At 68.4% G+C, this 56,369-nt stretch carries 53 protein-coding genes and 1 tRNA gene (2 of these 54 cut by a window edge); 29 read left to right on the top strand and 25 right to left on the bottom strand.

Translation table 11 applies throughout. The features are described from left to right. The 5 genes from AC5P6H_RS05150 to AC5P6H_RS05130 all read left to right on the top strand — a co-directional run. Positions 1-28, top strand: partial view of an alkaline phosphatase gene (locus tag AC5P6H_RS05150; protein ID WP_495202365.1) — the 3' end only. The gene continues 1,679 nt to the left of window position 1, outside the view; only the last 28 of its 1,707 coding nucleotides appear in the window; its start codon lies beyond the left edge, outside the window; it ends in the stop codon at positions 26-28. Further along, entirely contained in the window at positions 25-564 is a 540-nt protein-coding gene (locus AC5P6H_RS05145; RefSeq protein ID WP_032960809.1) for a WG repeat-containing protein, read from the top strand. Before AC5P6H_RS05150 ends, AC5P6H_RS05145 begins: the two co-directional genes overlap by 4 nt. 456 nt (positions 565-1,020) lie before the next feature. Further along, entirely contained in the window at positions 1,021-2,307 is a 1,287-nt protein-coding gene (gene tilS, locus AC5P6H_RS05140) for a tRNA lysidine(34) synthetase TilS (RefSeq protein ID WP_481453282.1), read from the top strand. A 36-nt stretch (positions 2,308-2,343) separates the two neighbouring features. After that, positions 2,344-2,604, top strand: coding sequence for an exodeoxyribonuclease VII small subunit (locus AC5P6H_RS05135; protein WP_014647931.1), 261 nt, complete (start codon positions 2,344-2,346; stop codon positions 2,602-2,604). Beyond that, positions 2,594-3,472 (top strand): polyprenyl synthetase family protein, encoded by an 879-nt coding sequence (locus AC5P6H_RS05130; RefSeq protein ID WP_014647932.1) that lies wholly within the window; start codon positions 2,594-2,596, stop codon positions 3,470-3,472. The genes AC5P6H_RS05135 and AC5P6H_RS05130 overlap by 11 nt, the downstream gene beginning before the upstream one ends. 76 nt (positions 3,473-3,548) lie before the next feature. Here the strand turns inward: AC5P6H_RS05130 and AC5P6H_RS05125 are convergent, their stop codons facing one another. Together AC5P6H_RS05125 and pmbA are read right to left on the bottom strand one after the other, a co-directional pair. After that, complete coding sequence (locus AC5P6H_RS05125; RefSeq protein WP_014647933.1) at positions 3,549-3,920, bottom strand: DUF4870 domain-containing protein; 372 nt, start codon at positions 3,918-3,920, stop codon at positions 3,549-3,551. A gap of 87 nt (positions 3,921-4,007) precedes the next feature. Further along, positions 4,008-5,375, bottom strand: coding sequence for a metalloprotease PmbA (pmbA, locus tag AC5P6H_RS05120; protein ID WP_014647934.1), 1,368 nt, complete (start codon positions 5,373-5,375; stop codon positions 4,008-4,010). Positions 5,376-5,443: 68 nt separating this feature from the next. Here pmbA and yjgA point away from each other — a divergent pair, with 68 nt between their 5' ends. Next, positions 5,444-6,031, top strand: a complete 588-nt coding sequence (gene yjgA / locus AC5P6H_RS05115) for a ribosome biogenesis factor YjgA (protein WP_014647935.1) — start codon at positions 5,444-5,446, stop codon at positions 6,029-6,031. Between the two features lie 41 nt (positions 6,032-6,072). Here yjgA and tldD read toward each other — a convergent pair whose 3' ends face one another. From tldD to AC5P6H_RS05095, 4 genes are read right to left on the bottom strand one after another with little or no spacing between them, the layout of a single operon-like run. Continuing rightward, entirely contained in the window at positions 6,073-7,518 is a 1,446-nt protein-coding gene (gene tldD / locus AC5P6H_RS05110) for a metalloprotease TldD (protein ID WP_014647936.1), read from the bottom strand. Between the two features lie 58 nt (positions 7,519-7,576). Beyond that, a complete protein-coding gene (locus AC5P6H_RS05105) occupies positions 7,577-11,443 on the bottom strand; it encodes a YhdP family protein (RefSeq protein WP_495202364.1) in 3,867 nt (1,288 codons plus the stop codon). 30 nt (positions 11,444-11,473) lie between these two features. Continuing rightward, positions 11,474-12,961, bottom strand: coding sequence for a ribonuclease G (rng, locus tag AC5P6H_RS05100; protein WP_005418079.1), 1,488 nt, complete (start codon positions 12,959-12,961; stop codon positions 11,474-11,476). Beyond that, a complete protein-coding gene (locus AC5P6H_RS05095; RefSeq protein WP_032961948.1) occupies positions 12,954-13,562 on the bottom strand; it encodes a Maf family nucleotide pyrophosphatase in 609 nt (202 codons plus the stop codon). Before AC5P6H_RS05095 ends, rng begins: the two co-directional genes overlap by 8 nt. A gap of 129 nt (positions 13,563-13,691) precedes the next feature. Between AC5P6H_RS05095 and AC5P6H_RS05090 the strand changes: the two genes are divergently transcribed. The 4 genes from AC5P6H_RS05090 (at position 13,692) to AC5P6H_RS05075 (ending at position 19,881) form a co-directional block, all read left to right on the top strand. After that, on the top strand, positions 13,692-14,429 hold the full coding sequence (locus AC5P6H_RS05090; protein WP_049442355.1) for an SIMPL domain-containing protein: 738 nt from the start codon (positions 13,692-13,694) through the stop codon (positions 14,427-14,429). Positions 14,430-14,648: 219 nt separating this feature from the next. Beyond that, entirely contained in the window at positions 14,649-15,299 is a 651-nt protein-coding gene (locus tag AC5P6H_RS05085) for an energy transducer TonB (protein ID WP_014647940.1), read from the top strand. Positions 15,300-15,496: 197 nt separating this feature from the next. Next, entirely contained in the window at positions 15,497-18,292 is a 2,796-nt protein-coding gene (locus AC5P6H_RS05080) for a TonB-dependent receptor (protein ID WP_014647941.1), read from the top strand. 167 nt (positions 18,293-18,459) lie between these two features. After that, positions 18,460-19,881, top strand: a complete 1,422-nt coding sequence (locus AC5P6H_RS05075) for a basic amino acid/polyamine antiporter (RefSeq protein WP_032961961.1) — start codon at positions 18,460-18,462, stop codon at positions 19,879-19,881. A gap of 49 nt (positions 19,882-19,930) precedes the next feature. On the opposite strand, the gene AC5P6H_RS05070 is transcribed toward AC5P6H_RS05075, so the two are convergent. From AC5P6H_RS05070 to AC5P6H_RS05030, 9 genes are all read right to left on the bottom strand, one after another. Next, positions 19,931-20,896, bottom strand: coding sequence for an alpha/beta hydrolase (locus AC5P6H_RS05070; protein WP_495202363.1), 966 nt, complete (start codon positions 20,894-20,896; stop codon positions 19,931-19,933). A 77-nt stretch (positions 20,897-20,973) separates the two neighbouring features. After that, a tRNA-Asn gene (locus tag AC5P6H_RS05065) sits at positions 20,974-21,050 on the bottom strand. A 22-nt stretch (positions 21,051-21,072) separates the two neighbouring features. Continuing rightward, positions 21,073-21,543 carry a 23S rRNA (pseudouridine(1915)-N(3))-methyltransferase RlmH gene (gene rlmH / locus AC5P6H_RS05060; protein ID WP_014647944.1) on the bottom strand — a complete coding sequence of 157 codons (471 nt, stop codon included), beginning with the start codon at positions 21,541-21,543 and terminating at the stop codon, positions 21,073-21,075. Positions 21,544-21,609: 66 nt separating this feature from the next. Next, positions 21,610-22,020: a ribosome silencing factor gene (gene rsfS / locus AC5P6H_RS05055; RefSeq protein ID WP_005418109.1), complete on the bottom strand. Its 411-nt coding sequence runs from the start codon at positions 22,018-22,020 to the stop codon at positions 21,610-21,612. Between the two features lie 58 nt (positions 22,021-22,078). Further along, complete coding sequence (gene nadD / locus AC5P6H_RS05050) at positions 22,079-22,744, bottom strand: nicotinate-nucleotide adenylyltransferase (protein WP_014647945.1); 666 nt, start codon at positions 22,742-22,744, stop codon at positions 22,079-22,081. A gap of 3 nt (positions 22,745-22,747) precedes the next feature. Next, the gene (holA, locus tag AC5P6H_RS05045) at positions 22,748-23,785 is read right to left on the bottom strand and encodes a DNA polymerase III subunit delta (protein WP_032961944.1); all 1,038 of its coding nucleotides are present in this window, start codon (positions 23,783-23,785) and stop codon (positions 22,748-22,750) included. Between the two features lie 12 nt (positions 23,786-23,797). Then, entirely contained in the window at positions 23,798-24,373 is a 576-nt protein-coding gene (locus AC5P6H_RS05040; RefSeq protein WP_041863673.1) for an LPS-assembly lipoprotein LptE, read from the bottom strand. A gap of 137 nt (positions 24,374-24,510) precedes the next feature. Further along, complete coding sequence (leuS, locus tag AC5P6H_RS05035) at positions 24,511-27,153, bottom strand: leucine--tRNA ligase (RefSeq protein WP_049442503.1); 2,643 nt, start codon at positions 27,151-27,153, stop codon at positions 24,511-24,513. A gap of 105 nt (positions 27,154-27,258) precedes the next feature. Next, positions 27,259-27,858: a DUF998 domain-containing protein gene (locus tag AC5P6H_RS05030; protein ID WP_075076259.1), complete on the bottom strand. Its 600-nt coding sequence runs from the start codon at positions 27,856-27,858 to the stop codon at positions 27,259-27,261. A 323-nt stretch (positions 27,859-28,181) separates the two neighbouring features. Between AC5P6H_RS05030 and trxA the strand changes: the two genes are divergently transcribed. From trxA to AC5P6H_RS05005, 5 genes are all read left to right on the top strand, one after another. After that, positions 28,182-29,039: a thioredoxin gene (trxA, locus tag AC5P6H_RS05025; protein WP_014038035.1), complete on the top strand. Its 858-nt coding sequence runs from the start codon at positions 28,182-28,184 to the stop codon at positions 29,037-29,039. 107 nt (positions 29,040-29,146) lie between these two features. Then, positions 29,147-30,847 (top strand): FecR family protein, encoded by a 1,701-nt coding sequence (locus AC5P6H_RS05020; protein ID WP_329768452.1) that lies wholly within the window; start codon positions 29,147-29,149, stop codon positions 30,845-30,847. After that, complete coding sequence (locus tag AC5P6H_RS05015) at positions 30,844-32,469, top strand: CHASE2 domain-containing protein (RefSeq protein ID WP_069116173.1); 1,626 nt, start codon at positions 30,844-30,846, stop codon at positions 32,467-32,469. Before AC5P6H_RS05020 ends, AC5P6H_RS05015 begins: the two co-directional genes overlap by 4 nt. Positions 32,470-32,536: 67 nt before the next feature. After that, positions 32,537-32,989: a DUF4442 domain-containing protein gene (locus AC5P6H_RS05010; protein ID WP_014647953.1), complete on the top strand. Its 453-nt coding sequence runs from the start codon at positions 32,537-32,539 to the stop codon at positions 32,987-32,989. Between the two features lie 47 nt (positions 32,990-33,036). After that, a complete protein-coding gene (locus AC5P6H_RS05005) occupies positions 33,037-33,753 on the top strand; it encodes a hypothetical protein (protein ID WP_126411233.1) in 717 nt (238 codons plus the stop codon). 8 nt (positions 33,754-33,761) lie between these two features. On the opposite strand, the gene AC5P6H_RS05000 is transcribed toward AC5P6H_RS05005, so the two are convergent. Further along, positions 33,762-35,078 (bottom strand): hypothetical protein, encoded by a 1,317-nt coding sequence (locus AC5P6H_RS05000; RefSeq protein WP_126411234.1) that lies wholly within the window; start codon positions 35,076-35,078, stop codon positions 33,762-33,764. Positions 35,079-35,154: 76 nt separating this feature from the next. Here AC5P6H_RS05000 and AC5P6H_RS04995 point away from each other — a divergent pair, with 76 nt between their 5' ends. From AC5P6H_RS04995 to rnfB, 9 genes are all read left to right on the top strand, one after another. Further along, positions 35,155-35,838 (top strand): DUF502 domain-containing protein, encoded by a 684-nt coding sequence (locus AC5P6H_RS04995; protein WP_014647956.1) that lies wholly within the window; start codon positions 35,155-35,157, stop codon positions 35,836-35,838. After that, positions 35,835-36,620 carry a queuosine precursor transporter gene (locus tag AC5P6H_RS04990; RefSeq protein ID WP_032958685.1) on the top strand — a complete coding sequence of 262 codons (786 nt, stop codon included), beginning with the start codon at positions 35,835-35,837 and terminating at the stop codon, positions 36,618-36,620. Before AC5P6H_RS04995 ends, AC5P6H_RS04990 begins: the two co-directional genes overlap by 4 nt. Before the next feature lie 94 nt (positions 36,621-36,714). Next, positions 36,715-38,655: a DUF885 domain-containing protein gene (locus AC5P6H_RS04985; protein ID WP_049442350.1), complete on the top strand. Its 1,941-nt coding sequence runs from the start codon at positions 36,715-36,717 to the stop codon at positions 38,653-38,655. Between the two features lie 16 nt (positions 38,656-38,671). Continuing rightward, a complete protein-coding gene (locus AC5P6H_RS04980; RefSeq protein ID WP_495202362.1) occupies positions 38,672-39,742 on the top strand; it encodes a serine hydrolase domain-containing protein in 1,071 nt (356 codons plus the stop codon). Continuing rightward, complete coding sequence (gene gloA2, locus AC5P6H_RS04975; protein ID WP_049404668.1) at positions 39,739-40,143, top strand: SMU1112c/YaeR family gloxylase I-like metalloprotein; 405 nt, start codon at positions 39,739-39,741, stop codon at positions 40,141-40,143. The genes AC5P6H_RS04980 and gloA2 overlap by 4 nt, the downstream gene beginning before the upstream one ends. A 418-nt stretch (positions 40,144-40,561) precedes the next feature. Beyond that, positions 40,562-41,005 (top strand): DUF2147 domain-containing protein, encoded by a 444-nt coding sequence (locus AC5P6H_RS04970; RefSeq protein WP_032958676.1) that lies wholly within the window; start codon positions 40,562-40,564, stop codon positions 41,003-41,005. A 102-nt stretch (positions 41,006-41,107) separates the two neighbouring features. Continuing rightward, positions 41,108-43,189 carry a methionine--tRNA ligase gene (gene metG / locus AC5P6H_RS04965; RefSeq protein WP_032958673.1) on the top strand — a complete coding sequence of 694 codons (2,082 nt, stop codon included), beginning with the start codon at positions 41,108-41,110 and terminating at the stop codon, positions 43,187-43,189. Between the two features lie 78 nt (positions 43,190-43,267). Beyond that, entirely contained in the window at positions 43,268-43,858 is a 591-nt protein-coding gene (locus AC5P6H_RS04960) for an HAD family hydrolase (protein WP_032958670.1), read from the top strand. 25 nt (positions 43,859-43,883) lie between these two features. Continuing rightward, a complete protein-coding gene (gene rnfB / locus AC5P6H_RS04955) occupies positions 43,884-44,297 on the top strand; it encodes an Rnf electron transport complex subunit RnfB (RefSeq protein ID WP_014647962.1) in 414 nt (137 codons plus the stop codon). Positions 44,298-44,347: 50 nt separating this feature from the next. Here the strand turns inward: rnfB and AC5P6H_RS04950 are convergent, their stop codons facing one another. Beyond that, positions 44,348-44,695 (bottom strand): RidA family protein, encoded by a 348-nt coding sequence (locus AC5P6H_RS04950; protein ID WP_005418155.1) that lies wholly within the window; start codon positions 44,693-44,695, stop codon positions 44,348-44,350. 192 nt (positions 44,696-44,887) lie between these two features. Here AC5P6H_RS04950 and mprF point away from each other — a divergent pair, with 192 nt between their 5' ends. Further along, on the top strand, positions 44,888-47,452 hold the full coding sequence (gene mprF, locus AC5P6H_RS04945; RefSeq protein ID WP_495202361.1) for a bifunctional lysylphosphatidylglycerol flippase/synthetase MprF: 2,565 nt from the start codon (positions 44,888-44,890) through the stop codon (positions 47,450-47,452). Positions 47,453-47,576: 124 nt separating this feature from the next. Here mprF and AC5P6H_RS04940 read toward each other — a convergent pair whose 3' ends face one another. The 4 genes from AC5P6H_RS04940 to AC5P6H_RS04925 form a co-directional block, all read right to left on the bottom strand. Then, positions 47,577-48,923 carry a virulence factor family protein gene (locus AC5P6H_RS04940; RefSeq protein ID WP_032958666.1) on the bottom strand — a complete coding sequence of 449 codons (1,347 nt, stop codon included), beginning with the start codon at positions 48,921-48,923 and terminating at the stop codon, positions 47,577-47,579. A 78-nt stretch (positions 48,924-49,001) separates the two neighbouring features. Continuing rightward, entirely contained in the window at positions 49,002-49,619 is a 618-nt protein-coding gene (locus AC5P6H_RS04935) for a DUF998 domain-containing protein (RefSeq protein WP_126411237.1), read from the bottom strand. After that, entirely contained in the window at positions 49,616-49,789 is a 174-nt protein-coding gene (locus tag AC5P6H_RS04930; RefSeq protein ID WP_032958663.1) for an oxidoreductase-like domain-containing protein, read from the bottom strand. Before AC5P6H_RS04930 ends, AC5P6H_RS04935 begins: the two co-directional genes overlap by 4 nt. Before the next feature lie 49 nt (positions 49,790-49,838). Beyond that, positions 49,839-50,441 (bottom strand): HD domain-containing protein, encoded by a 603-nt coding sequence (locus tag AC5P6H_RS04925; RefSeq protein WP_014647966.1) that lies wholly within the window; start codon positions 50,439-50,441, stop codon positions 49,839-49,841. 229 nt (positions 50,442-50,670) lie between these two features. On the opposite strand from AC5P6H_RS04925, the gene AC5P6H_RS04920 reads away from it, so the two are divergent. Continuing rightward, on the top strand, positions 50,671-51,822 hold the full coding sequence (locus tag AC5P6H_RS04920) for a tetratricopeptide repeat protein (protein WP_495202360.1): 1,152 nt from the start codon (positions 50,671-50,673) through the stop codon (positions 51,820-51,822). 7 nt (positions 51,823-51,829) lie between these two features. Here AC5P6H_RS04920 and AC5P6H_RS04915 read toward each other — a convergent pair whose 3' ends face one another. Next, positions 51,830-52,165 (bottom strand): zinc ribbon domain-containing protein YjdM, encoded by a 336-nt coding sequence (locus AC5P6H_RS04915; protein WP_010482882.1) that lies wholly within the window; start codon positions 52,163-52,165, stop codon positions 51,830-51,832. 192 nt (positions 52,166-52,357) lie between these two features. Here AC5P6H_RS04915 and AC5P6H_RS04910 point away from each other — a divergent pair, with 192 nt between their 5' ends. The 3 genes from AC5P6H_RS04910 (at position 52,358) to AC5P6H_RS04900 (ending at position 54,436) form a co-directional block, all read left to right on the top strand. Beyond that, positions 52,358-53,719, top strand: coding sequence for an Hsp70 family protein (locus tag AC5P6H_RS04910; protein ID WP_032958655.1), 1,362 nt, complete (start codon positions 52,358-52,360; stop codon positions 53,717-53,719). A 229-nt stretch (positions 53,720-53,948) separates the two neighbouring features. Then, a complete protein-coding gene (locus AC5P6H_RS04905) occupies positions 53,949-54,242 on the top strand; it encodes a YkgJ family cysteine cluster protein (protein WP_053462562.1) in 294 nt (97 codons plus the stop codon). An 11-nt stretch (positions 54,243-54,253) separates the two neighbouring features. After that, entirely contained in the window at positions 54,254-54,436 is a 183-nt protein-coding gene (locus AC5P6H_RS04900) for a hypothetical protein (RefSeq protein WP_005410566.1), read from the top strand. Between the two features lie 49 nt (positions 54,437-54,485). Here the strand turns inward: AC5P6H_RS04900 and AC5P6H_RS04895 are convergent, their stop codons facing one another. The 3 genes in view from AC5P6H_RS04895 to AC5P6H_RS04885 are tightly spaced (at most 11 nt apart) and all read right to left on the bottom strand, a layout consistent with a single transcriptional unit that may run on beyond the window. Next, entirely contained in the window at positions 54,486-55,367 is an 882-nt protein-coding gene (locus AC5P6H_RS04895; protein ID WP_032958651.1) for a DUF4097 family beta strand repeat-containing protein, read from the bottom strand. Positions 55,368-55,378: 11 nt separating this feature from the next. Further along, entirely contained in the window at positions 55,379-55,912 is a 534-nt protein-coding gene (locus AC5P6H_RS04890) for a hypothetical protein (RefSeq protein WP_046431913.1), read from the bottom strand. Next, positions 55,909-56,369, bottom strand: the 3' portion of a protein-coding gene (locus AC5P6H_RS04885) for an RNA polymerase sigma factor (RefSeq protein WP_032958649.1). 118 nt of this gene lie beyond the right edge of the window; only the last 461 of its 579 coding nucleotides appear in the window; the start codon falls outside the window, past its right edge; its stop codon occupies positions 55,909-55,911. The genes AC5P6H_RS04890 and AC5P6H_RS04885 overlap by 4 nt, the downstream gene beginning before the upstream one ends.

Raw genomic sequence — 56,369 nt, 5'->3', positions numbered from 1 at the left:
CTTCGAGCGCAAGGCCGAGGCCAAGTGATCGTGCGGCAGGCCCGCCTCGACCGCGGCCGCTTCGCGCGGTCGCTGGTCCTGCTCGGCGTACTGGCCGGTTCCAGCGCGCTGGCGCAGGCGCCGGCCTGCAAGCTGCTGACCGACGAACACGGGTTGTGGCCGCTGCCCAACTGCGAGGTGGTCGATCACCGGCCGAAGATCAGCGCCGATGCGCTGAAGGACCTGAACTACGACGACCACGGCCTGGCCGTGGTGTATGCCGACCAGGGCTTCCACTACGTCGACCGCAAGGGCCGCAGCCTGCCTGTGCTGACCTGGGACAACGGCCCGGAAACACCGCAGGAAGGCCTGCTGCGCGGCCGCGTCGGCAACCGCGTCGGCTACTTCGACCTGACGTTCCGCCAGGTGGTGCCCGGCACCTACGATTTCGGGTGGCCGTTCCAGGATGGCGTGGCCGAGGTCTGCAACGGCTGTCGGCGCGGCACGCCGGATGCCGATGGCCACACGCCGATGGAAGGCGGAGAGTGGTTCCGCATCGACCGCGCGGGCCGTCGGGTGAAGTAGGTTTTTCGGCAGGGCTGCGCCCTGCACCTGCCGATGCAACGGCAACGGCCGAAGCAACAGCAACAGCGTGCATTCCGTGGGATGGCGGGGCGGCCGGCAACCACGGCGGTTGCTGTTGCTCCTGGTAGGTGTCGAGCTTGGTCGACACGATTTTTCTCTCAGATATCGAATTGAATACGGGGTCAGATCCGTTTTCCGCAGGAAAACGGATCTGACCCCAAGAGCAATTCCGACAGTTCGCAGGAAACTGTCAAAGGCGGGATGGGTCCGGTTGCGGGAGTGTCCGCGGCATGGATGCCGCGGCCAAGCCCCCATGGATGTGTTTACGGCGTCTCCCGCAACCGGACCCACCCCGCCTCCCCTCAGGAAACCAGCTTCTGCTGTTGCCGTTGCCGTTGCTCTGGATCGTAGCGGGTGCAGGGCGCAGCCCTGCCGAGCAACCCTATACTTGCCGCCGTGACTGCCTTCCCTGCCCTCGTTCCGCTGGATGCGCCACTGCTGGTGGGCTACAGCGGCGGTGTCGACTCGACCGTGCTGCTGCACTGGCTGTGGCGCAGCGCCAAGGCCTCCGGCACGGCGCTGCGCGCGGTGCACGTGCACCATGGCCTGCACCCCGATGCGGACGACTGGGTGCTGCATTGCCAGCACCAATGCGCAGCGCTGGGCATCGAACTGGCCGTGCATCGCGTGCAGATCGACCCCACATCGGGCCTGGGCGTCGAAGGCGCAGCACGGCAGGCGCGACGCGCCGCGTTCGCCACCGAACTGCGCGACGGCGAAACACTGGCGCTGGCGCAGCACCTGGACGACCAGGCCGAGACCTTCCTGCTGCGTGCCCTGCGTGGCTCCGGCGTCGATGGTCTTGCCGCGATGTCCGCAGACAGCCGCGTAGGCGAACACCGTGTGTGGCGACCGCTGCTGGCGGTGCCGCGCCGTGCGCTGCTCGATTACGCGCACCAGCACGCGCTGCGCTGGGTTGAAGACCCCAGCAACGCCGACGACCACGCCGATCGCAATTTCCTGCGCCTGCAGGTGCTGCCGTTGCTGCGCCAGCGCTGGCCGCACACCGCCGCGGCATTGGCGGGCAGCGCCCTGCATTGCCGGCAGACCCGCGAACTGCTGGACGAGGAGGACGCCGAGCTGATCGTGCATCTGGAGGTGGCACCGCGTGTGCTGTCGCTGCAGCTGCTGCGCCAGGTGTCACCGGGCCGCGCCGCGCGCGTGCTGCGTGCCTGGGTGATCGGCCATGGGGCCGCCCCACTTCCGGCCACGGTGCTGCAGCAGGCGCTGGACGAGCTGCTGCCAGCCGGCAACGATCGCCAGGCGCGGGTGCGCTGGCACGATCATGCCATCCAGCAATGGCGCGATCATGCCTATCTCCTGCCCGCGCAACTGCCGGCGCTTCCCCATGATTGGCAGGCCGGATGGGATGGACGCGCGCCATTGGCGCTGCCCGATGGCGGTCAGCTGCACCTGCACGGCGCCGAGGCCTTCGAACGGCCGCTCCAGGTCCGTGCGCGTGTGGGCGGCGAACGCATCCTGCTGCCCGGTCGCCAGCATTCGCATGCGCTGAAGGACTGCCTGCAACGCGAACACCTTGCCCCCTGGCGACGCGCCCAGCTGCCGCTGGTCTTCGATGGAGCGCAGCTGCTTGCCGCCGCCGACGTGGTCATCGCAGCTCCCCTGCAGGCCTGGTTGCAGGCCCACGACGCGCAGCTGCAGTGGCGTCCCGGCGGCTGGTGAATTGACCCCCGCGCGCAGCCCGTCCACACTTGCCGCATGGCCAAGAAGTCCCCCGAAAACGCCTCCCCGGTCGCCCAGTTCGAGCAGTCGCTCGAATCGCTGGAGCAGCTGGTGGAGCAGATGGAAACCGGCGAGCTGAGCCTGGAAGCGTCGCTCAGTGCTTACGAACGCGGTGTCGGTCTGTACCGTCAGTGCCAGCAGGCGCTGGAGCAGGCCGAATTGCGCGTGCGCCTGCTCAGCGATCCGGCCCAGCCGGAAACGGCCGAGCCTTTCGATCCGCCCAACCATGACGGCTGAAGCCCTGTTCGCGCGCTGGCGCGACCGTATCGAAAGCCAGCTCGATGCCGCCCTGCCCTCGCCCGCCGAAGCACCGCAGCGCCTGCACCAGGCCATGCGCTATTCGGTGCTGGGCGGTGGCAAACGCATGCGCCCGCTGCTGGTGTATGCCAGTGGCCACCTGTTCGGCGCGCAGCCGGAACAGCTGGACGCGGCGGCGATGGCTGTCGAGCTGATCCACGCCTATTCGCTGGTGCATGACGACCTGCCGGCGATGGACGACGACGCCCTGCGCCGCGGCAAGCCGACCACCCACATCGCCTTCGACGAAGCCACCGCGATCCTGGCCGGCGACGCCCTGCAGACGCGTGCCTTCGGCCTGCTGGCCGATGCGCCGCTGCCGGCCACGCTGCGCGTGGCCTGCCTGCAGACCCTCGCTCACGCGTCCGGCGCCTCCGGCATGTGCGGTGGCCAGGCGCTGGACATCGATGCCACCGGCCAACAGCAGACCCTGGCGGCACTGACCCGCATGCATGCGCTGAAGACCGGCGCGCTGATCCGTGCAGCGGTGCGCATGGGGGCGCTGTGCGGCCAGGCCCACGAGCCGCAGCTGGCCCAGCTCGACAGTTTCGCCGATGCACTCGGCCTGGCCTTCCAGGTCCGCGATGACATCCTCGATGTCGAAGCCAGTTCCGAACAGCTGGGCAAGACCGCCGGCAAGGACGAGGCGCAGGACAAGAGCACCTTCCCCGCGCTGCTCGGCATGGACGGCGCGAAGGCGCAGCTGCGCGAACTGGCCGCACGCATGCAGGCCACGTTGGCCGGCCATGGCGAAGAGGCCGATGCGCTGCGCGCGCTGGCAACGCTGGCGGTGGAACGCGATCACTGATCGCCGCCGGTGACGCTGCCCTCAAACAGAAACGCCCGGCAATGCCGGGCGTTCCTGTTTGCACATGCGGCCGGTATTACTTGATCAGGCGCAGGGTGAACGGGTAGCGATAGGCTTCGCCGTTGTTGGCCTTGACTGCGGCAATGATGCAGAACACCAGGTTGATGATGCCCACGATCGGCGCCAGGATGCCGCCGATGATCACCACCATCAGGATGATGCTGATGACCATGGCGATGGTCACGGTGATCTGGAAGTTCAGCGCTTCCTTGGCCTGGTCGGTCACGAAGGCCTTGCTGGCGTCATCCTTGTTGATCAGCCAGATGATCAGGGCGCCGATGAACCAGGTGAAGATGCCCAGCAGGTGCGCAGCCAGCGCCATGGTGCGCTGGTCGGCCGGGGCATCGGTGGTTGCCGGCGGCGGCGGGACGTTATCGAATTCGCTCACGACAAAACTCCTTTTCATTGGGTGGTCTTGACCCACCAGCACCAAGCTGGTTGCGTCAGGCGCGCATAGCTTACGTCATCAATGCCATCAATCATTACCGGCGACGGTCATCCGCCCCAGCAGGATCGAACCGGTCCGGATGTGCGAGCGCGGGTCGACGTCGCTGCCGACCGCCTCGATGCTGCTGAACATCTCGCGCAGGTTGCCGGCGATGGTGACGCCGTCCACCGGGTACTGGATCTCGCCGTTCTCGACACGGAAGCCGCCCGCGCCTCGTGAGTAATCGCCGGTCACCCCGTTCACGCCCTGCCCCATCAGCTCGGTCACCAGCAGGCCGTCACCCATCTGCCGGGCGATCTCTTCCAGCGGGCCGGCATTGGCCGCCAGCTGCAGGTTGTGCACGCCGCCAGCATTGGCGGTGGTCTGCAGGCCCAGCTTGCGCGCCGAATAGCTGCCCAGCACGTAGCGCTGCAGTACGCCGTCTCGGACCAGCGCCGAACTACGGGTGGCCACGCCGTCGCCGTCGAAGGCGGCCGAGCGCAGGCCACGGCGCAGGTGCGGCAGCTCGTCGATCTGCATCCATTCCGGGAACAGGCGTTGGCCGACGCTGTCCAGCAGGAAGCTGGCCTGGCGGTACAAGGCGCCGCCGGACACCGCCGACAGCAGGTGGCCGACCAGGCTGCGCGCCACTTCCGGGGCGAACAGCACCGGCATGCTGCCAGTAGCCAGTGAACGCGGCTGCAGGCGGGCCACGGTGCGCTCGGCGGCACGACGGCCGACCAGGCCCACGTCTTCCAGGTCCTCCCGGGCAAGCGCGCTGGTGTACCAGCCATCGCGCTGCATGCCATCGCCCTGCCCGGCGATCAGCGCGCAGCCGACCGAATGGTGGGTGCCGCGCTCACGACCAAAGAAACCATGCGAATTGGCATACACCGACAGGCTCTGCATGCTCGACACCGATGCGCCGTCGGAATTGCGGATCTGCGCGTCGGCCTCGCGACCGGCCGCCTCGCAGGCCAGGGCCAGGTCCACCGCCTCATCGGCCTGCAGCGCCCACGGGTGCCAACCGTCCAGCTCCGGGAAGTCGGTGGCCATCAGTGCGGCCTCGGCCAGGCCGGCAGCCGGGTCATCCTCGGTATGCCGGGCAATCGCGCAGGCCTGCTCGACCGTAGCGGCCAGGCTGGCCTCGTTCAGGTCACCGGTGCTGGCACTGCCCTTGCGCTGGCCGAAATAGACGGTCACGGCGATGCCGCGGTCACGCGTGGACTGCACGGTCTCGACCTCGCCGAGGCGGACATTGACCTCCAGTCCGCGGTCCTCGCTGCAACTGACCTCGGCCTGGCTGGCGCCCAGCGCGCGGGCGCGGTCGAGCAGCTGCTGGGAGAGGTCGGCCAGCCGTTCCAGCCGGGCCGGGCTGTCGTCGCCGACGGCCACTTCAGGGGCGATCACGTTCAATGCTTTATCCTGTACAGGTTGGGCCCGGCATCACGCCGGGCGACTTTTTTTGAGATCAGGTAGGGACGATGCGCGGACGCGACGAAGAAACCGGTGAATTCCACGACAAGAGCCGCAGCCAGAACCGGCGCGACGCGCTCGACGTCCTGGCCCTGGGCGAGAAGCTGGTGTCGTTGACCCCGGCCCAGCTGGCGCGCCTGCCGATCCCGGAAGACCTGCTGCCGCATATCGCCGAGTGCAAGCGCATCACCGCCCACATCGCCCACAAGCGCCAGCTGGCGTTCCTGGCCAAGCACATGCGCCGCGAGGACGAGGCAACGCTGGACGCGATCCGCGATGCGCTGGACGCCAACAGCGAGACTGGCCGCCGCGAAGTGGCGATGATGCACCGCGTGGAAGACTGGCGCGACCGCCTGTTGGCCGACGGTGACAAGGCGCTGGCCGCCCTGCTTGACGACTACCCGCAGGCCGACCGCCAGCAGCTGCGCACCCTGGTACGCAACGCGCAGGCCGAAAAGGCGAAGAACAAGCCGCCGCGCGCCTACCGCGAGATCTTCCAGGTGCTGCGTACGCTGATGCTGCCGGCGGCGCTGGGCTTGAAGACGGCGGGCGACGAACACGCCGGCGATCCGGTCGACGAGGCCGACGAGGACTGAGTCCGCGCCGGCCCGGGCGGTGGCCGCGGCCATCGCCACGCTCAGGCCTGCGTACCGCCGACGGTGATGCCCTCGATCAACAGCGAGGGCTGGCCGACACCCACGGGCACACTCTGCCCGTCCTTGCCGCAGATGCCCACGCCCTCGTCCAGGGCCAGATCGTTGCCGACCATGCGCACCTTCTGCATGGTCTCCGGGCCGTTGCCGATCAGGGTCGCGCCCTTCACCGGGGTGGTGATGCGGCCATCCTCGATCAGGTAGGCCTCGGTGGCCGAGAACACGTACTTGCCGCTGGTGATGTCGACCTGGCCACCGCCGAAGTTCACCGCGTACAGGCCCTTCTTCACCGAACGGATCATCTCCTGCGGGTCGTGCTCGCCGGCGCGCATGTAGGTGTTGGTCATGCGTGGCATGGTCAGGTGCGCGAACGATTCGCGGCGCCCGTTGCCGGTCGGGGCCATGCCCATCAGCCGCGCGTTGAGGCTGTCCTGCATGTAGCCGACCAGGATGCCGTCCTCGATCAGCGGGGTGCACTGGCTCGGGTGGCCTTCGTCGTCGATGTTCAACGAACCGCGGCGACCGTCGAGGGTGCCGTCGTCGACGATGGTCACCCCCGGTGCGGCGACGCGCTCGCCGATGCGGCCGGCGTAGACGCTGGTGCCCTTGCGGTTGAAGTCGCCTTCCAGGCCGTGGCCGACCGCTTCGTGCAGCAACACGCCCGGCCAACCCGGGCCGAGCACCACCGGCATCATGCCGGCCGGCGCCGGCACCGCGTCCAGGTTCACCAGCGCCTGGCGCAGCGCTTCCTGGGCCAGGGCTTCGGGGCGGCCGCTGGCGAACAGCGCTTCGTAGCCATAACGGCCACCACCACCGGCGTAGCCGGACTCGCGACGGCCGTTGTGTTCGACGATGACCTGCACGTTCAGGCGTACCAGCGGGCGCACGTCGGCCGCCAGCACGCCGTCGCTGCGGGCGATCAGCACCGTATCGACGCCGCCGGACAGGCTCACCATCACCTGCTTCACGCGCGGGTCGGCGGCACGCAGGTAGCCATCCAGGCGCTTGAGCACCTCGACCTTGGCCTCGTTGCCGATGCCGTCGATCGGGTCCAGCGCCGGGTACAGCGCGCGCGCATTGCCGCGCAGCAGCGAACGTCCGGTCTGCGCACCGCCCTCGCGCGAGATCGCGCGCGCCGACTGCGCCGCCGCCAGCAGCGCATCGGCATGGATGTCATCGGAGTAGGCGAAGCCGGTCTTCTCGCCGGAAATCGCCCGCACGCCCACGCCCTGCTCGATGGAATGGGCGCCGTCCTTGACGATGCCGTCTTCCACGCTCCAGCTCTCGCGGCGGGCGTGCTGGAAATAAAGGTCGCCGAAGTCGACACCAGGGCCGAGCAGCTGCCCGAAGGTGCGCTCCAGGCCGGCGGTATCCAGGCCGCCGGGGCGCAGCAGGCGGTCTTGGGCAAGCGTCAGGGCGATATCAGTCATGGTTTCGATCTGGGGGTGCGGGGGCGCTCAGGCAAGCCCCGTGAACAGGAAGCCGTGCTCAGCGCGAGCGCGGCAGGTCGGTGACGGTCGGCGGAATGGCCGGTGCATGTGCCGGCACGGGCGGTGATGGGGTCTTGTCGCGGCTGCGCTCGATCACTTCCACCTTCGGCTCCTTCCATGGACCGGTCACCTTGTAGGTACGGGCGCCAATCTCGCCCAGCGGCTTGGACAATACCGCATTGGTGGCCGCGCCCAGCGCCGCCCCCACCGGGCCGCCGGCCACCGCACCGACCACGGTCAGCAGGTTGCCCGCGCGCGGGTTGACGTCGATGGTCTGGTCGAACTGCTGGTTGCGCAGGTCGGCCTGGCCACGGATGGTGATGTTGGCCGCCGGGCCTTCGATCAGCACCTTGTCGGTGCGCGCCATGCCCTGACCGAACTGCATGCTGCCCTCGATCTGGTTGAACGCGAAGCCCTTGGAGAAGAAGTCGCGGAAATCGAACATCAGCCGCCGCGGCAGCTGCGCGACGCTGAGCAGGCCCAGCACGCGGCCGGCGCCCGGCTCCAGCTCCAGCAGCTGGCCATTGCGCGCCTGCAGGTCGAGGCTGCCCTGCAGGTTGCCCAGCTGGAAGTCCGACGGCCCCCCGCTCCAGGCCGCCTGCAGCTGCGCCTGGCCGGAACCGCCGCGCAGCTGGCCGCCGTAATCAAGGTTCTGCATCAGCCCGCCCAGGTCCTCGCTGCGCACCTGCGCGGTCAGTTCGGTACGGGCGCCGCCCGTACGGCCGAGCCAGCGGCCGGTGATGTCGATTTCCTGGTCCGGCGCGCGGAAGCGCAACGCGTCCACGTTCAGGCCGTTGGCCAGTGGGCGCGTGCGCAGCACCGCCTGGCCCAGCACCACCTTGCCGAACTTCAGGTCGGCGATGTCCAGCGCGAACGGCGGCAGCTTGGCCGGGTCCATGTCATTGGCACCGGCCTGTACCCGCGCCGGCGCGGCGGCCGCACCCGGTGCCGCCGGCAGTGACTGCCAGTGCACCCGGTCAAGCTGGCCGCTGATGGTGCCGCCGTCGGCGTTGGGTACGGTCAGGCGGCCGGCCAGCGACGGCCCGTCCAGGCGCACGTCCAGTGCCTGCGGGCCCGGGTGCAGCTGCAGCCGGGTCTGCTCGAACACTCCGCCGATCAGCTTGAGCTGGCCGACCTGCACGTCGACCGCGCGCAGCGGCATCGCGTCGTCGTCACTTCCACCGCGCGCCAGGCTGATCCACTCCAGCGCATCCAGGGTCGGGCTGCGGCCATTGACCGTCAGTCCGCTCGCCGGCGGCTCGCGGTCGACATGGTCGCTGCCCAGCGTGACCTGCACACCGGTCTGGTTGTTGTGGCTGCGCGCGGCCAGGGCCAGGCGCTGGCCGAACGCCACATCGATGCGGCCGGCGCCCATCGGCAGCTGCGCGGCCACCGTGGTCGCCAGCGGCTCGGCGGCCGGCTTGTCCAGCGGCGCCGGCAGGTCGAGCCGGGTGCCGACCAGGTCCGAACTCAGTCGCAGCTCGCTCGGCGGCGCAGGCGCGCCGGGCGCCACCTTGGGCAGGTTGACGCCGATGGTCCAGGCCGAATTGCCGTTGATGTAAGGCTTGAGCCAGGCCATCTCGGGAGCACGGTCGATCAGCACGCTGGCATCGAGGCGGGCGGTCAGCTGCGACTCGAAGGCGCGCGCGCTGTCATGCACGTAACCGCCGGCACGCAGGCTCAGCCGTCCTTCCTGGCCGAGGTGGCGCACCGCCAGGTCCTCGGCGCCGAAACCGCCATTGCTGTAGCGCGCCTGCCCGTGCATGTTGTCAAAGGTCAGCTGGAAGCGCTTGTCGACCAGCTTCACGCCGGCCAGATCGACCGTGCCCTGCAGGTGGCCCTCGCCCTCGTCCTGATGCAGCGGCTGCAGCAGATCGAAGGTCACATGGGCCGGACCACTGGCGACCAGATTGTCCAGCGTATCGCCGTAATCCTTGTGCAACGGGCTCTGGCGCAGCATCGCCAGCAGCTTGCCGGCCTCGCTCGGCGCGTCGGCACGTACGTACAACGGCTGGTGCCCGAAGTCCGGAATGCCCGCTTCGAATTTCTGTACCGCCACGCCGGCAAGATCACCCCGTCCACGCATGTCGAAGCCAGGGCCGATGAAGGCGATGTCGGCGTCGACCTGGCTCATCAGCGGCCAGTCGTGCTGGAAGCGGATGTCGCCATTGGTGATGTGGCCGGTGGCCTCGAAGCGGCCATCATTGTTGTCGAACGGCCAGTCGTCCAGGTCACCGGTGACCAGGCCGACGCCATTGCGCACCTGGCCGCCAGCCAGCGCCATGTCCAGCCAGTCGGTGGCGCCCTTGCTCATCTTGGAGTGGATCCAGAAGCGCTTGGCCGCCGTCATCGGCACGTCGTCCAGCTTCGCGGCCAGCTGCAGCCACGGCCGCGTGCCGTCGCCCTGGAACCAGACCCCGCCGCGCACGTCGGCCGCGTAGTCGGTGCCTTCCACACGCATCGCCGGCGTCCCGATCCGCCAACCACCGCCCTCGTCGCGCCAGCCCACGATCTGTCCGGCCAGGTGCAGGTCATGGCGCACGCCGAAGCCGGTCGGCCAATCGAACTGCAGCTGCCGTTGCGGTTGCAGCTGCAGGCTGAAGCCGTCGGCGTCGCCTTCAAAGCGCCCGCCCAGGCCGCGCAGGCCGCGCAGGCCGGGCGAGTTGCCCACGCTGGCGAAACCCAGCGACTGCAGTTCACCCTGCGCCCACAGGGGGCCATCGCGTTCGCCCGACAGCTGCAAGGCGCGCACGTCCAGCTGCGGCCTGGACAGGAACAGCCAGCGACGCAGGCCCGGCTCAAGGCGATCACTCAGGGCCAGCGCACGCAGTGCGATGCCGGCCTGCACTTCACCGGAACGGACCTGCAGCTGTTTGCCGACCTGCAGCTGCAGGCCATCGAGGCGCTGCTCGCCGTCTTCATTCTTCAGCCGCAGCTGCGGTACCTGCAGCGCCCAGCCCTCGGCCTGGCGCTGCCAGCGCAGGCGGGCCTGCAGTCGCTGCAGCTGCAGCTGCGGCGCCGCCATGCCGGGTATCGGTGCGCCATCGATACGCACGTCGCGCAGATCCGAATCCGTGGTCAGCGCCACCGGCGCGAAATCGCGCAGGGTCAACCACAGGTTCAACTCGCCCTTGCCCTCGCGCAGGCGCACGCCGCCAGCCGCCAGCAAGGGCGCCCAGGCGTGGAAATCGACCGGGTCGGCGCCCAGCCAGGCCTCGCCGTTGCCGCGCGCACGGTCCACGTCCAGCACCGCGGTCAGCGGCAGCGCTTCGGGCTGCGCCCAGGCGCGTACGCCCACGCGCAGGCGATCGCCATTGACCCGCATGCGCAGGTCGATGCGCGGCAGCGTCGTGTCGATGCCCAACGTCGGCGCGTGCACGCCCAGGCGCCCTCCGATCACCTGCAGCTCGCCCAGCCGGCGCAGCGCATCCAGCGGATCGCCGCCGTTGTCCGATTGCGGCAGCCCGCGCACCGTCCAGCGTCCGTCCTCGCCCTGCTGCAGATCCAGCGCCAGGCCACGCAGGCGCAGCTCGGTCAGCGAGCGCCCGGGCAGCAGCCCGCTGTACATCGATACCAGCACCTCGGCCTCGCCGATCGCCAGGCCCTGCCCGGCGCCGATGCGCAGGCCTTTCAGCTGCAGCAGCGGGCCACGACGGGTCCAGGCGGTCTGCAGCTGGTCGAAACGCACCGGCTGGCCGGCACGCTCGCTCAGCCAGGCGGCGATCCTGTCAGGATGACGCTCGGCCAGCGGCAGCAGCTGGCTGAGCGTGCCCACCAGCAGTGCAAGCCCGACCAGGCCCACCGCACAGGCGGCAATGAAATGACGGCGGATCCTTCGCAGTCGCAGGCGCGGCGGCGCGCTCATCGGCCACCGCCGGCCTGCAGCCGGCGAGGATCAGAGCAGAACGACATCGAATTGCTCCTGCAGGTACTGCTCGTCCGCCTGGAAGCGGATGCTCTTGCCGAGGAACTCTTCCAGCTCGGCCACCGCCGAGGATTCCTCATCGGTAATTCGCGCGACCACCTTGGTCGAGGCGATCACCAGCAGGCGCGCAGCATCGAACTGGCGCACGGCACGGGTGATCTCGCGGAAGATCTCATAGGTCACCGTCTCGGTGGTCTTGATGCTGCCGCGGCCGCTGCACTGCGGGCAGGTCTCCGACAGCTGGCGCTCCAGGCTTTCCACCGTACGCTTGCGGGTCATCTCCACCAGGCCCAGCGGCGAGAAATCATAGACCGTGGTCTTGGCATGGTCGCGGGCCAGCGCCTTTTCCAGCGTGCGCAGCACCTGGCGACGATGCTCCGCATCATCCATGTCGATGAAGTCGATGATGATGATGCCGCCCAGGTTGCGCAGCCGCAGCTGCCGCGCCACCGCCTGCGCCGCTTCCAGGTTGGTGCGGAACACCGTTTCTTCCAGGTTGCGCTGGCCGAGGAACGAGCCGGTGTTGACGTCGATGGTGGTCATCGCCTCGGTCTGGTCGATCACCAGGTAGCCACCGGATTTCAGCGGCACCTGCTTGTCCAGCGCGCGGCCGATCTCGTCCTCCACGCCGAACATGTCGAAGATCGGGCGGTCACCGGAGTACAGCTCCAGCTTCTCGGCCAGCACCGGCATGTACTTGGCGACGAAGGCCTGCAGTTGGCCGAAGGTCTCCTTCGAGTCCACCTTCACCTTGTCCACGTCCTTGCGGATCAGGTCGCGCACCGACCGCAGCGGCAGGCTCAGGTCTTCATAGATGATGCTGCACGACGGCGCTTCGCGGCCGCGGCGCTCGACCACGTTCCACACGCGCGACAGGTAGGCGATGTCCTCGGCGATGGCCTCGGCCGGCTGGCCTTCGGCGTTGGTGCGCACGATGTAGCCGTAGCCGCCGTGCTGCGCCGACAACTCGGTCACCAGCGCCTTCAGGCGGGCGCGCTCGGTTTCATCCTCGATGCGCGCGGACACCCCCACCACCTTGGACTGCGGCAGCAGCACCATGTAGCGCGAGGGAATGCTGATCTGCGTGGTCAGGCGTGCACCCTTGGTGCCGATCGGGTCCTTCACCACCTGCACCACGATGTCCTGGCCGTCACGCAGCAGCTCGACGATCGGCACGCTGGCCGGCGGCGGCAGGGTCGTGTTCTCGGTGTCGGCACTGGCCACCGGGGCCGGGCGCACCACGTCGTTGGCGTGCAGGAACGCGGCGCGCTCCAGGCCGACCTCGACGAACGCGGCCTGCATGCCGGGCATGACCCGCTGCACCTTGCCCTTGTAGATGTTGCCGACCACACCCCGGCGCCAGCCGCGCTCGATGTGCAGTTCCTGCAGCATGCCGTTCTCGATCACCGCGACCCGGGTTTCGCGGGGGGTCACATTGACCAGGATTTCCTCAGACATCGGCAGCCTCCCTGGCGGCATCGGCAGTGGGGGCCGGCACGCCACAGCGCGCCAGCAGACGATCGGTATGCAGCAATGGCAGCCCCATGACGCCGGAGTAGCTGCCGGAAAGATGTTCGATCCAGCGCTCGGCCCCGCCCTGGATGGCGTAGGCCCCGGCCTTGTCCAACGGCTCGCCGGTGGCGACATAGGCGGCGATGTCGGCGGCGGCGATCGGGGCGAAGGTCACTTCGGAAATGACCAGTTCGCTGTCCAGCCCGTCGGCGCCGACCACCACCACCGCAGTCATCACCTGGTGGGTGCGCCCGGCCAGGCGCGCCAGCATCGCGCGCGCGCCGGCGGCGTCGGCCGGCTTGCCGAACACTTCACCGTCCAGCACCACCTCGGTGTCCGAGCCGAGCACCCGCGCCTGCGGGTCTTCGGCCAGCACCCGGGCCAGCCCGGCGCGCGCCTTGTCGGCGGCGACCCGGCACACATACTGTTCGGCACTCTCGGTCGCGGCGCGCTGCTCGACGACCTCCAGGTCCAGGGCCTGGAAGGGGCGTCCGAGTCGGGCCAGCAACTGGTTGCGTCGGGGGGAGCGGGAAGCAAGATAGAGCATCGGCACAGCATAACCTGAGCCCGTCACCTGAATCGTCGGCAACCCGTTACGGAACGCGTACAACCCCTTACAGGCTCACAGCGCGTTCATCGCTACGACACCACCCTCACCGCACAACAAGGAGATCCCATGCGCCTGACCGCCACCCCGCTGCTGCTCGCCCTGTCCCTCGCCCTTGGAACCTCGATGACTGCCCATGCTGCTCCGTCGTCGCCGTCGATCGCCGCCGCGGCCGAAGGCACCCTGCTGAACATTTCGGCCAACGCCGAGGCCACCCGCGTGCCGGACGTCGCCACCCTGTCGGCCGGCGTGGTCACCCAGGCCGCCGACGGCAACAGCGCCATGCGCCAGAACGCCCAGCAGATGGACAAGGTGCTGGCCGCGATCAAGGCCGCCGGCATCGCCGAGCGCGACGTGCAGACCAGCGGCGTCAGCCTCAACCCGCAGTACCGCTATGCCGACAACGAGGCGCCGAAGATCACCGGCTACCAGGCCAGCAACACGGTCAGCCTGAAGGTCCGTGACATCGCCAAGCTCGGCAAGGTGCTCGATGCGCTGGCCGCTCAGGGCGCCAACCAGATCAACGGCCCCAGCTTCGAGATCGACCAGCCGGAACCGGTCTATGACGAAGCCCGCCTGGCCGCGCTGAAGAAGGCCCAGGCCCGCGCCCAGACCTATGCCAAGTCGCTGGGCCTGCAGGTGCGCCGCATCGTCAGCATCTCCGAGAACAGCAGCGGCGGTTTCCGCCCGATGCAGATGATGCGCACCATGGCGGCCGGTGCGGCGATGGACAAGGCCACCCCGGTCGCACCGGGCGAATCGACCGTCTCGGTCAACCTGGACGTGGTGTTCGAACTGGGCCGCTGATCGCGTCCGCCGCGGTCGACGACACAGGCGGGTCCCGCAGGGGGCCCGCCTTTTTCGTGCCCTCCGCCGACACTGGCTGAAGGCCAGCCCAACGATCATGCCCCTGCCTCTAGGCAGTAGCCGTCGTGCCGCGCTACTGATGGACTGCCAGCCGCGTGCGGCAACCCCGCCACGGGCCCTGGTGCGTTGAGGACTTCGTCACTGGCATGGAGGTGGATCATGGTTCGTACGTACCCCGTTGCATCCCTGCATTTCGACCCCGCCCGGGTGGCCGCCTGGAGCGCGGCGATCGCCCTGCACCTGCTGGCCTTCCTGTTGCTGCTCATCCCTGCGACCTACCAGGCCGTGCAGGTCCCGCGTGAAAAGACGCCGGTCCGGCTGATCGAGAAGATCCCGCCACCGCCAACGCCGCCGGTTCCGGTCCCGCCCAAGGAGATCGTCCAGGTGGTGCCGAAACCGCGAACGCAGCCGGTGGTACCGCCACTGCCGGCGCCCACCGCGACCGTGGAGGAGACCCAGGGCATCGCGCTGCCGGCCGCCGAACCGGCTCCGCCGCAGCTGGCGCCCAGCATCGACACGTCCACCCCTCTGGCCGGCGCCCAGCTGCAGTACCGCAGCGCCCCGCCGCCGACCTACCCCATCCAGTCCCTGCGCAACCACGAACAGGGAACAGTGCTGTTGCGGGTGGAAGTGGACAGCCATGGCCAACCGGTCGCGGTCAGCGTCGAGCGCAGCAGCGGCTCGCGCAACCTGGACCAGGCCGCCCGCCAGCAGGTGCTCCGGCACTGGCGCTTCGAGCCTGCCCAGCGTGACGGCGTGGCAGTTCCGGCCATCGGCCTGGTACCGGTACAGTTCTCGCTGCCCGACTGAGCCCCACCACCGGCCCGGCCTCGCGCCGGGCCGGTCCCTGCCGCTGCCCGGGAAATGCGGACAGGCCAGGGACCAAGCGTTACCGATTAAGCAAAATTTCACGACTTCGTCACCTGCAGGAAACCTAGATTGGCGCGTCCCGGTATCGATCCGGCGACAGCCCTCAACGCTACGGTTTTCCAGTTAGGAGAGAAGCTGTGAAACACCCGATCCAACGGCCCGCCAGCCGCCGCCGCAGCACCCTGGCATCGTCCATCACCCACATCCTCACCGGCGGCGCCCTGCTGCTGGCCGGCGCCGTCGCTTCCTCCTCCGCCTTCGCGCAGGAAAAGGCCACCAACCTCGACCGCATCACGGTCACCGGCTCCAACATCCCGCGCACCAACACCGAGACACCGTCGCCGGTGCAGGTGGTGACCCGCCAGGAAATCGACCGCACCGGCAAGACCTCGCTGGCCGAGTACCTGCAGACCATCACCGCCGATGGCGCCGGCTCGATTCCCAAGACCTTCGGCAACGGTTTCGCCGGCGGTGGTGCCGGCATTTCGCTGCGCGGCCTGGGCGCCGGCTCGACGCTGGTACTGTTGAACGGCCGCCGCATGGCCACCTATGGCCTGGCCGATGACGGACAGAAGGTCTTCACCGACCTCAGCACCATTCCGCTCGATGCCGTCGAGCGCGTGGAAGTCCTGAAGGACGGCGCTTCGGCGATCTACGGCTCCGATGCCATCGCCGGCGTGGTCAACATCATCCTGCGCAGCGACTTCCAGGGCGCCATCCTGCGTGGCTCCTACGGCCTGTCCGGTGACAGCGATGGCGACGCCCGGAAGGCAACCCTGACCGCCGGTACCGGTGACCTGGCCACCGATGGCTGGAACGCCTTCTTCAGCCTGGACGTTGGCAAGACCGACGCGATCAAGATCAGCGACCGCAAGAACCGCAAGTGGATCGGTACCGGTGACACCCGCCCGTGGGGCTATGACAAGACCGCCCAGTTCCTCGGCGGTGCCTACACCCGTGGTGGCACCTCCGGCGGTTCCGGCCCGAACGGCTCCTACCTCGACGCCACCGGCCATCTGGTGCCGCTGCCGGGTTGCGCCGGCCTGACCACCATCGGTGGGCAGACCCCGGCCAGCATCGCCGCCGATGGCTGCCTGTGGGATCCGGCGCAGCAGTACCGCGACCTGATTCCGGAAGAGAAGTACGTCAACGTGTTCGGTCGCGCCAGCTTCGCCTTCGGTGAAGGCGGCGAGATCTACACCGAGATCGGCTACTCGAAGAAGGAAACCATCTTCAGCAACACCCCGTCCGGCGTGTCGGGCGGCTGGGGCTATCCGGGCGGCCCGGTCAATGCCAACAGTGGCCCCGGTGCCACCGTGCTGGGCCCGAACCATCCCGACAACCCGACCCCGGGCACGGCGCGCCGCGTGCGTTACTCGGCCTGGGATGTCGGCCCGCGCGTGACCGACAACACCAATGAGTTCAACCGCTTCCTGGTCGGCATCAAGGGCAACTGGGGCGACTGGAGCTACGATACCGCCTACCTGCACTCGGGCACCGACCTGACCAACAAGCGCACCGGCTTCCTGCGCTACAGCGCCGTCCAGTGTGCACTGGGCAATGCCAACTGCGCCGGTGGCGTGTGGCGTATCGGTGATGATGCCGGCAAGAACTCGCAGGCGCTGTACGACTACATCTCGCCCACGATCAGCGCCCGCGCCAAGTCCAGCCTGGACATGTTCGACTTCACCGTCTCGCGCAGCCTGATGGACCTGAAGGGTGGTCCGCTGGGCCTGGCGATCGGTACCGAGTGGCGCAAGACCAGCAACAGCCTGACCCCGCAGACCTACACCGACCAGGGCGACATCATCGGCCTGGGCTACTCGGCCTATGACGGCACCCAGAACGTCTACGCCGGCTACGTCGAACTGTCGGCACCGGTGCTGGAACAGCTGGAACTGTCCGGCGCCCTGCGTTACGACAAGTACGAAAGCGGCGAAGGCAAGGCTACGCCGAAGCTGGGCGTGAAGTGGACCCCGGCCGACTGGATCGCCCTGCGCGCCAGCTACGCCGAAGGTTTCCGCGCGCCGAACCCGGCCGAGAACGGTGACGGTGGCCTGGCCGCCTTCTCCACTGCGGTCGACCCGGTGCGTTGCCAGATCAGCGGCGGCGCTGCCAGCGAATGTGGCGCCAATTCGGTGGCGATCATCACCAAGCCGAACAAGCTGCTGAAGCCGGAAGAGTCCAAGAGCTACTCGGTCGGCATCGTGCTGCAGCCGACTTCGACCACCTCGATGACCGTCGATGCCTGGCAGATCAAGCGTACCAACGAGATCGTTCAGGGCAGCACGGCGGCGGCGATCCTGGCCGGCAACGTGCTGCGCGACAGCAACAATCTCAATGGCGTGGCCAACAGCGGCACCATCCTGGCGGTCAACACCGGCTACGTGAATGCCAGCTCGTCGCGCGTGCGCGGTATCGATACCGATATCCGCCAGACCTTCGAGATCGGCCCGGGCCAGCTGGAGCTGGACCTGCAGTGGAGCCACATCCTGAAGTTCGAGCGCACCGAAGGCGGCGACACGGTTGATTACGTGGGTACCCACGGCAACTGCGACGTCACCAACTGCATCGGTACGCCGAAGGACAAGGTCAACTTCGGCACCACCTGGAAGCAGGGCCCGTGGAGCGTCAGCGGCATCGTCAACTACATCAGCAAGATGGACAACATCGACAGCCGTGGTGGCAGCTACCTGGCCTTCTACGCTGACGGTACGCCGGTGAAGAAGATCTCTTCGTTCACCACGATGGACTTGTCCGGTCGCTGGAGCATCAACGACTCGTTCGAACTCAACGCCTCGGTGGCCAACGTGTTCGACCGCATCGCCCCGCTCGATCCGACCACCTACGGCGCGGTGAACTACAACCCGATGCACTTCTCCGGTGCGCTGGGCCGTTACTACACCGTCGGCTTCAAGTACACGTTCAAGTAAGACCGGTTGCAGCGTCACCTTCGAAGGCCCGGGCCGTTGCCCGGGCCTTCGTCGTTTTCACGCGGGCCGGTTCCTGCAGGCTGGCGCTTGCCCGCTGGCTCTTGCGGACATGTTCACGAGGACATGGCTACCGTATGCTCGCGGCATCCGCGCCGCAGGGGATCTCCATGGCCGCGACATCGCAACGGCTGGGCCTGCCCGCGTTGACTGCACTGGTAGTCGGCTCGATGGTCGGCGCCGGCATCTTTTCACTGCCGCAGAACGTCGCGCGCAGCGCCGGCCCGGCCGCCGCCTTGATCGGCTGGGCGGTCAGTGGCGCCGGCATGCTGATGCTGGCCTTCGTGTTCCAGGCCCTGGCCAATCGTCGCCCCGACCTGGATACCGGCATCTACGCCTATGCGCGCGAAGGCTTCGGCAACTACATCGGCTTCTCCGCGGCGTGGGGCTACTGGGTGGCGTCGGTGCTCGGCAACGCCAGCTTCTTCGTACTGATCTTCAGTGGCCTCGGCCACTTCGTGCCGGTCTTCGGTGAAGGCAATACACCCGCCGCCGTAGCCGCTTCATCACTGCTGCTGTGGACCGTGCACCTGCTGGTGCTGCGCGGCCTGCGCACGGCCGCCATCGTCAACGGCCTGGTGACGGTGGCCAAGCTGCTGCCCATCGCGTTGTTCCTGATCCTGGCGGCGGGCGCGTTCCGCATGGACGTGTTCCGCGCCGATTTCCTCGGTACGCCCGCACTCGGCGACCTCGGCCAGCAGCTGCGCGGCATGATGCTGGTGACCGTGTGGGTGTTCATCGGCATCGAAGGGGCCAGCATCTATTCGCGACGTGCCGCGCGCCGTGCCGACGTCGGCCGTGCCACGGTGATCGGTTTCCTCGGGGTCTGGCTGCTGCTGGTACTGGTCAGCCTGCTGTCGATGGGCGTGCTGTCGCAGGCCGAACTGGCCGGGCTGCCCAATCCGTCGATGGCCTACGTGCTGCGCGCCATCGTCGGCGAATGGGGCGCGACGGTGATCATCATCGGTTCGATCGTCTCCGTACTCGGCGCATTGCTGGCCTGGGTGCTGCTGTGCGCCGAAGTGCTGTATGCCGCCGCCGGTGACGGCACCATGCCGGCCTTCCTCGGCCGCGAGAACGCGCGTGGCGTGCCGGCCAATGCACTGTGGTTGAGCAATGGCCTGATCCAGTTGTTCCTGCTGATGGTGCTGGTCAGTTCGGGCAGCTACACCGGGCTGGTGCTGCTCGCTGCGTCGATGAGCCTGGTGCCCTACTTCCTGTCCACCGCGTTCGGCGTGCAGCTGGCCTGGCGCGGGCAGGCCTACACCGGCGAACCAGGCGTGCGCTGGCGCGATTTCGGGGTCGCACTGCTGGCCAGCGCCTATGCGCTGTGGCTGGTGTATGCCGGCGGCCTGGACAACCTGCTGCTGTCGGTACTGCTGTACGTGCCCGGCGTGGTGTTGTTCGCTTTGACCCGGCGCCAGCGCGGCGAGCGGGTATTCACGCGCTGGGAGTGGGTACTGTTCGGCGCGATCCTGGCGGTGGCGATCGCCACGCTGGTGGCCTTCTGCAGAGGTGAGCTGGCACTGTAGAGCCGAGCCCGCGCTCGGCTTCACACAGGCAGCCGAGCATGGCTCGGCTCTACAACTGGCGATCCGCCAGCATGCCGATATCCTGCATCCAGCGCTCGGCCAGCTGCGGCCACGCCGCGACCGGTGCATCCTTCATGCGCAGCCCGAATGCGTGGCCGCCGCGTGCAAACAGATGCATTTCCACCGGCGCGCCCGCGTCCGCCAAGGCACGGTAATAGGCCAGCGATTCGCGCACGTCATCGGTGCGATCGTCGGTGGCCTGCGCGATGAACGTCGGCGGCACCTTGTCATCCACGGTGATGTCCCTGACCAGCGACAATCCCTTCCCGTGCCCTGCCCACAGGTGCCCGGAATACATCACCATCGCGAAATCGGGACGGCTGGGTTGCTTATCCGCAGCATCGACCGGCGCGTAGCTGCGCAGCGCGTGCGTGCTCAGTCCCGCCACCACGTGACCACCGGCGGAAAAGCCGATCGCCCCGATCCGCTTGGGATTGATTGACCAGCGCTCGGCCTGTGCGCGCAGCAGGCCCATTGCACGCTGTGCATTCTGCAGGGCCATCGGCACTTTCGGAATGTCGCGGCAGTTGCACTCGGGGTCCCAGTTCGGGCCAGAGGCTGGCACCCGGTACTTCAGCAATGCACAGGTGATGCCCTGTGCGGTCAGCCAGCCGCAGATCTCGCTGCCTTCCAGGTCCATCGCCAGCACCCGATAGCCTCCGCCAGGCACCACCATCACTGCGGTGCCGGTGGCCGGTCCCTTCGGTGGAAACACGGTGAGGGTCGGCGCAGCGACGTTCTGCAGCATCATCCAGTGTTCGCCACTGGCTTCGGAGATCACTTCGCTGACCTGCTCGGGCCCCTTCAACTTCGGCGGCGCGATCACCGTGCCCTGCGGCCACAACGGAAGCTCGGTGGTGCCCTGTGGCGGATGCCAGGTGGAAGGCGCGGCCTTCGTTGTGGCGAACGGCACCATCGCCAGCAGCAGGAAGCTCGAGTACAGCAGCACGCGCATGATCGGCATCCATGGTTGCAGCAGCAGAGTGTAGCGACAAAAAAAAACCTGCATCTTGCGATGCAGGTTTCTCAAGGTGGCGCCCGAAGTTGGACTCGAACCAACGACCCCCTGATTAACAGTCAAGTGCTCTAACCGGCTGAGCTATTCGGGCAGACGACTAGTATAACCACTCTTCACGCGCGATGGTAGGGGTGATTGGCAATCATTGCGGCGGCCCGATACAGCTGCTCGGCCACCACCAGGCGCACCAGCATGTGCGGCAGCGTCAGCGGTCCGATCGACCACTTCTCATCGGCCAGCGCGGACACCTCCGGCGAATGCCCTTCCGGGCCACCAATCAGGAACGCCAGGTCGCGGCCCTGCCCGCGCCAATGCTCCAGGCGCTGTGCCAGCTGTTCGGAACTCAGCTGTCGTCCTGGCACATCCAGTGCCACCACATAGGCGTTCTTCGGCAGCGCAGCGATGACCCGCTTGCCTTCCTCTTCAGTGGCGCGGCGCGGATCACGTCCCTTGCCGCGCAAGCCGGGCTCGATTTCCACCAGCTCGAACGGCAGCCAGTGCGACAGCCGCTTCTGGTACTCGGCGAAGCCCTGCGCGACCCAGCTGGGCGCGCGTTCACCGGTGGCGATCAGGCGGGCTTTCATCTACACGGTCCTCCAAAACGTCGACGGCGCCATCGGCGCCGTCGAAGGGATGCATCAACGTGCGGCTCAGGCCACTTCGTCGTCGCTGGACGGCGGCTGGTCGCCAACGGTCCACAGGCGCTCGAGGGCGTAGAACTCACGCACGCGCGGCAGCATCACATGGACGATCACGTCGCCCAGATCGACCAGCACCCACTCGGCTTCGCGCTCGCCTTCAACACCCAGCGGCATCACGTCGATGTTCTTGGCGAAGCGCACGACTTCATCGGCGATCGACTTGACGTGGCGGGTCGAGGTGCCCGAAACGACGATCATGTAGTCGGCAACGCTGGACCGGCCGCGCACGTCGATCTCGACCAGGTCCTTGGCCTTCAGGTCTTCGGTGGCTTGGCGGACGCTGGCCAGCAGTTCCGGCACGGACGGCGGCGGGCTGGGCAGATCGACCTTGATGGTCTGGGGCTGGGTCTGGTTGCTCAAAGTGGATCGACTCGATAAACGTGGGGGCGATTATACGGGGATGGCACGGCGGCGCCATTCACGCTGTGGCCGGGCGGTACAGCCCGTGTGCAGCGACGTAGTCCGCGACGGCCGGCGGCAGCAGGGCGCGCCAGGGGCCACCGGCGGCGATCTGCGAGCGCACGGCGCTGGCCGATTCCTCGCGCAGCGGGTGGTGCAGGCGCAGGATGCGTCCGGCCGGGCTGGCGAACAGGGCCTGTTCGTTGTCGGCCCAGCGCCCCTGCAGGGCACGCCCCAGTTCACCGTCGATCGACGCCTGCAGCGGGCTGCCCGGCCGCTCGGCCACCACGAAGTGGGCCAGCCCGAACAGGGCCTCCCATTCGTGCCAGCCGGACAGGCCCAGCAGGCTGTCGGCGCCCACCAGCCAGGCCAATGGCCGGCTTGGGCCCAGCTCGCCACGCAGCTCGCGCAGGGTATCGACGGTGTAGGACGGACGACCGGGATAGCGCGTGGCACGGTCCAGTTCACGACGGTCCAGCAGCAGGCCCGGTTCGTCGCCGATGGCCAGCGACAACATGGTGCAGCGCTGCTCGGCGGTAGCGCCGGGCACCGCACGGTGCGGCGGATCGCCTGCCGGCAACATGCGCACGGCCACCTGCAGTTCGTCCCGGGCGGCTCGCGCGATTGCCAGATGCCCCAGGTGCACCGGATCGAAGGTGCCCCCGTAATAGATCCGCAGGCTCATCGCTCAGGCCCGCGCCAGCAGGCGCACGGCACGCGGTTCGGCCACGGCCACCAGCAGGCGCTCCAGCGCCAGCCAGGCATCGCCGTCGGCCCGCCCCTTGGCGATGCGGTCGACCAGCCCGGCTTCGGCCACGAAGCGTTCCCAGCGCTTGCCTTCCGGGTGCCGCTGCAGCGCGCGCTTGTAGGGCGCCTGCCGTGATTCCCAGATGCCACGCGATTTCATTTCGGCGGCCAGGTTGCCGCCACGGGCCTGCACACGGGCCAGGCCGGCACCGGCCAGCAGTTCACGGATCACGATCGGCATCAGTGCGGCCACCGCTTCGCCTTCGCCGCGCAGGCCAGCCAGCATGCGCAGCACGGCCGGCGGCTGGCCGGAGAACGTCGCCTCCACCAGCCGGAACACGTCGTAGCGGGCAGCGTCAGCCACCAGCGATTCCATCCGCTCCACATCCAGCGGCTGGCCATCGGCCAACAGCGCCAGCTTGTCGATTTCCTGGGCGGCGGCCAGCAGGTTGCCCTCCACTCGCTCGGCCAGGCGTTGCACGGCGGCCGGGTCGGCACGCAGGCCCTTGCCGCGCAGGCGGCGCTCGATCCAGTCCGGCAGTTCGTGCGGCTTGATCGCCCAGGCCACCGACAGCACGCCGATGCGGCTGACCGCCTCGGCCCACTTGCCCTGATGGGCCTTGCTCCATTCATTGGCGGTGATCATCAGCACCACGTCCGGCGCCGGATTGGCGCAGAACTGGCTGATCACTTCGGCGCCGTCCTTGCCGGGCTTGCCGCTGGGCAGGCGCACCTCGACCAGGCGGCGGGCGCTGAACAGGCTGGGCGCATTGAAGCTGGCGTCGAGCTGGTTCCAGTCGAAATCCCGCCCGTCGGCGTCGAACACTTCGCGTTCGCCGATGCCGGAAGCGCGCGCGCGCGCGCGGACGGCATCTGCCGCCTCCAGCACGCGCAGGGTTTCCGGGCCTGCGATCAGGTACACCGGCGCCAACGGGGTGTCAGCGCCCTGGCTGGCCAGCTGCTCCGGACGCAGTTCCATCGTCGCTGCCGCTCAGTGCTTGGCGTCGGCGGCCGGCACCGCACCCTCGATCGGCTTGGCCTTCGGCGCGGACAGGCTGCCGCCCTTCTCGATCTCGGCGCGGACCACGCTGTCGATACGGCGGATGATCGAGGCGGACATTTCCCGGCGCAGCTCCGTGGCCAGGATTTCGCGTTCGGTGGTGGTACCGGTGGCGTCGGTCGGCGGCGACACATAGTCGCGCGACAGTTCGATCACCTGCTGCGGCACCAGTTCGCTGCCATCCTCGCGACGGAAGATGAAGATCACCGCGTAGCGCAGGCTGTATTCCTGTGCGCGGCCCTGCGAGTCGATGGCGATCGGCAGGTCACCCCAGCGCTCGGACAGCACCTGCAGCTGGGCGTTGGGTCCCTTGCTGTCCTCATCGGCCAGCTTGGCACCGGAGGCCAGCAGGCTGCGGTTGAGCAGCTTGACCAGTTCACTGTACGGGGCGGTGGAGACCACCTTCACCGGGGCAGTGTCGGTCGGCAGCATCAGCTTGTTGCGCAGATGGAAACCGCAGCCGGCGAGGCCGAGGACAAGAACGAGGGCAAGCAGGATTCGGGTCATGGAGACAGTCTGGCGGAGCCGGGCGATCACGGCAACACACAGCGTGCCCGAAGCCGCGTGAATGCAGGGCCATCAGGCGCCCGGCCCTGCTTATGGAATGGCACCGGCCACCGCGCGGGTGACCGGTGCCGGGGACATCAGGCAGCGACGATGTTCACGATCTTGCCCGGGACGATGATGATCTTGCGCACCGTCAGGCCTTCCATGAACCTGGCCGCGTTGGGCTCGGCCAGGGCCAGCGCCTCGACCTGCTCGCGCGCGGCATCGGCCGCCACCTCGATGGTGCCACGCAGCTTGCCGTTGACCTGCACCGCCAGGGTCAGCGCATCGCGCACCAGCGCGCTGCTGTCGGCCTGCGGGAACGGCTGGTCTTCCAGCAGCGTCTCGCCATGACCCAGCACCTGCCACAGGGCGTGGCTGGCATGCGGGGTGATCGGGTTGAGCAGCAGCACGATCGCCTGCAGCGCTTCCTGGCGCACCGCGCGGCCCTGCTCGCTGCCATCCTCGAACTTGGCCAGCGCGTTCATCAGCTCCATCACCGCAGCGATCGCGGTATTGAAGCTGTGGCGGCGGCCATAGTCGTCACCGACCTTGCCGATGGTTTCATGGGTCTTGCGGCGCAGCGCCTTCTGGTTGGCATCCAGCGCCGCGATATCCAGTGCCGGGGCGGCACCGTCGGCAGCGTGCTTCTGCACCTGGGCCCAGAGGCGGCGCAGGAAGCGGGCCATGCCGTCCACGCCGGCTTCGTTCCACTCCAGCGACTGTTCCGGCGGTGCGGCGAACATCGAGAACAGGCGCACGGTATCGGCGCCGTACTTGCCGACCATCGCCTGCGGGTCCACGCCGTTGTTCTTCGACTTGGACATCTTCTCGGTACCACCGACCACCACCGGCTGGCCGTCGGCGATCAGGGTGGCGCCGGTGATGCGGCCGCGCTCGTCGCGCTGCACTTCCACGTCGGCCGGGTTGATCCAGTCCTTCGAGCCGTCCGGGTTCGGGCGGTAATAGGTTTCGGCGATCACCATGCCCTGGCACAGCAGGTTGCGCGCCGGTTCGTTGCTGTCCACCATCCGCGCGTCGCGCAGCAGCTTGTGGTAGAAACGGAAATACATCAGGTGCAGGATCGCGTGCTCGATGCCACCGATGTACTGGTCCACCGGCAGCCAGTAGTTGCCGCGCTTGTCGACCGCATCACGGGCACCCGGCGAGGTGTAGCGGGCGTAGTACCAGCTCGACTCCATGAAGGTGTCGAAGGTGTCGGTCTCGCGCTCGGCCGCGCCGCCGCAATCCGGGCAGGTGGTCTTGCGCCATTCCGGGTCGGTCTTGATCGGCGAGCCGGTACCGGCGAAGGCCACGTCTTCCGGCAGCACCACCGGCAGCTGCTCTTCCGGCACCGGCACCGCGCCGCACTTGGCGCAGTAGATCACCGGAATCGGGCAGCCCCAGTAGCGCTGGCGGCTCACGCCCCAGTCGCGCAGGCGGTAGTTGACGCGGCGCTGGCCCTGGGCCTTGCGCTCGAAACGTTCGGCCAGGGCTTCAAAGGCGCCCTGGAAATCCAGGCCGTCGAACTCGGCCGAGTTCACCAGCTCGAAGGCACGGCTCTTGTCGCTGTACCAGTCCTGCCAGCGGCTACCGTCCCAGTTGCGCTCCTCTTCGGTGCGCGCATCCTTCAGGGCGATGACCTGCTTGATCGGCAGGCCGTACTTGTTGGCCACTTCGTTGTCGCGCTGGTCATGGCCCGGAACGGCCATCACCGCGCCGGTGCCGTAGCCCATCAGCACGAAGTTGGCGACCCACACCGGCACCGGCTCGCCGGTGACCGGATGCAGCGCGCGCAGGCCGGTGTCCATGCCGCGCTTTTCCTGGGTTTCCAGTTCAGCCTCGGACACGCCACCCTGCTTCAGGTCGGCCAGCATCGCCGCCAGCTCCGGGTTGTTCTTCGCCGCATGCAGCGCCAGCGGGTGCTCGGCGGCGATCGACACGAAGGTCACGCCCATCACCGTGTCCGGGCGGGTGGTGAACACGCGCAGCGGGTCCAGCGCGCTGCCATCGACATCGCGCACATCGAACTGGATCTCCAGGCCCTCGGAACGGCCGATCCAGTTGCGCTGCATGGTCTTGACCGATTCCGGCCAGCCGTCCAGCTCGTCCAGGCCGTCCAGCAGTTCCTGGGCGTAGTCGGTGATGCGCAGGAACCATTGCGGGATCTCGCGCTTCTCCACCAGCGCACCGGAGCGCCAGCCGCGGCCGTCGATGACCTGCTCGTTGGCCAGCACGGTCTGGTCGACCGGGTCCCAGTTCACCACCGCGTTGCGGCGGTAGGCCAGGCCCTTGCGCATCAGGCGGGTGAACATGCGCTGCTCGTGGACGTAATAGTCCGGACGGCAGGTGGCGAACTCGCGCGACCAGTCGATGGCATAGCCCAGCGACTTCAGCTGGCTGCGCATGTGGTCGATGTTCTTGTAGGTCCACGCCGCCGGCGCGGTCTTGTTCTTGATCGCAGCGTTTTCCGCCGGCAGGCCGAACGCGTCCCAGCCCATCGGCTGCAGCACGTTGTGGCCGGTCATGCGCTTGTAGCGGCTGATCACGTCGCCGATCGTGTAATTGCGCACGTGGCCCATGTGCAGCGCACCGGACGGGTACGGAAGCATCGACAGGCAGTAGTACTTCGGCTTGTCCGAAGTCTCGTCGACCTCGAAGGCACGGGTGGCGTCCCAGTACTGCTGGGCGGCGGATTCAACCTGCTGCGGGTCGTAGGCGTTGGTTTCAGCGCTGGTCATGGAACACGCGGATGCGGCGGCAAAGCGGTACAGCGTACCGCAGTGCGGCAAATGGCTCCAATCCTGCCTGCCGGACGCCGGCGCCGCGGCGCTCGGGGAGGCGTCTCAGCGCGGACGCGACAGCGGCAGGGCCGCCGCCAGCCAGACCAGCCAGCAGGCGAACGCGAGCCGTTGTGCCATCGGCGCCGGCAGTGTGCCCTGCAGGGCGAACGCCGCCAGCGCGGCCAGCACGCCGCAGCCCAGGGCCACTGCGCCCAAGGCCCGGCCATGCGCCTGGCGCAGATGGGACACGCCCAGCAGCACGGTGCCGGCGACGAAACCCAGCACCCAGATCATCCAGGCGCTGGCATGCAGCTGGCTGGCGGGCCCATGCAGGTCATCCACGTCCAGTGGCAGCAGCCCCATCGCGGCAAAGGCCAGACCGGCCAGCAGCAGCATCTGGCTGCCGACCCGTGGCGCCCAGCCAGCAGTGGCCGGCAGACTGCGGCGCAGGCGTTCAGCCACCGCCACCGCCAGCACGCCGGGCAGCACGAAACCCAGCAGATTGAAGGCCAGCGCATGCGGTACACCGCGCGCACCCAGCAGCGCCACCGGGTGGCGAGCCTGGGCATAGCCGTCCAGGCCGGCACCGAAGCCGGCCACGGCCAGGACGAATACGACTGCCGCAAGCAGCCCCAACCAACGATCAAGCCGGACCACGGACATTGCGCGCAATCACCCGGAAAGGAATGGACCACGGCATTGTCGCGGCAGCGGCGCGATGCGCCAAGCGCGGCGCATTCCAGAGCACTTCAATATCTGCCTGCTGCGCCTACCGTGATGCTCGAGGCATGGCAGTTCCGCCCTGTCGCAAGCGCGCCTCCCCATCGAAGCCTGTCGCCTCCGGCTAGTGGGTGATCCACACGCTGCACTGCGCCCCTGCCGGCCCGCCAGCACCACTCGAGGGCGTACTCCGTGATGGCAGGGTTGAGACCGACATCGATCGTCACCATAGAATCGGTCTCCAGATGCCAAGCGATGCCTCCCCCATGACCGAGACGACCTACGTATTCGACGCCACCACTGCGACCTTCGAGGCCGAAGTCCTGCAGAAGTCGCTGCAGACGCCGGTGCTGGTCGACTTCTGGGCCACCTGGTGCGGGCCGTGCAAGACCCTGGGCCCGATGCTGGAAAAGCTGGCTGCCGAGTACAACGGCGCTTTCGAGCTGGCCAAGGTCGATGTCGACAAGGAACAGCAGATCGCGGCGGCCTTCCAGATCCGCTCGGTGCCCACCGTGTTCCTGGTCAAGGGCGGCCAGCTGGTGGACGGCTTCCCCGGCGCCATTCCGGAAGGCCAGCTGCGTGAATTCCTGGCCCAGCACGGCATCGTGCCGGCCGATGTCGGCGATGCCGCCCCTGAAGATGACGCCCCGCTGGACCCGCAGGCGCAGGTAGACGTACTGCGCGCGCAGATCGCCGCCGAGCCGGACAAGGATGAGCTGAAGCTCGACCTGGCCCTGGCCCTGCTGCAGATCGGCGGCGTGGACGAGGCCGGTACCCTGATCGACGGCCTGCCGGCCAATCTGGCCACCGACGACCGCGCCGTGCGCGCCCGTGCCCGCCTGGCCTTCGCCGCTGCGCTGAAGGATGCCCCGGCGGCCGAGGTGCTGGAGGCCCGCATCGCCGCTGATGGCAAGGATCTCAAGGCCCGCCACCTGCGCGGCGTGCAGCTGCTGTTGGGCGGGCATGACGAGGCCGCCCTGGCGCAGTTCCTGGAAATGCTGCGGATCGACCGTGGATTCGAGGAGGGCCTGCCACGCAAAGCCTTGATCGACGCCTTCAATGTGATCTCCGACGAGGACCTGGTGGGCCAGTACCGCCGCAGGATGGCGTCGCTGCTGTTCTGAACGGAAGCCCGCTCCGTTCAGAATCCCTGCACTGAACGCGGGCAATAATGCGCGCGCTGGCGGCCTTGCGGTCGCCACGATCCGTTCGGGGGGATGAGGTCGGGGCCATGGGGTCTTGCAGCTGCACCCCCGCATTGCCGGGATTGCAAACTGTGACCGTCGTCCGCTCTCTGTCGTTCGCCATGCGTTTAACGGGCGCCCTGCTCTGCGCCCTCCTCCTGCCGCCTGCCATCGCCGGCGCCCAGGACTGGAACTACCGGGTCCGGCCCGGCGACACCCTGTGGGACCTGGGTGGGCTGTACCTGAAACCCTCGGTACGCTGGCAGCAGCTGCAGCAGCACAACCGCATCGACAACCCCTACCAGTTGCCGCCGGGCCAGCTGCTGCGCTTCCCGATCAGCTGGCTGCGCACCGAACCGGCGCCGGCCCGGGTGCTGTCGGTGCGCGGCAAGGTCGAGCTGTCCGGTGCCGATGGCACGGCGACCCGTGCGCTCCAGGCCGGCGAGCAGCTGCATATCGGTGACACCGTGGAAACCGAGGGCGATTCCAGCATCACGCTGGAATTCGCCGATGCCTCGCGCCTGCAGCTGCGCGAATACTCGCGCCTGCGCCTGGACCAGCTCAGCCGCTATGGCCACACCGGCATGGTCGACACCCGCCTGCGCCTGCAGCAGGGGCGCGCCAGCAACCGGGTGACGCCGGCGCGCGGCCCGGCCTCGCGCTACATCATCGATGCACCCACCGCGACCAGCAGCGTGCGCGGCACGGTGTTCCGGGTCAGCGCCGGGGATACCGGGCACGTCGGCGCCACCGAGGTCCTGCAGGGCAAGGTGCAGGTCGGCAACCCCCATGGCCAGCGGCTGGTACGGCCGGGGCAGTCCACCCGCAGCAGCAGCGCCGATGCGGCCCCCGCCGCGGTCTCGGCCCTGCTGCCGGCGCCGGCGCTGCGCAATGACGCGCTGCGCCTGGCGCCGCTGCCGACCCTGCTTGCCTGGGAACCGGTCACTGGCGCCGATCACTACCGGGTGGAAGTGGTGCAGGCGGCAACGCCGGAGATCCTGCTGTTCGCCACCACCACCGCCGACACCCGGTTGGCGATCGGCGACCTGCCGCCCGGCCAGCTGCGCCTCCTGTTGCGCGCGGTCGACGCACAGGGCGTCGAAGGCATGGATGCGAGCGCCGATTTCGAGCTCAGTGACCAGCCACCGCCGCCGCTGACCGTATCGCCGCTGCATGGGCAGACGATCAACAGCGACCGCCCGCGCTTCCGCTGGAGCCAGGCCCCCGGTGCACGCAGCAGCGTGCTGCAGATCGCCGCCGAACCCAGCTTCCGGCAGCCACTGCAGGAGCAGGCTACCCATGCGACCGACCTGCGCCTGGCGCAACCGCTGCCGCCCGGACAGTACTACTGGCGCGTGGCCTCGCGCGATGCCGAAGGCCACCAGGGCCGCTATGGCCAGGCGCTGCCGCTGCAGCTGAGCAACGAGCCGGTGGACCCGGCACTGCAACCGCCCGAGGCCGCGCACGGCGAGCTCACCCTGCGCTGGCAGGCCGGCAGCGAAGGCCAGCGCTACCGGGTGCAGGTGGATCGCCGCGGTGACTTCAAGGCCCCATTGATCGATGAAACCGTGGCCCAGCCGCAGGTGAGCTTCAAGCGCCCGTGGAGCGGCACGCTGCACGTGCGCGTGCAGTACATCGACGATGACGGCCACGCCGGCGAGTTCTCCCCTGCCCAGCAGATCCCGTTGCCATGCCGCCTGTGCTACGGCGCCGGTGGCGGTGCACTGCTGCTCTGGTTGTTGTTGTGAGGCGCTCGCCGCTGCCATGGTCGAAGCGGATCCTGCTGGCCCTGCTGGCCGGCGTGCTGACCATCGTGGCCAGCCAGGGCCAATGGCTGTGGCGGCAGGACGAGGCGGCCTATGACGCACTGGTCGGCAACTGGGACTACCGCCCCGACCCCAGCGTGCTGATCGTGGCCATCGACGAAGGCAGCCTGCAGCGTATCGGCCAGTGGCCCTGGCCGCGCTCGGTGCATGCCCGCCTGCTGGACCGCCTGACCGATGCCGGCGCCGAACGCGTTGCGCTGGACCTGATGCTGTCCGAACCCGACCGTCGCGACAGCCGCCAGGATGATGAGCTGGCGGCCGCGATCCGACGCAACGGCCGGGTGGTGCTGCCGGTGCTGGCGGCACCGGCGGCCGGCGACCGCATGGCCGAGGAAATGCTGCCGATCCCGCAGATCGCCGCCAGTGCTGCCGCGATCGGCCACACCGATGTCGAGGTGGATGGGGACGGCGTCGCCCGCGGCGTCTATCTGCACGCCGGTATCGGACGGCCGCACTGGCCGGCACTGGGCCTGGCACTGGCCGACCTGCCGGCGGGTGCGGTACGCGGCCTGCCGGACCCCGACCCGGCGCTGGGCTCGCCCTATCAATGGCGTCGCGATGATTACGTGCGCGTGCGCTACGCCGGCCCGCCCGAGCGGCTGCCGCAGGTGTCCTATGCGGACGTGCTCGATGGGCACGTGGATGGAGCGATGCTGCATGGCCGCCGCATCGTGGTCGGGATGACGGCCAGCGGCATCGCGCCTCGCCTGCTGACCCCGACCACCCGCGAGTTCTGGATGAGCGGCAGCGAGTACCAGGCCAACATCACCTCGATGCTGCTGCAGCACAAGCAGATCGACGTGCTGCCGCACGCCTGGCAGCACGCCATCAGTGGCGTGCTGGTGGCGCTGTGCGTGATCCTGCTCGGCCTGCGCCTGCCGTGGCTGGTCGCGCTGTGTTCGCTGCCGATGCCGCCGCTGCTGAGCTGGCTGCTGCTGCGCACCGGTGACCTGTGGTGGGCACCGGCCAGCGCGATGCTGGGCGTGGTGCTGGCACTGCTGGTCTGGGCGGTGTGGCGGATCTCGGCCTGGCACCGCCTGGCCAACCGCGATGCCCTCACCGGCCTGGGCAACCGCCTGCGCTTCGAGCAGTCACTGCAGCAGGAATGCGACGCCGCGCGGCGCAGTGGCAAGCCATTGAGCCTGGCGCTGATCGACGTCGACCACTTCAAGCGCCACAACGACCGCCATGGCCACCAGGTCGGTGACCGCGTGCTGCGTGATGTCGCCCGCCTGATCGGCGCCCATGCGCGCCGCCCGCGCGACATGGCGGCGCGCTACGGTGGCGACGAATTCGCACTGGTGCTGCCGGATACGCCGGCCGAGGGCGCGCGCCGGGTGATCGAGGACCTGATTGCCTGCGTGCGTGCACTGCCGGCGCCGGGCGATGGCAGCGATGACGGCGTCACGCTCACCATCGGGGTATTCACCCGCGTGCCCGACGGTGACCTGCAACCGCACCATTTCGTGGAAGGCGCCGACACCGCCCTGTACCAGGCCAAGGCCAACGGCCGCGACGGGTTCATGATCGACGGCGGGACGTGACTCCCGGGGTGCAACATACGCATGCGAATGGTTAGACTGGGCACCTCGCCTCGCGCCCCGGACCCGCATGAACGCCCGCCTGTTCCGCTTCGGCATCAACCTCTGGCCGCCGTTCCTGTTCACCGGCATCCACGTCACCCGGATCACGCCCGATTACCGGCAGATCGACGTGGCACTGCGACTGCGGCCGTGGAACCGCAATTACGTGGGCACGCATTTCGGCGGCAGCCTGTTCGCGATGACCGATCCATTCTGGATGCTGGGCCTGCTGCACATCCTCGGCCGTGACTATTACGTGTGGGACCGGGCCGGTGCGATCGATTTCCTCAAGCCTGGCCGGGGCACGGTGCGCACTTCGTTCCGCATCGATGATGCACTGCTGGCCGAACTGCGTGCCGAAGCGGCCGGCGGCGAAAAGGTGCTGCGCTGGTTCAGCAACGATGTCGTCGACGAAAGCGGCGAAGTGGTCGCCCAGGTACGCAAGCAGGTGTACCTGCGGTTGAAGCCGCACGCACGCTGATCCAGCACGCGCGCGCTATCCTCGGCCTCCCTGCCATGGAGGCTCCGATGCGCCCGTATGCGCTTGCCACACTGCTGACCCTGCTGTCCTTCACCACCCACGCCCTCGACCTGCCACCGGTGCAGTATCCGACGCTGCCGGCCCAGGCGGCCAATGCCGCCGGTTTCGTCCCCCAGGGCTGGGCACTTGAATCGAGCGTCGAAGGCGATCTCGACCAGGATGGCCGCGCGGACCTAGTGCTGGTGCTGCGTCAGCAGGCGCCACGCAACGTCATCGAGCACGATGGCTTGGGTCCCTCGCCGTACGACAGCAACCCGCGCATTCTCGCCGTGGCGTGGTCGCGCCCGTCCGGCTATGTGCTGGCGGTGCAGGACCACCAGCTGATACCGCGCCCGGACAATCCGGTGATGAGCGACCCGCTCGAAGACGGCGGCGTCAGCATCCAGCGGGGCACCCTGAAGGTCGCACTGTTTTCATTCGCCAGCGCGGGCAGCTGGTCAATGGGCACGACCGCCTTTACCTTCCGTTGGCAGGACGATGCCTTTGCGCTGATCGGCTACGACCAGAATTCGGTGATGCGCAATTCCGGGCAGACCGAGTCGGTGAGCGTGAACTTCTCCACCGGCAGGGTAAAGCGGAGCGAAGGCAGCATCGAGGACGACAAGGACAGCGTGCACTGGGAGGCCCTGCACAGCCGCCGCCGCTGGACGCTGCAGACCATCGGTGATGGCTGGGCATTCGATCCGCTGGCGGGCAGCGACTGAGACGCTGCTCAATCGCGCGCAGCAGCGGCCGGGGCGTTCTCCATCACCAGCGGCACCGACAGCCATGGGCTCTCGTCGGTGCTGCGCGACGGTGAACGCCGCGGCACCTGCAGACGGCGGCCATCGGCCGACAGCTGCGGTGCCCGCACCGGCGAGCGGAACTGCGCAGGCAGGCGCTGCAGCGCATCCACCGGATCCTGCGCCTGCTGCCGCAGCCAGCGCTGCGCGCCGATCAGCCGCACCATCGCGGCGGCATCCTGGGTCCGTGACGAATAGGCCGGATAGACCGGGCGGGCAATATCGGTCAGCACGCACCCCAGGATGTTCGACAGGCAGCCAAAGTCATGCTGAGGCGGTGCCGGCACCGGCAGCGGGCGATCCGCTTCCAGCGCCGCCATCGCCGCCGCGCCGCAGGCCCAGCCCAGATTGCCCGCCGCGCGCGCCAGGGTGCTGCTGCGATCCAGGACCAGCACCCCGCTGAATTCCTGCGCCGAAGTTTCGATCGCAGCCCGGCTCATCGCGTACTCACCCTGCATCGCACGGCACAGGCTCTGTTCGGCGGCCAGCATCGGCTGCATTGCCTGATCGCATTCCGCTGGCAACGGATGGTCGGCCGGCAGTTCGACCAGCATGTCGGCCAGCAGTTGGGCATTGGCCTGCACCAGGCTGGCACCGATGATGCTCTCCACCAGGTAACTGCCGCCCGTCACCAGCCGCCGGCCCAGCTGAAGCCCCCTGCAACTGCCACGCAGCGCACCGTCGATATCGCCCTGCACATAGGCCAGCGCGCGTGCGCTGGTGGCATCGATCATCAGGCCATAGGTCGGCATCGGCACCAGGATGCCGTCGCCCTTGGGCCGGAATGGCGACACGAAGTGGTCCGCATCGGCCAGCTGGTCCAGGCGCGCATGCAGCTGCTGGTGGCCAGCGTGGGCATCGACGAAGCGCTGCGGGTCGGCGCGCACCTGGCCCAGGCAGTCACTGGCGGTCGGCCCGCAGCTGGCCGCCGGTCGTGATCGCAGCGCGTCATGGTCCTCCGCCAGCTGCGGTCCGGCGCCGCCATTGCCGCGCGGATCGGCCTCCCAACGCTGCACGTCGCGGGCCAGGGCCTGTTCGCGCTGGCGCGCGTCCAGATCGTCGAACGCGAGCGTCCACAGCAGCGCAAAACCGTTGTGGCCGTGGACAGGCAGGCGGGCCTGCAGGCGCTGCTGGGCCTGTAGCCGCGATTCGGGCACCGGCCACATGCGCGAGGCGCACCACACCACGATGGCCAGCACCAGAAGGCCTGCCAGGGTCCAACCCAGTCCGCGCAGAATCTTCAACACAGCTTCCCTTCCATGTGCCGTTGCCGCAGTCGATTGCCCAGCGTAATCGAGCGGCCGTGACCGCTACAATGCGCACATGTCGCTCGAAGCCCCCGCCCTGGTCCCCCGCCCCTCCCTGCAGCGCCTGTTCCTGACCGGCCTGCTGACCCTGCTGCCGATCTGGCTGACCTGGGTCGTGGTCAAGTTCGTGTTCGTGCTGCTGTCGGGCATTTCCAGCCCGTTGGTGGTGCCACTTTCCGAGCAGATCGCGACAAGCTTTCCGCACTACCTCGGCTGGGTCCGGGCCGAGTGGATCCAGAACACCATCGCCCTGCTGGCCACCCTGCTGGTGATCCTGGCGGTGGGCGTGGCCAGCCGCCGCGTGCTGGGCCAGCGCCTGCTGCGCTGGGTTGGCGCGGTCATCAAGCGCATTCCGCTGGCCAGCATCATCTACGACAGCGCCAAGAAGCTGCTGGACATGCTGCAGACCGAACCGGGCAGCACCCAGCGCGTGGTGCTGATCGACTTCCCGCACCGCGACATGAAGTCGGTCGGGCTGGTCACCCGCGTGATCAAGGAACACGGCACCGACCGTGAACTGGCCGCGGTGTACGTGCCCACCACGCCGAACCCGACTTCGGGTTACCTGGAAATCGTGCCGGTGGAACTGCTGACCCCGACCGACTGGACCGTCGACCAGGCCATGAGCTTCATCATTTCCGGCGGCGCCGTCGCGCCGTCCAGCGTTCCGTTCACGCGCGCCGGCGATCGCAGCGAATGACCGCGGCGCCGATCGAGCGCCCGTTGCAGGACCGCGCGGTCCTGCTGTTCATCGTGCTGGCTGCGTTCTTCTGCGGCAATGCGGTGCTGGCCGAACTGATCGGAGTGAAGATCTTCGCGCTGGAAGACACCCTCGGCATCGATCCGCTGAACTGGAACCTGTTCGGCCAGACCGGTTCGCTCAGCTTCACCGCCGGCACCCTGCTATGGCCGGTGGTGTTCATCATGACCGACACCATCAACGAGTTCTTCGGCAAGCGCGGCGTGCGCTTCATCTCGTGGCTGGCCGTGGTCCTGATCGCCTATGGCTTCCTGTTCGCCTTCGCGGCGATCTCGCTGGCGCCGGCCAGCTGGTGGATCACCTCCATGGACGGGCACGGCGTGCCGGACTACCAGGCCGCATTCGCAGCGGTGTTCGGCCAGGGCATGTGGACCATCGCCGGTTCACTGGTGGCCTTCCTGCTCGGCCAGCTGATCGACGTGGCGGTGTTCCATCGCATCCGCCAGGCCACCGGCGAGCGCCACGTGTGGCTGCGTGCGACCGGGTCCACCGCGATCTCGCAGGTGGTGGACAGCTTCGTGGTGATCTGGATCGCCTTCGTGCTCGGCCCGCAGCACTGGCCGACCTCGCTGTTCCTGGCCGTCAGCAGCGTCAACTACATCTACAAGATGGGCTTTGCAATTGCCCTGATTCCGCTGCTGTACCTGATGCGGCGTGCGATCACCCGCTATCTGGGCGCAGACAGGGCCGCTGCGCTGCGCGCGGCGGCGGCGGCTGACTGAAGCCCCAGCGGCGGCAAGCTGACTGCGCCTTCACGCTGGCCGTACGCGGCCGGATCGTGCAAGCTCCACGGTCTGTGTTCCACGGAAGCTCCTGATGCCGCATCCCACCCGCGCCCTGGCCGCCGCCATCGCCGCGTTGTTCCTGTTCAGTGCCGTGCCGTCGGCCGAAGCAGCGAAAAAGAAGGCCAGCCGCCCTGCCGCCGCGCAGACCCGCCAGGCTGCCAAGCCCAAGGCCAGGCCCGCCCGCGCCACCGCACCGGCGCGTGGCAGCTCGGCACGCCGCGCCGCGCCGCGTCCGGTGGCGCCGGCCCGTGCCGTACCCAAGCAGGTACAGCTGGAGCGCCTGTACGACGAGTACTGGGATGCCTCGATGCGGTTGAACCCGCTGCAGGCCACCTTCCAGGGCGAATCCCGCTACAACGACCAGCTGCCCAACATCCTGTCCGCCGCCTGGCGCCAGCAGTCGCACGACTTCACCACGCAATGGCTGGGCAAGGTCGAGAAGCTCGGCAGTGATGGCCTGCAGGGCCAGGACCTGCTCAGCTACGAGATCTTCGTGCGCGACGCACGCGCCTCGCTGGCCGCCGAGCGCTACCCGAGCTGGATGATGCCGATCAGCCAGTACTACAACATCGGCAGCATCATGGCGATCCTCGGTGCCGGTGCCGGCGCGCAGCCATTCAACACCGTGCAGGACTACGACACCTGGTCGCGCCGTTCGCTGGGCATTCCCGAACTGTTCGACCAGGCCATCGACAACATGCGCCAAGGCATGAAGGCCGGCGTGGTACAGCCGCGCGACCTGATGGAAAAAGTGCTGCCGCAACTGGATGCGGTGATCAAGCCGACCGCCGAAGAGAGCATCTTCTGGTCGCCGATCCGCACCATGCCCAACACCATCCCGGCCGAGGACAAGGCGCGCATCAGCGCCGAGTACAAGCGCATGATCGAACTGCGCATCATGCCGGCCTATCGCGCCCTGCGCGGCTTCATCGCCACCGAATACCTGCCGGCCACGCGCGCCAGCAGCGGCCTGGGCGCACTGCCCGATGGCCAGGCCTGGTACGCCAGCCTGATCGTGCAGACCACCGCCAGCGACCAGACCGCCGCGCAGCTGCACGCGCTGGGCGAACAACGCGTGCAGGAACTGCAGGCGCAGATCGCCACGGTGATGAAGGATGCCAAGCTGCGCGGCACCCCCACCAAGCTGCTGCGCAGCATGCGCAACGACCGCCAGTTCCAGTACGGCGATGCCAATGCGCTGATCAACCGTTACCGCCAGGTGCAGCAGCAGGTCAACGCACGCCTGCCGCAGGTGCTGGATACCTTGCCCAAGGCGCCGCTGGACGTACGCGCGGTGGAACCGGAGCGTGCGCTCACCGCCGCTGCCGCTGCCTACCAGCCGGCACTGCCCGGGCAATCCGCGGTGCTGTACGTGAACACCCGCGACCTGCCCGGCCGCAAGCGCTGGAACGTGCCGGTGCAGTACCTGCATGAAGCGATCCCCGGCCACCACGTGCAGCTGGGCCTGCAGCAGGAGCTGGCCAAGCTGCCGCGCTTCCGCCGCCTCGGTGGCGATCTCGCCTTCGTCGAAGGCTGGGGCCTGTACGCCGAAACGCTGGGCGAGGACCTGGGCATCTACACCGATCCCTACGACCGCATCGGCTACCTGTACTCGCGCCTGCTGCGCGCCGCCCGCGTGGTGGCCGATACCGGCGTGAATGCCCAGGGCTGGAGCAAGCAGCAGGCTGTCACCTACCTGCAGAAGACCGTGGACATGAGCAGCGACGATGCCAACGCCGAAGTCGAGCGGGTCATGGCCCAGCCTGGCCAGGCACTGTCGAACGTGGCCGGCCTGACCACCATTGTCGCCCTGCGCGACAAGGCCAGGGCGCGCCAGGGCGCCGCCTTCGACCTGCGCCGCTTCCACGCCGAACTGCTGAAGGACGGCTCGATGCCGCTGGACGTGCTGGACCGCAAGATGGAACGCTGGATGGCCCAGCCGGCCAGCGCCACGCCCGCCCCGTCACCCTGAGCCTTCCGGAGCCGCCATGCGACCTGCCGTCGCCCTGTTCGCCGCCGTGCTGGGCCTGCTGCCGCTGGCCACCGTTGCCGCACCGGTGCTGGCCCCACCGGATGCGGGCATCGACGGCCTGATGCAGGCCTACGACGGCCAGGTGCCCGGCGCCGCCGTACTGGTGCTGCATGACGGCAAACCGGTATTCCGGCGCGGCTATGGCCTGGCGGTGGTGGAGGACGGCACGGCGGTCACTGCGGCCAGCAACTTCCGGCTGGCCTCGGTCAGCAAGCAGTTCACCGCTGCGGCGGTGTTGCTGCTGGTGGAAGATGGCCGGCTCGGGCTGGACCAACCTGCCCGGCAATGGCTGCCCGAACTGCCCCCGGCTGCGGCCGCCATCACCATCCGCCAGCTGCTCTCGCATACCGGTGGCCTGCCCGACTACGAAGACCTGATGGACCCGGCTGATGCTCGGCAGGTGCATGACGCCGATGTGCTGACCCTGCTGTCGCGCCAGGACCGGCTGAACTTCGCGCCCGGCACGCAGTACCACTACAGCAACAGCGGCTATGCGCTGCTGGCACTGATCGTCGGCCGTGCCTCCGGCCAGGATTTCGCAGCCTTCCTGCAACAGCGCATCTTCCGCCCGCTGGGCATGGCCCACACCGTGGCCCATCAGGACGGCATCGATACCATCGCCGCACGCGCCTATGGCTACAGCTGGATCGATGGCCGTTGGCGGCGCACCGACCAGAGCACCACCAGCGCCGTGCTCGGCGATGGCGGCATCTATTCCTCGCTGGACGACCTGGCCCGCTGGGATGCGGCGCTGTACGACGACCGCCTGCTGTCGAAGGCCTCGCGCCGCGCGATGTTCAGCTCCGCCACATCGACGCCCGAACCGGATGTACCGCACTACGGGTTCGGCTGGCGGCTGAATGGCCCCGTGCAATGGCACAGCGGCGAGAGCATCGGCTTCCGCAACGTGATCGTGCGCCACCCGGAAAAACACCTGACCGTGATCGTTCTGACCAACCGCAACGACCCCGAACCCTATCCGCTGGCGCTGAAGATCGCCCAGCGCTGGCTGGACACCCTGCAATGACCGCCGATTCCGGTGCCCTGCTGGGCATCCACCACGCCGCACTGATCTGCAGCGACTACGCACGTTCAAAAGACTTCTACGTGCGCATCCTCGGCCTGCGCGTGCTGGCCGAGAACCACCGCGCCGCGCGCGATTCCTGGAAGCTGGACCTGGCCCTGCCCGACGGCGGCCAGCTGGAACTGTTCTCCTTCCCCTCGCCGCCGCCCCGTCCCAGCCGCCCGGAAGCCCAGGGCCTGCGCCACCTCGCGTTCCGGGTGACTGCACTGGAACCCTTCATCCAGCGCCTGGCCGCGCATGGTGTCGCCTGCGAACCGATCCGCGTGGACGAGTACACCGGACGCCGCTTCACCTTCTTCGCCGACCCCGACGACCTTCCGCTGGAGTTGTACGAAGTCGGTTGACGTCCCCGGGGGTCAGATCCCTTTTCCGTCGGAAAAGGGATCTGACCCTATCGCCGCCACCGGAAACGTCATCCACGCATGGCATGGATCTGTGTCGACCAAGGTCGACACCCACCAACCGCACCAGCACCGGCAGATCGCCGGAAACTGTCGAAGGCGGGGCATTGTGGGTTTGCGGGGTGTGAGCCGCATGGATGCGGCGACCAAGCCCCCAGGGACGGGTTTACGGCGGCCCCGCAAACCCACAGTGCCCCGCCATCCCTCAGCAAGTCCGCTTTTGCTGTTGCTCCGGCTGTTGCGGCTGCCTCTGCAGGTGCAAGGCGCAGCCCTGCAAAGCCCCCCTTCCCCATACCCCGCCGAATGGGTATACAGTCGACCCATGCCGGCACCGTGCCGGAATGAACCCTGGGAGGGGACCATGCGCAACACCTTCAAGACCCTGCTGCTGGCACTGCCGCTGTGCCTGGCCGCCCTGTCGGCCCAGGCCGCCGACGGCGCCGCCGGCCGCTGGAAGACCATCGACGACAAGACCGGCAAGGTGAAGTCGATCGTCGAGATCAGCCAAGCCGCCAACGGCACCCTGACCGGCAAGGTGGTCGACATCCTGCACTCGGACAAGGGCCCGAACCCGGTCTGCGATGGATGTGAAGGCGCCAACAGGAACAAGCCGGTGAAGGGCATGACCATCCTCTGGAACCTGAAGGCCGATGGCGCCAACAAGTGGTCCGGCGGCACCATCCTCGACCCGGCCAACGGCAAGACCTACAAGTCGAAGATGGAGCTGCAGCCGGGTGGCACCAGGCTGGACGTGTCCGGCTGCATCGCCTTCATCTGCCGCGCGCAGACCTGGCAGCGCGAATAAGCGCCCCGGCCCCCGCTTCATCCCCGTGACCCGGCCCCGGCCGGGTCACGTCGTTGCGGGCATGCGATACTCTGCGGTTCCCCTCGGCTTCACCCCGCGACCATGACCCGTACCGCGCTCGTCACCACCGCCCTGCCCTACGCCAACGGCCCGCTGCACCTGGGCCACCTGGTCGGCTACATCCAGGCCGACATCTGGGTGCGTGCGCGGCGAATGAGCGGCGGCAAGGCCTGGTTCGTCTGCGCCGACGACACCCACGGCACGCCGATCATGCTGGCCGCGGAAAAGGCCGGGGTCACCCCGGAAACCTTCATCGCCAACATCCAGGCCAGCCACGAACGTGACTTCGCCGCCTTCGGCGTGGCCTTCGACCACTACGACTCGACCAACTCGGCGGCCAACAAGGCACTGACCGAGCAGTTCTACCTGAAGCTGGAAGCGGCCGGCCACATCAGCCGCCGTTCGGTCGCCCAGTTCTACGACCCGGCCAAGGGCATGTTCCTGCCCGACCGCTACGTCAAGGGCATCTGCCCGAACTGCGGCAGCCCCGACCAGTACGGCGACAACTGCGAAGTCTGCGGCGCGACCTATGCACCGACCGACCTGAAGGAGCCGCGTTCGGTCATCTCCGGCGCCACGCCGGAAATGCGCGATTCGGAGCACTTCTTCTTCGAGGTGGGCCACTTCGATGCATTCCTGCGCGAATGGCTGGCCGGCGATGTCGCCTTGCCGGGCGTGAAGGCCAAGCTGGGTGAGTGGCTCAACGCCGAAGGTGGCCTGCGCGCGTGGGACATCTCGCGCGATGCGCCGTACTTCGGTTTCCAGATTCCCGGCCAGCCGGGCAAGTACTTCTATGTCTGGCTGGATGCGCCGATCGGCTACCTGTCCAGCTTCCAGACCCTGTGCGGCAAGCTCGGCGAAGACTTCGAAGCGCACCTGCGCGCCGGCACCGCCACCGAACTGCACCACTTCATCGGCAAGGACATCGTCAACTTCCACGGCCTGTTCTGGCCGGCGGTGCTGCACGGTACCGGCCACCGCGCGCCGACCCGCCTGCACGTCAACGGCTACCTGACCGTGGACGGTGCCAAGATGAGCAAGTCGCGCGGCACCTTCGTGATGGCGCGTACCTTCCTCGATGCCGGCCTGGAGCCGGAAGCGCTGCGCTACTACTACGCCGCCAAGTCCGGCGGTGGCGTCGACGATCTTGACCTGAACCTGGGTGATTTCATCGCCCGCGTCAACGCCGACCTGGTCGGCAAGTTCGTCAACCTGGCCAGCCGCTGCGCCGGCTTCATCAGCAAGCGCTTCGACGGCCAGCTGGCCGCGCAGCTGCCCGACGCGGCGCAGTACCAGCGCTTCGTCGACGGCCTGGCGCCGATCCGTGAAGCCTACGAGCGCAACGACCCGGCTGCGGCGATCCGCCTGACCATGACCCTGGCCGACGAAGCCAACCGCTACATCGACGACGTCAAGCCGTGGGTCATCGCCAAGCAGGAAGGCGCCGACGTGCAGCTGCAGGCCGTGTGCAGCCAGGGCCTGAACCTGTTCCGCGTGCTGGTCACCGCACTGAAGCCGGTGCTGCCGGCCACCGCCGCGCAGGCCGAGGCCTTCCTGGCCGCGCCGGTCAATGACTGGACCGAACTGGCACAGCCGCTGCTGGGCCACCGCATCACCGACTACACCCCGCTGTTCACCCGTATCGACCCGAAGAAGATTGACGCCATGATCGACGCCTCCAAGGACACCCTGCAGCCGGCCGCCGCTGCCGCCCCCGCCGCCAGGACCGACGCCGCCAAGCCGGCCACACCGGCCCCGGCCAAGGACGACGCGAAGAGCGCCGATGCTCCGGCCTATATCGGCATCGACGATTTCGCCAAGCTCGACCTGCGCATCGGCAAGGTGCTGGTGTGCGAGTTCGTGGAAGGTTCGGACAAGCTGCTGCGCTTCGAACTGGATGCCGGCGAACTGGGCAAGCGCCAGATCTTCTCCGGCATCCGTGGCAGCTACGGCGAGCCGGAAGCCCTGGTCGGTCGCAGCGTGGTGTTCATCGCCAACCTGGCCCCGCGCAAGATGCGCTTCGGCCTGAGCGAAGGCATGATCCTGTCGGCCGGTTTCGACGGCGGCGCGCTGGCGCTGCTGGACGCCGACAGCGGCGCGCAGCCGGGCATGCCGGTCCGCTGATGCCTGCAGCGGGCGCGGCCACCGCCGCGCCTGCCGGCAGCATCGGCCAGCGGAGGCAACGCGATGGGAAGCAATGGAATGGAACTGGCGCTGTTCGACTTCGACCACACCGTGACCACCTGCGATACCTATGGCCGTTTCCTGCGCCGCGTGGCCACCGCCGAACAGCTGGCGCAGGCGTGGTGGAAGGTCGGCCCGTGGCTGGCCGCATACAAGCTGAAACTGATCTCGGCCGAACGCATCCGTGCACGCGTCACCCGCCTGACCTTCAGCAACCGCCACAGCGATGACATCGCCACGCTGGCCGCAGGCTTCTCGCGTGAGTTCCTGCCCGAGGTGGTGCGCCCGGAAATGCTGGAGCAGATCCGCTGGCACAGGGAACAGCAGCATACCGTGGTGATCGTGTCCGGCTCGCTCGACCTGTACCTGCGGCCATGGTGCGAGCAGCTGGGCCTTCAGTTGATCTGCAACCGGCTGGAAAGCCAGGACGGCCGCCTGACCGGTCGCTATGCCGGTGGCGACTGCGGCCCGCGCAAGGTCGAGCACATCCGTCGCCAGTTCGATCTGTCCCGCTACGTGCGTATCCATGCCTACGGTGACAGTTCCGAAGACAAGCCGATGCTGGCGCTGGCCCACGAGCGCTGGTTCCGTGGCAAACCCCTGAAGTAACCCCGACGCGCAGCCTTCGCCACGCATGAGCCTGATCCCGCCCCTGACCGAACGCCTCGACCGCCTGCTGCCGCAGACCCAATGCGGGCAGTGCGGCTACGACGGCTGCCGCCCGTATGCGCAGGCGATGGCGCGCGGCGAGGTGGGCGTGGACCGCTGCCCGCCGGGCGGCGATGCCGGCGCGCGCGCGCTGGCGCAGGTACTGGGCGTGCCTGCCATTCCGTTTGATCGTTCGCGTGGCGAACACAAGGTGCCGCAGGTGGCGCTGATCGTGGAAGCCGACTGCATCGGCTGCACCAAGTGCATCCAGGCCTGCCCGGTGGACGCCATCGTCGGCGGCGCCAAGTACATGCACACGGTCATCGCCGATCTGTGCACCGGTTGCGAACTGTGCATTCCGCCGTGCCCGGTGGACTGCATCGAGTTGCTGCCCCTGTAACAGGGGTCGGATCCCTTTCCGCGGGAAAGGGATCCGACCCCATCCCGCAGTTACGGCACGGCCGCCGTCACCACGATCTCGACCTTCCACTCGGCGTGGGCCAGCTTGGCTTCGAAGGTTGCGCGGGCCGGGGTCGCGCCCTCGACCACCCACTCGTCCCACGCCTTGTTCATGCCGTCGAAGTCGGCGATATCGGCCAGGAACACTTCCGCGCGCAGCACGTGCTGGCGATCACTGGCGACCAGTGCCAGCAGCTTGTCGATCTCCGCCAGCACCTGCCGGGTCTGCCCGGTGATGTCCTGGCTGGTGTCTTCCGGAATCTGGCCGGAGAGGTAGGCGACCTTGTTGTACACGGTCATTTCGGACATGCGCGGTCCGACGTCGTAACGCTCCATCATGGGCGTGGCTCCTGCGGGTGATCAGGCCTGCATTGTCCTCCAATCCGGTCGACGGTGGGTGCACGGGCACCTTCCGCGACACGTCACTACCGGACTCCGACGGTCCCACTGGTCAAATGACGATGACAGGCGCACGATGCGCCACGCCCGCGTTGACACCGCCCTCGCCCCTCCTGCCGCACCCTTGCGCCGATGACCGTACCCGTCGATTCCACCACTGCCCCTTCCACGCCATCCTGGAAGCGGGTTGCCACCATCGTCATCCCGCTGCTGATCCTCGCCCTGGCCCTGCACGGCCTGGCCAACGAGTTCGACGAGCACGGCTACCGGGCCATCCGCCAGGCGTTCCGCCAGCTCAGTGGCATGCAGATCGCGCTCACCGTGGTACTCGGCCTGGCCAGTTACGCCTGCCTGATCGGCTTCGATGCCATCGGCCTGCGTCGCAGCGGCATCCGCGTGCACCCTGCGCGAGTCGGCATCACCGCGTTCCTTGCGCACACGCTGGGCCAGACCGTGGGCTTTGCCGCGTTGACCGGCGGCGCGGTGCGCCTGCGTGGCTACCGCAGCGCCGGCCTGGACCTGGCGCAGATCGGCCAGGTGGTGCTGATGAGCACGCTCGGCTTCGTGTTCGGGGCATGGCTGCTGATCAGCGTGGCACTGTGCATGGAACCTGCAGCGGCAGCGTTGGCATTGCCATTGAATCCCGATGCCGTGCGCATCGTCGGCATCGTCGCCCTGCTCGCATATCTCGGCACCGTGCTGCTGGTCGGCCGCGATGGACGGCAGTTCAGCGTGTTCGGCCATGCGTTGTGGCTGCCCGACCGCCGCACCATGATCGGCGTCACCGTGCTGAGCGTGATCGAACTGGTGCTGGCCAGTGCCGCGTTCTACGTGCTGCTGCCGGACTCCACGCCGACCGGACTGCCCGGCTTCGTCGGCCTGTACCTGGTGGCCGTGCTGGCCGGCCTGGTCTCGACCGTGCCCGCCGGCCTTGGCGTGTTCGAGTGGAGCCTGCTGAAGCTGTTGCCGCAGGTGGCACCGGCGGCGGTGCTGGCAGCGGCGCTGATCTACCGCGTCACCTACTACGTGCTGCCGCTGGTGCTGGCCACCCTGCTCGCCCTTGCGCCCGCCCTGCGTCAGCCACTGCAGGCCAGCGCCGGGGCAACCCGTGCGGGCTGGAACGCGCTGCGCCCGTGGCTGCCGCAGATCATCGCGCTGGCGGTGTTCAGCATCGGCGCCGCACTGGTCATCGACGGCACGCTGCCGACGCCACGCCGTCACCTGGTCAATGCCTCGCTGCCGATCCTGGAGACCTCGCACCTGATCGGCAGCCTCAGCGGCGTCGCACTGCTGCTGATCGGCCAGGGCCTGGCCCGGCGCAGCCACGCCGCGTGGGTGCTGGCGATGGCAGTGTGCGTGATCACCCCACTGCCGCTGTGGCTGCGGGGTGGCCAACTGTTGATCGCCGTCTCGGCAGTGCTGGTGGCGATGGCACTGTGGGCCGCACGTCGCGAGTTCTACCGCCAGGGCGCGCTGCTGGACGAAGCCTGGTCATGGCCGTGGCTGCGCAACCTCGGCCTGGTGCTGGTCGCGGTCACCTGGCTGCTGTTCTTCACCTACAGCCATGTCGAGTACCAGAACGAGCTGTGGTGGCAGTTTGCGATATCCGGCAACGCACCACGCGCGCTGCGCGCGTTGCTGGTCGTGGCGATCGCGCTGGTGATGTTCGGCCTGGCGCGGCTGCTGCACAGCACGCGCAGCCCGCTGCCAGCCGCCGACGAGGCCACGCTGCAATCACTGGCGCCGGTACTGGCCGGTGCCACCGATACCCAGGCCTGCCTGGTGCTGACCGCCGACAAGGCGGTGCTGCGCGACGAGGCGAAACAGGGCTTCGTGATGATGCAACGCTACGGCGGTTCGCTGATCGCGATGGGCGATCCGGTCGGCCCGCCGGAGGTCGCCCGCGCATTGATCTGGCGCTTCCGCGAGGAAGCCGACCGGCTCGGCCTGCGCCCGGTGTTCTACCAGGTCGGCGAGTCCTACTGGCAGACCTACCTCGACCTGGGCCTGGGCCTGGTCAAGCTGGGCGAAGAAGCGATGGTGCCCCTGCACGATTTCGGCCTGGAAGGCCGCGAACGTGCGGACCTGCGCCAGGCCTGGAACCGGGGCAAGCGCGGCGGCCTGTCCTTCCGTGTGGCACCGGTGGAGGAAATTCCCAGCCTGCTGCCGCGCCTGCACGCGATTTCCAACGCGTGGCTGGAAGACAAGGCCGGCGACGAAAAGGGCTTTTCGCTGGGCAGCTACGACCCGGATTACCTGGTGCGGTTCCCGGTGGCACTGGTGGAGGCCGAAGGCCAGATCGTGGCGTTTGCCAACCTGTGGCAGGCACCGGCCGGTGCCGAGCTGTCGGTGGACCTGATGCGCCACGTCAACGAGGCGCCGAAGGGGACGATGGACTTCCTCTTCATCGAACTGTTCCTGTGGGGGCGCGCGCAGGGCTATGCACGCTTCTCGCTGGGCATGGCGCCACTGTCCGGGCTGGCACAGCATCGCCTGGCCGGCCGCTGGAACCGCCTGGCCGGCCTGCTGGCGCGGCATGGCGAACGCTTCTACGGCTTCAGTGGCCTGCGCCGCTTCAAGTCGAAGTTCGACCCGCAGTGGCGGCCACGCTATCTCGCTGCGCCGGGCGGCATGCACCTGCCAGCCGCACTGCTGGATGCCACGCGCCTGATCTCGCTGGACCCGCGGCGCAACTGACGCCCCGCACCACCAGGCATACCCGGCGCCACCTGCCGCCCGGTAGGTGTCGACCTTGGTCGACACGCTCATCCCCAAGGCGCCCTCAGCCCCAGCGCCGACCAAGGTCGGCGTCTACCAAGCGCTACATACCGCCCTTGAGGATCACCTCGGCCAGCCGATCATAGTCACCACCGAAATGGTGGTCACCCGGCAGCTTCACCTTCTTCACACCGTCATTGGCCGGCAGGTCCGGGCACAGTGCGTCCTCATCCTTGTCGCCGTACACGCACAGCGTTTTCTCCGCCGGCAGTCTGGCCACTTCCGGCGCGATCGGCAGGCCGTCGCCGCCGCCGCCCAGCCAGTTGCTGACGTGGAACTCGAAGTCGGCCTTCTTGCCTACCGACAGCAGCACGATGCGGTCCAGCGCTGCACGGGTATCGGCATCGAGCTGGTTGATGGTCGCCGGCAGCACGTCGGCCCCCTGCGAGAAACCGATCAGCATCACCTTGTCGCGGTGCCACTGCTGGCGGTAGTGATCGATGATCTTCTGCAGGTCAGCAGCGAAGCCCTTCGGCGTGCGCTCGCTCCAGAAGTAGCGCAGCGAGTCGATGCCGACCACGGCCACGCCGTGCTCGTTGAGCGACGACGCCACGTCCTTGTCCAGGCCGGCCCAGCCACCATCACCGGAGACGAACACGGCCAGCGTGTCGCCGTTGCCGGTCGACGGTACTTCCACCACCGGCAGGCCCTTCAGCGCGGCCGGCGGCGGTGCCAGGCTGACGCCTGCCTGCGCACCCATCACCCGCGCTGCAGCCACCAGGCCCGGTGAGGCATCACCACGCGCCGTGCGCTTGAACTCGCGCGCCATCGCCACCTGCTGCACGAAACCGCTGGCCTCGCCCGCCTTGCAGCCGTGATCACCGGCTGCACTCAACCACGGGAAGTTCAGTTCGGCGGGTTGCAGCGTGTTGCGCTTCACGCCATCGCCGCAGACCATGCGCTCGTGGTTGTGGTCCGGGCAGAAACCAGTGGTGAGCAGGCCGGCGAACACCTGCGTATCGGCCTGCGCAGCCAGCGCATAGGCCATTTCAGCGCCTTCGCCATCGCCGCCGACCAGCGGCAGGTGGTACCCGGGCAGATGCAGCGAGGCCTGCAGCCAGCGCGAGAAATTCTCGACATCGCCGGAACCGAACGAACAGGTCGGGTTGCCTTCGCGCTTGAGCACGCCGCGCAGGTGCGCGATGTCCACGGCGGCGACCATCGCACCGTCGGCACGCAGGGCCTCGATCGGCAGACGGCTGGTATCGCCACCGGGAGTCGGTTCGTGGAACCAGATCACCACCCGCTGCGGGGTACCGGCCGGCATATGCACCGGAATCTGTTCGAACCGCCCGTGGCTGAACTGCTGCACGGTCGCTGCCGCGGTTGCCGGCAGTGCGGCCAGCGCCAGCACCACGCCCATTACCCTGCCCAGCCCTGCACGCTTCATATCGCAGCCCCGATGGAATGCGCACACGATACGCTGCCTCCACGTGCACGGCACGTACCGGTGCAGGCCGTTGGGGTTTCAGCAGGCTGCGGCGCGACGACTGCGCCGATACAGCGCCAGCGCCAGATACAGCAGCCAGCCCACGATCACCACGATCACCGCTTTCTGCCCCAGCCCGCGCGGCGGCCCGCCACGCCACAGCACGTGCAGCCACAGCAGCACGAAGGCCAGCCAGGCCCAGCCCCAGAGCAGGCCGGCGGCGGATTGCCAGCCCGGTTCGCGGCGCAGGTACCAGGCCTGCAGCAGCATGCCGACGCTGGCACACAGGAACGCAGTGTTGGCCGCCAACCCGTGGATGAACGGTGCCAGCAGCGGGGTTGCTTCGGGCAGCCAGCTGTCACCGATGGCGACCGTGGCCAGGCCCAGCGCCGAGACCGTGAACAGCAGCGGCGCCGCCGCGCTGCGCCGCGGGCCGATGCTGCCGCGATAAAGGGCGATGCCGAGCAGGGTGATCGCCAGTGCCAGCAGGCAGTACGCCGCACGCAACGCCAGCCCCCACGGCCCGTGCAGGTAGAGGCTGAGCGTGGCCCGCACCCAGTCCAGGTCGGTGCGTGCGAACTGGGTCCACAGCGCGGTAACCAGGAACAGAACCAGGGCTGCCAGCGCCAGCAGCGCCGCCGGACGCGCGCGGCTCATGCGGAGGCTTCCGGGTGCCGCGCCTGCCATTCGGCCAACGCCTTGCGATAGCGCTGCAGCTCGTCGGCATACAGGTCCAGCACGCACAGCGGGCAACCGCTGCCACAGCATTCGTTGGGACCGGGCTCTTCCGGCGGCAGCGGACGGGGATCGGGATCAGGGACGGACACGGTTGGAAGCGGCAATCGGTGGAAACGGGCCCCAGTGTAGCGGGCTGGCTCAGCGACCCAGCTGCCGCCGCAGGTTGTCGCGCGCGGCCGCGTCGAGGCGCTGGTGGAAGAACTCGCTGAGGAAGATGCGCGGTGCGCGCAGCAGGCCCTGCAGGAAACGGCGGCGGCCAGCGCGATACAGGAAGCCCGGCACCACGCCCTTGTACTCTTCGGCCACGCCCCGGTCATAGGCGGTGAACACCGGTTCCGGCGCGGCCAGGATCGCCATGTCGCAGTCCAGGAACAGCGCGGCCTCGGCATCGACATCGTCCGGGCCGAGCGCGCCATGGCGGGCGGTCAGCAGGATCAGCTGCTCGACCCGGGCGGCATCGACAGCGGCGAGTTCCGGCGCCTGCGTGATCGCCTGCAGGGCCATCTGCGCCGAACGTGCTTCGTTGTCCTTTCGCCCCGCCACGTAGATCGCATCGTGGTAGAGCACGGCCAGGTAGACCTCGGCCGGCTGCTGCCAGCCGGGGCCGTCGGCAACCTCCTGGCAGTGCTGCAGCACCGCGCGCACGTGGCCGAAGTGATGGTAGGCGCGTGGTGGCGTTGCATAGCTGTCCTGCAGCGCCTGCCACTGCGCCGGAGCGAGCGTCAGCGGGGAAAAGTCCATGCCCGGATCATCCCGCCTGCGCGGTTGACGGGCAAGCTGTCGCTTTTTTCACCACGTCCTCACAACGCCCTTCGCACTAGGCCGCAACGCGGTTGTCCACAGCTTTCCCGAGCGCTGGTCCACACCGGTTGTGGATGAACGTTCGGACCGACCAACGGTCGCTGCAGCGGTGCGCGCACAGGTCTACACTCGCCTCAGGCGGGAGCGCCCGCCGCTGCCGGGAGCCGTCATGTACCGTCCTGCCGCCCGATTCGTTCTGCTCGCACTGGCCGCATTGGCAGCACCGTCCGCGATCGCACAGGATCATCCGGGAACGGCCGCGCCGCTGGCCGTTGCCAGCACCGCCACTCCGGCGATGCCGACGCCGCAGCAGGTGTTCGCGATTCCACCGGCGATGCGCGACATGCTGCGCACGCAGGTGATCAATCACGGTTACTCCCGCGAGCAGCGCCTGCAGGCGCTGGTGGAGATGATCTTCGACCGCCACGGCCTGGACCTGCAGTACGACGCCGATGCGACCTTCACCGTCAGCGAGATCTGGCAGCAGCGGCGCGCCAACTGCCTGGCCTTTACCCTGATGTTCGTCGCGCTGGCACGCGAAGCCGGCATCCAGGCACGCGTGCAGGAAGTCGGCCAGGTCGTGTCGTGGTACCAGGACCAGGCCCAGGGCCTGGTCTACAGCGTCGGCCACGTCAATGCCGGGGTCGGCTTCGCCGGCCGCTTCGCCACCGTCGATCTGGATCGCAACGTGCTGTACGACCGCCGCGGGCCGCTGCCGATCAGCCAGGCACGGGCATTGGCACACTTCTACAACAACCGCGGCGCCGAACGCATGGCCAGCGGCGATCTGGTGGGTGCACGCACCTTCTTCAATGCCGCGCTGGCACAGGACAACAGCTTCGCCGCCACCTGGAACAACCTGGGCGTGCTGGAAAACCGTACGGGCGATACCGCCGCCGCGCGCCGGGCATTGGAAACGGCGCTGCGACTGGACGGCCGCCAGGACGCTGCACTGACCAACGCCAGCGCGCTGTACCGGAAGCTGGGCATGGTCATGCAGGCGCAGGCGCTGGAGCAGCGCCTGCAGTCGGTGCAGCGCGAGGATCCGTTCGCGCAGTACATGCTCGGCGCCGAGGCCGAACGCGCCGGCCGACTGGATCAGGCGATCCGCTATTACCGGCAGGCCGTGCGCCTGTACGACACCGCACACCAGTTCCACTTCGGGCTGGCGCGGGCCTATTTCCTGGCCGGCCAGCTCAGGCGCGCCGATCGTGAACTGCTGCGCGCGCAGGCGCTGGGCGGTGCCCCGCAGCAGGCGCGCTACCAGGCCAAGCTGGACAGCCTGGCCCGCTGGCGCGCACAGCAGCAGGCCAGGCGCTGAAGGCCGGTCAGGCCTTCTTGAGGAAGCAGGTCTTCAGGACCAGGCCCTTGATCTTGTCCGAGTTGCCTTCGATGTGCTCGGCATCGTCCTCGACCAGGCGGATGTTGCGGATCACGGTGCCCTGCTTGAGCGGGATCGAGGAACCCTTCACCTTCAGGTCCTTGATCACGGTGACGGTGTCACCGGCCTGCAGGGTATTGCCGTTGCTGTCACGCACGACCAGGGTCGAACCGGCACTTTCCTCGGCGGTCCATTCGAAGCCGCAGTCGGCGCAGATCCACAGCGCGCCATCGGCATAGGTGTTTTCCAGGGTGCACTGCGGGCAGGCGGGGGCAGAAGACATCAGCAAGTACCTCAAAGTGAATCAACAGCCGCCATTGTAACCGCCCGGCTCGCCTGCCCTTTTCCGGGCGGCGCCCGGCTCCCGGCTTGACCCGATCCGGCCTCCCGATACGGAATGGGAGGCCGCAGGAACTTGCAGTCGGCGGCGAACTGCAGCAGAGTGCGCGGCCCCTGATCGCCCCCGGAACTCCCCATGCGCCTCGGCATCGACTTCGGTACCAGCAACTCCGCCGCCGCCATCGTGCATGAGGGAACACTGCTGCCGATCCGCTTCGGCGACGCCGAGCAGTTCCGCACCAGTGTGTACTTCCCCGGCGTGGTGCCCGACCCGGACGACTTCCAGCTCGACGACGGCCAGGAACACCAGCTGCAGCAGATGATCGACAGCGCCGCGCGCGCGGCGCGCGCCGCCGGCCAGGAACGCACGCCGCAGGCGCTGCGCCGCGAAGCCCTGCGCGCGCTGCGCCGGGAATGGATGGAAGCCCGCGCCGGCAAGGAACGCAGCGCCAACGACCTGCTGCAGAACGCGGTCTACGGCGACGAAGCGCTGGAAGCCTATTTCGAGGAACACGAAGGCAACCTGGTGCAGAGCCCGAAGTCGATGCTCGGCTACAACCTGCACCCGCGCGCGAAGCAGACCATCACCGGCATCGCCGCGCACATCCTCGAACACATCCGCCTGACCGCCAGTGCCCAGCTCGGCCGGCCGCTGCGCGCCGCCCTGCTCGGGCGCCCTGTGCAGTTCCGCAGTTCGATCGGCGCAGCCGGCAACGACCAGGCGCTGGACATCCTGCGTGAAGCGGCCACCCAGGCCGGCTTCGACCAGGTTGATTTCCTCGAGGAGCCAGCCGCGGCGGCCATGCATTACCACGCCGAAAGCCGCGAGCGGCACCAGGCGGTGATCGTCGATATCGGCGGCGGCACCACCGACATCGCCCATGCCGAAGTCGGCGGCGACGACGCCCCGCGCATCCACCGCGCCTGGGGTATCGCCCGCGGCGGCACCGACATCGACCTGGCGCTGAGCCTGTCCAGCTACATGCCGCTGTTCGGCCGCGGCATCACCCGCGTGCCGGCCCACCACTACGTGGAAGCGGCCACCGTGCAGGACATGACCCGCCAGCGCGAATTCCGCCTGCACAAGTACGACCATGTCGACGCGCCCTGGGGCGAGCGCCTGCAGGCCCTGCAGGACACCGGCAACACCGCCCGCCTGTACCGTGACGTGGAACGCGCCAAGATCGCCCTCAGCGCTGCCAGCGAGCACCGCAGCACGCTGGACTACATCGCCCGCGACCTGCATGCCGACAGCAGCGCCGACGGCCTGGCCGCCGCCGCCCATGGCTACCTGGAGCAGATCCGCGAGCTGCTGGCCCAGGTCCGCAGCGACATCGGCGGCGACCCGGATGCCGTGTTCCTGACCGGTGGCATGTCCCGCGCCGGCTACCTGCGCCAGGCGGTGGCGGCCGCCTTCCCGGGCGCCCGCATGGTCCACGGCGAGCCCTCGCTGGGCGTGGTCCAGGGCCTTGCGCTGGCGGCAGCCAGCCAGGATTAACAAAACGTTACGCGGTCTAAGTTACTCTTGGTCGGCTAGAACCCTGCTGCCCCTTCCACCGGCCATGCCGGTGTGTGTCCACGGTGCAGCCTGGCCCGCCCAGCGGGCCTAGCGGCCATGCCTTCCTGGCTCGTTCATGGTCCGCGCAGCACCTGAGCCGCCATTGAGACCCGCTTTGGGCACCCGCCAGGCCCCTGAGGCCTTACAACCTGACGCAGCACCTGCACCCATCGACTGCCGCCGTTGTGACGCGGTCTGTTGCCGGTTGCCCGTGCTGCTGCAGCCCGGCGACCACGTGCCCGGCCAGTTCCTGTCACGCGACACCCACGGCCGTGCCGTGATGGCGCGCAACGAGGAAGGCTGGTGCGCGGCGATCGATCCCTATCACCTGCGCTGCACGATCTATTCGCAGCGCCCGGCGATCTGCCGCCAGTTCTCGATGGGCGGCGATGACTGCCGCCGCGAGCGGCAGGACTACCTGCGCCAGGCCGATGCCTGGGCGCTTTCCTCCCCTTCCACCTGACAGGAGCAACCATGCCCCGCAAGGCAAAGACCCCCGCGAAGGCCAGCAACAGCATCCGCAGCGAACGCAAGGGCGCGGCCGCCAGCACCGTGGTCAGCAGCGATTCGATCGCTTCGGACCTGGCAGCGTTCCGCAAGGCCGGTGGCAAGATCGAAGTCCTCGGCACTACCTGGGCGCTGAAGAAAGCCAGCTGACCCAGCTCCGACCGCGGCGGCGCTGCCGCCGCGGCCTGCCGGACCGCGCTCAGCGATCCAGGCGTACCCGCACACTGCCCGAATGCGACTGGATGCGGATGTCACCGTCGCCATTGCCGAGCCGAGTATCGAGATGGCTGCCGGGGCCGTAGCGCGGCCGTTCCACCTGGCCGGCGTCGCTGTTGATCGACCCGCTGAAGCTGTTCACCGACAGCTGCGCCGAAACCGTGCGTGGCAGGCGCAGGTTGACCGACGCGCTCACCGATTCGACATTGATACGGCCCCCCGGCGCCAGCCCGGCCGCCGACAGGTCGATGCTGCCCGACACGGTTTCCACCGCCAGCCGCTGCACCCGCCCGGCATCGACCTCGACCCGGCCGGATACCGTCTGTGCACCGATGTCACCGGACACGCCGCCGCCGGCTTCGATGCGGCCACTGACCGTGTTCACGTCCAGCTTCGGCGTCTGCAGGCGCGCGATGACACCGCCGCTGACCGTATTGAGCTTGCTGTCGCCGCTGCGACCGGAGGCGCTCAGGCTGCCGCTGACCGTGTCGGCCTGCAGGCGGCGCACATCGATGCCGCTGATGTCCTGGCTGGCACTGACCGTACTCAGCAGCAGTTCCACCGAGCGCGGCACGTTCAGCACCAGCGTCGCGCCGCCGTTGTTGTTGCGACGCGGATACTCGATCTCCCAGCGCACGCGGTTGGCACTCTTCTCCTGGCGCAGCTGCAGGCCATCGCTTAGCGTACCGGTGAGCTGCACGTCGTTGCGGTCCCAGCCACGCACGCTCACTTTGCCGGCCACGTTGCTCAGTTCGATGCGGCCGCCGGCGGCCAGGTTGTGGCGCTCGTCGATCCGGGTGTCAGCCAGGGCCACCGCGGGCAGCAGCAACAGCGCGGCGCAGCAGGTCATCAGGGTTCGTGTCATCGGGGGTCTCCTCAGGTCGTCAGGCCGGACTCGGCGGCATAGGCCGCCTGCCGGGTCAATTCCAGCCGCAGCGCATAGGTGCGCTTGAGCTGGCCAAGCAGATGCGGCGCGCGTGGATCCTGCGCCAGCGCGGCCCGGATCTGTGCCGCGCTTTCATCGAGTTCGTGCAGCGCCGGCTGCCATTCCGGCGCCCGGCCTGCGGGCAACGAGGCCACTGCCTGCTGGTACTGCTCGGTCATCGCCGCGGCCTGCAGTTGCAGGGTAGACGGCACCGGCGCGTCCGGTTGCGCATGGCGCCACGGCGCCACCGCGTAGAGCGCCAGGCTTGCGGCCAGTGCGGCCCCCACCGGCAACCACCAGCGCCGGCGCGAACGCCCCGGCAGCACCACCACGTTGCCGGTCGGCGCAGGCGCCGCCTGTGGTTCACGCGGCGGCAGCTGCGCCGACAACCGCGCCCAGCCATCGGCGGGCAGGCCGCGTTCGGAAGGCAGCGCGCGCAGTCGGGCCACCAGATCGTGGTCGGAATCGTGTTCGTGTGTACTCATGTCATGTCTCCCAGCCGTGCGCGCAACAGGCCGCGCGCACGATGCAACTGTGCCTTGGAGCTGCCGACGGCCATCTGCAGCTGCGCGGCGATCTCCTGGTGTTTCCAGCCCTCGATGTCATGCAGCACCAGTACCGCGCGCGCCCTCGGCGGCAGCGTCGCCAGCGCGCGCTCCAGGTCGCGCTCGGTACCGGCGCAGCGGTCGTGTACGGCCAGCTCCTGCAGTCCTCCGTCCACATCATCAAGACTGTCGTGGTCCTGCCCGGCGGCGCGCCCACGCAGTTCCATCAGCGCAGCGTTGACGCCCAGGCGATGCAGCCAGGTCGACAGGCTGCTCTCGAAACGGAACCCCGGCAGCGCCTTCCACGCCTGCAGGAAGGCTTCCTGCAAGGCGTCTTCGGCACGCGCCTGCTGGCCCCCGCACAGCCGCCACAGCACGGCGAACACGCGCGGTGCAT

The organism is Stenotrophomonas sp. YJH_SMC_110 (assembly GCF_059369255.1).
Note: the sequence above shows the minus strand (reverse complement) of the source record. Positions and strands in the feature narration are given on the sequence as shown.

What these genes read in the sequence shown, in the direction of transcription:
- AC5P6H_RS05135 (WP_014647931.1), top strand. Translation starts at nt 2,344, where the DNA reads ATGGCCAAGAAGTCCCCCGAAAACGCCTCCCCGGTCGCCCAGTTCGAG.
- AC5P6H_RS05130 (WP_014647932.1), top strand. Translation starts at nt 2,594, where the DNA reads ATGACGGCTGAAGCCCTGTTCGCGCGCTGGCGCGACCGTATCGAAAGC.
- yjgA (WP_014647935.1), top strand. Translation starts at nt 5,444, where the DNA reads ATGCGCGGACGCGACGAAGAAACCGGTGAATTCCACGACAAGAGCCGC.
- tldD (WP_014647936.1), bottom strand. Translation starts at nt 7,518, where the DNA reads ATGACTGATATCGCCCTGACGCTTGCCCAAGACCGCCTGCTGCGCCCC.
- AC5P6H_RS05105 (WP_495202364.1), bottom strand. Translation starts at nt 11,443, where the DNA reads ATGAGCGCGCCGCCGCGCCTGCGACTGCGAAGGATCCGCCGTCATTTC.
- rng (WP_005418079.1), bottom strand. Translation starts at nt 12,961, where the DNA reads ATGTCTGAGGAAATCCTGGTCAATGTGACCCCCCGCGAAACCCGGGTC.
- AC5P6H_RS05095 (WP_032961948.1), bottom strand. Translation starts at nt 13,562, where the DNA reads ATGCTCTATCTTGCTTCCCGCTCCCCCCGACGCAACCAGTTGCTGGCC.
- AC5P6H_RS05090 (WP_049442355.1), top strand. Translation starts at nt 13,692, where the DNA reads ATGCGCCTGACCGCCACCCCGCTGCTGCTCGCCCTGTCCCTCGCCCTT.
- AC5P6H_RS05085 (WP_014647940.1), top strand. Translation starts at nt 14,649, where the DNA reads ATGGTTCGTACGTACCCCGTTGCATCCCTGCATTTCGACCCCGCCCGG.
- AC5P6H_RS05075 (WP_032961961.1), top strand. Translation starts at nt 18,460, where the DNA reads ATGGCCGCGACATCGCAACGGCTGGGCCTGCCCGCGTTGACTGCACTG.
- AC5P6H_RS05070 (WP_495202363.1), bottom strand. Translation starts at nt 20,896, where the DNA reads ATGCGCGTGCTGCTGTACTCGAGCTTCCTGCTGCTGGCGATGGTGCCG.
- rlmH (WP_014647944.1), bottom strand. Translation starts at nt 21,543, where the DNA reads ATGAAAGCCCGCCTGATCGCCACCGGTGAACGCGCGCCCAGCTGGGTC.
- nadD (WP_014647945.1), bottom strand. Translation starts at nt 22,744, where the DNA reads ATGAGCCTGCGGATCTATTACGGGGGCACCTTCGATCCGGTGCACCTG.
- holA (WP_032961944.1), bottom strand. Translation starts at nt 23,785, where the DNA reads ATGGAACTGCGTCCGGAGCAGCTGGCCAGCCAGGGCGCTGACACCCCG.
- AC5P6H_RS05040 (WP_041863673.1), bottom strand. Translation starts at nt 24,373, where the DNA reads ATGACCCGAATCCTGCTTGCCCTCGTTCTTGTCCTCGGCCTCGCCGGC.
- leuS (WP_049442503.1), bottom strand. Translation starts at nt 27,153, where the DNA reads ATGACCAGCGCTGAAACCAACGCCTACGACCCGCAGCAGGTTGAATCC.
- AC5P6H_RS05030 (WP_075076259.1), bottom strand. Translation starts at nt 27,858, where the DNA reads ATGTCCGTGGTCCGGCTTGATCGTTGGTTGGGGCTGCTTGCGGCAGTC.
- trxA (WP_014038035.1), top strand. Translation starts at nt 28,182, where the DNA reads ATGACCGAGACGACCTACGTATTCGACGCCACCACTGCGACCTTCGAG.
- AC5P6H_RS05020 (WP_329768452.1), top strand. Translation starts at nt 29,147, where the DNA reads ATGGGGTCTTGCAGCTGCACCCCCGCATTGCCGGGATTGCAAACTGTG.
- AC5P6H_RS05010 (WP_014647953.1), top strand. Translation starts at nt 32,537, where the DNA reads ATGAACGCCCGCCTGTTCCGCTTCGGCATCAACCTCTGGCCGCCGTTC.
- AC5P6H_RS05005 (WP_126411233.1), top strand. Translation starts at nt 33,037, where the DNA reads ATGCGCCCGTATGCGCTTGCCACACTGCTGACCCTGCTGTCCTTCACC.
- AC5P6H_RS04995 (WP_014647956.1), top strand. Translation starts at nt 35,155, where the DNA reads ATGTCGCTCGAAGCCCCCGCCCTGGTCCCCCGCCCCTCCCTGCAGCGC.
- AC5P6H_RS04990 (WP_032958685.1), top strand. Translation starts at nt 35,835, where the DNA reads ATGACCGCGGCGCCGATCGAGCGCCCGTTGCAGGACCGCGCGGTCCTG.
- AC5P6H_RS04985 (WP_049442350.1), top strand. Translation starts at nt 36,715, where the DNA reads ATGCCGCATCCCACCCGCGCCCTGGCCGCCGCCATCGCCGCGTTGTTC.
- AC5P6H_RS04980 (WP_495202362.1), top strand. Translation starts at nt 38,672, where the DNA reads ATGCGACCTGCCGTCGCCCTGTTCGCCGCCGTGCTGGGCCTGCTGCCG.
- gloA2 (WP_049404668.1), top strand. Translation starts at nt 39,739, where the DNA reads ATGACCGCCGATTCCGGTGCCCTGCTGGGCATCCACCACGCCGCACTG.
- AC5P6H_RS04970 (WP_032958676.1), top strand. Translation starts at nt 40,562, where the DNA reads ATGCGCAACACCTTCAAGACCCTGCTGCTGGCACTGCCGCTGTGCCTG.
- metG (WP_032958673.1), top strand. Translation starts at nt 41,108, where the DNA reads ATGACCCGTACCGCGCTCGTCACCACCGCCCTGCCCTACGCCAACGGC.
- AC5P6H_RS04960 (WP_032958670.1), top strand. Translation starts at nt 43,268, where the DNA reads ATGGAACTGGCGCTGTTCGACTTCGACCACACCGTGACCACCTGCGAT.
- rnfB (WP_014647962.1), top strand. Translation starts at nt 43,884, where the DNA reads ATGAGCCTGATCCCGCCCCTGACCGAACGCCTCGACCGCCTGCTGCCG.
- AC5P6H_RS04950 (WP_005418155.1), bottom strand. Translation starts at nt 44,695, where the DNA reads ATGATGGAGCGTTACGACGTCGGACCGCGCATGTCCGAAATGACCGTG.
- mprF (WP_495202361.1), top strand. Translation starts at nt 44,888, where the DNA reads ATGACCGTACCCGTCGATTCCACCACTGCCCCTTCCACGCCATCCTGG.
- AC5P6H_RS04940 (WP_032958666.1), bottom strand. Translation starts at nt 48,923, where the DNA reads ATGAAGCGTGCAGGGCTGGGCAGGGTAATGGGCGTGGTGCTGGCGCTG.
- AC5P6H_RS04935 (WP_126411237.1), bottom strand. Translation starts at nt 49,619, where the DNA reads ATGAGCCGCGCGCGTCCGGCGGCGCTGCTGGCGCTGGCAGCCCTGGTT.
- AC5P6H_RS04925 (WP_014647966.1), bottom strand. Translation starts at nt 50,441, where the DNA reads ATGGACTTTTCCCCGCTGACGCTCGCTCCGGCGCAGTGGCAGGCGCTG.
- AC5P6H_RS04920 (WP_495202360.1), top strand. Translation starts at nt 50,671, where the DNA reads ATGTACCGTCCTGCCGCCCGATTCGTTCTGCTCGCACTGGCCGCATTG.
- AC5P6H_RS04915 (WP_010482882.1), bottom strand. Translation starts at nt 52,165, where the DNA reads ATGTCTTCTGCCCCCGCCTGCCCGCAGTGCACCCTGGAAAACACCTAT.
- AC5P6H_RS04910 (WP_032958655.1), top strand. Translation starts at nt 52,358, where the DNA reads ATGCGCCTCGGCATCGACTTCGGTACCAGCAACTCCGCCGCCGCCATC.
- AC5P6H_RS04900 (WP_005410566.1), top strand. Translation starts at nt 54,254, where the DNA reads ATGCCCCGCAAGGCAAAGACCCCCGCGAAGGCCAGCAACAGCATCCGC.
- AC5P6H_RS04895 (WP_032958651.1), bottom strand. Translation starts at nt 55,367, where the DNA reads ATGACACGAACCCTGATGACCTGCTGCGCCGCGCTGTTGCTGCTGCCC.
- AC5P6H_RS04890 (WP_046431913.1), bottom strand. Translation starts at nt 55,912, where the DNA reads ATGAGTACACACGAACACGATTCCGACCACGATCTGGTGGCCCGACTG.